The organism is Sporosarcina sp. FSL K6-1508, from assembly GCF_038007465.1.
GTDB lineage: Bacteria > Bacillota > Bacilli > Bacillales_A > Planococcaceae > Sporosarcina > Sporosarcina psychrophila_B.
The window spans coordinates 1,231,538-1,288,784 of the sequence record NZ_JBBOXF010000001.1 but is presented as its reverse complement, the minus strand read 5'-3'; the positions used below and the strand labels follow the sequence as shown (position 1 = coordinate 1,288,784).

Genomic DNA, 57,247 nt, shown 5'->3' with positions numbered 1-57,247 from the left:
AGTCGTCTCACTATCTCTCCTCAACCCATAAAGCCCACATAGATCGGTGGCCCCGATACGGATATTCAAAATAAGATCAGCATACTGAGCAACTATTTCCTTTAACCTAAGCAACTCATCCAATCGCCGCTCCTTGTAAAGGACACTCGGTGATTCAAGAATCGGCATACCATAAAGAACTGTATTCGCTTGCTTATTCAGCAGACGAAGCGCAGATAAAAAGTCTTCCGCATTGTCTGATGAAAACTTTGGAAACACAAAACCTACAAGGTTCTTAAGTGCATCGCCAAGACGTTCCGCTATGTCTACCATCTGTTTTGCACTTCGCACCCGGACAAAAATGAGCGGGGTCGTTTCTTCTGTGAGTCGACCTTCCTGTACTGCAGCGGTGATCTTTTGCATATGAAGAATCAGCTTATTTTCCGCCTCTTCTACTTCATGATCCCCTATTGCATCTTCAAGACAGATGGCTACTGTAACAAGCTCCTTAAATTTGTTTGTAATAATAAGATCGGCTATATCTAACCTGGTTGCCGGCATATACAATAATGCACCCAGACTGTATGACAGCCGTTTTTTATCGGTATGCTTCGTAATCGTCAACGGTTGACGATAAAATAAATCTTCCACGCTTACAGCGGCTATGTCATTAAAGTACTTCAATCAGAGCATCCACCTTCTGTACTGCTTTATTTAGGGTAAAGAAAAAAGAAGGGGCTAGCCTTCTCTTTTCTTTGTATTAAGCCAACTTACGCTTATTTCTATTGTGAATAACAAATGTAGCAAGGAACGTAATAATTAAGATGATAAAGAATACATAGTGGTGCACATCGTAACCAACAACACTCAATCCCATCTTAATCGCTATTAGCATAATCAGCACATACGCTGCCGTTTCGAGTTCTGGCACTTTGTCAATTAACTTTAGAAATACGCCGGCAATTCCGCGCATCATCAATACTCCGAGCATTCCCCCGAGAAGAAGTACCCAGATTTGTTCACTGACACCGAAAGCAGCAAGCACACTATCTACCGAAAAAGCAATATCCATAATCTCAACAGCGGCAATCGTTCCCCAGAACGTTCCGAAAAGACGAATTAGAATACCCTCTGTTTTCATACCTGCAATTTCTTCATCATTACCTGCTTCTTTTGACTTGTCGATAAAGTACTTAATCGCCAACCAAGCTAGATAAGCCGCACCTAATGCCTTGACCCACCACAATTTAATGAGGAAAACACCGACCCCAATTGCAATGAACCGGAAGATATAAGCGCCAAGAAGTCCGTAAAATAAAGCTTTTTTCCGTTGCTTTTCCGGTAAATGTTTGACCATTACCGCGAGTACGAGTGCATTATCAGCGGACAACAATCCCTCAAGTATGACGAGGGTGCCGATTAAGCCCCAACTGACCGGATCGCTTAGCACTTGTACCCACATATCCCAGTCAAAAAAGGCGGCATATGTATCGATTATTCCATTAATTATATTCATTAGTTCCTCCCAGTAATAAAACGATAAAGGAATTCAGCCCTATATCAGCCTGTAAATTTATACTTCCAAACCATAGTTTTTGCAGAGTGCTTCCAGACCTCCGGAGAATCCGCTGCCGATTGCATTGAATTTCCAATCGTTACCGTGCCTGTACAATTCGCAGAAAACAACAGCCGTTTCAATGGAAAAATCTTCTCCCAAATCGAAACGTAGTAATTCTTCCCCAGTCGCTTCATCCGAAAGTCGGACAAAGGCATTTGACACCTGCCCGAAATTTTGGCTTCGCGTTTCTGCATCATGAATCGTAACCGTAATACCTATCCGGTCAACATACGCGGGAATTTTTGAGAAGTCCACGATTACTTGCTCGTCATCCCCATCTCCCTCACCCGTCCGGTTATCACCCGTATGTTGAAGAGCTCCACTCGGATGCTTAAGATTATTGTAAAAAATAAAATCATGATCATTCTGGCAACGGTTGCTTGCATCGACAAGAAATGCAGAAGCATCAAGATCGAACTCTTTTCCGCCAGAGTATTTATTCGTATCCCAACCGAGTCCAATAACTCCTCGTATAAGCCCCGGGTTTGTCTTCGTCAAATCAACTTTTTGCCCTTTCGATAACGTGATCGCCATTCGAATCACTCCTGTTCGTCATAGTTGAACGCTGAACTCCTATAACTTTGTCCTCCATTGATTAAGCTTGTAGTCCATAATCCTTTACAAGGGAAACTAGACCACCCTGATAGCCACTGCCAATCGCACTAAACTTCCATTCGCTACCATGTCTATATAGCTCACCTACAACAACAGCTGTTTCAATGGAGAAGTCTTCCCCTAAGTCATAGCGGATCAACTCTTCGCTGTTTGCATCGTTAACGATTCGTACATAGCTGTTCGAAACCTGACCGAAGTTCTGATTGCGTTCCTCTGCATCATGGATTGTAATCGTGAACGCTATTTTTTCAACCGTGGCCGGTACATTTGCAAGACTGACTTTGACTTGCTCATCGTCTCCATCGCCTTCACCTGTCAAGTTGTCGCCGGTATGGACAACGGAACCATTTCCGCCTTCAAGATTATTGAAGAAGATGAAATCCTTTTCGTTGTCACATTTTCCTGTTGCATTTAATAAAAATATGGATGAATCGAGGTCAAAGTCTTTCCCGCCGTCATATTTATTCGTATCCCAACCCAGACCGATTGTGATGTTTGTTAATCCTGGATTACTTTTCGTCAAATCTACTTTTTGCCCTTTGCTCAATGAAATAGCCATTTATGTCATCCTCTTTTCTTTTTTATATTTTATGAATATTTATTAACCATTTCTCCCAGACCCGCATCTGATGAGCCTGAACCAACTGCAGCGAATTTCCACTCACTGCCACTACGATAAATTTCTGCGACAGTTAAGCTTGTAGATCCTGCATAGCTTTCCGACAAACTAAACTTTAGCAATTCCTCATTATTCGCCGAATTCATGACGCGGATAAATGCATTTTCCACTTGGCCAAAGTCCTGTTTACGTTTTACACAATCGTAAATATTAACGACAAACACCAGCTTATTAATGCTCGCAGGGATCATCTTCAAGTCAACGATCACTTGCTCATCATCTCCGTCGCCATCTCCAGTGGTATTATCACCTGTATGTGTAACGCTGCCACATTTACTCTTCAAATTGCCAAAGTAAACCAAATTGTCTTTACTCACAAATTTATCGTCTTGTAGCATGATGACAGAAGCATCAATATCCATATTAGAATCACTACCACCGGCGTTACCGCCACCGAAAAGCCCGCCGAGTAATCCACTCTTTTTTTTCTCAATCGGATCCCAACCGAGTCCCACAACAATTCTTTCAAGGCCTGGATGACCTTTCGTCAAATCGATTCGCTGGCCCTTTTGCAAGATAATTGCCAATTCAATCACTCCTTCTTATTTTAAATTAAAATCAACATATTCTCACATTAAATACAATCAATCTTTATTTTACTACACCTGAGATCAGACTACCAAAACAATGATTATGTATAACTCTTTTCTACTCTGCAATACTAAATCCAATCTAAATTATCATTCGACAAACGTTTTTCAGCATCAGTAAATTAGGTAAGAAAAACAGCTCAAGGTTGGATAACTCAATCGTTCCTGCGTCAGTAGCAATAACTTTTTTAGTTCATCACAATCACTACTTCTTACTAGTACGGTTCTACGGGTGAAAAGGTTTCAAAAAAAAGGATTCCCTATTCATGGATTCCCTTACATCTCCGCTTTACTGCTTATTTCAAAAACATCAAAGACATTTTTCGTAAAAACGAGTGACATGACTTTCCCTTCTTTTTCGTAGAAGTGAATATTCCCTTGTTGTTCATCTTCAAGCTCCGTCCAGCCCCACGACTTTATTTCCTCCAAATAATGCTTGGGCGGTTCTCCCTGCTCCCCACCAATAGCGTTCAATTTGTACTTTGCCGATTTCACAATTTCTGTCGTACACGCTTCCGGTCTTAACTCACTCGCATTTTTTGGAACCGGAAAACCGTGATTAATGACCGCCATGCGATAGCCTTCTTCTTCGCTATAAACATTCGAACAACCCGCCATCATACCGCCGATGAAAAGAAGCACAAATACTCGTTTCATTGCGTCATCCCCCTCACAGAAAATTCACTACCCATTTCTTCCAGATTACTAGAAATATACTGATTTGTCATGGGACGTATTTGTGACAAAGCAGGCGAAATGGTTCATAAGGGTGATAAGGTAATTCCTAGCGGTGATAAACTGCTTAGTGTCGTTGATAACGTTTAAATCACTTCATTTATTCATGAAATATCCATTGAAAACCGAACCATGTCCCTGCATTGAATGCCGTTTTCAAAAATTTCTTCCTCGTAGTGATCTAAGAAGAAGTCTTGAATCACACCATCGATACGAAAACCACATTTCTGATAAAACCCCAATTGACTAATACTGGAGTTTCCAGTTCCAACTTCAAGCGACTTGCAGCCCAACATCCTTGCGGTCTGAATCGCGTCGTTGATTAACTTCTTCCCAATCCCGCGGCCTTGTATACTCGCATCCACAGCAATATTTATAATCTCCATCTTACTATCTCCTAATTTAACAAGCACATAGACACCGACAATCTTGCCTTCTACTTCAGCAATACGGCATTCCCCGTAGGCTAAATACTGGTCCACTAGTTCCCGCGATGGATCGGCAAGGAGTAGAAGATCAAAGGGTGGAGCTTCATGCTTTAGTAAATTCCTCATTTTCATGTAATCACCTTTTTCGCGCATCATTAATTATTTCTTCGTATATTTCATGCCATCCATTATAGTATTTGGAGACGTCTTCAGATGAGATGAAGATTCGTCTGTTCGATTCATATTGTGCTTCAAAAGGATGCAATTCCGTTATGTCCATTTTGTAGAAAACTTGATAGCCTATTTGGGGGTAAATGCTTTGTTCATTCCACAACGGATTTTCATGATGATTAACTTCAATTGAACCAAGTAGTACACAATCCCCCGTTACATACCCTTCTTCCATCGCCTCTCGCTTGAAGCATACCTCCGCAGTCTCACCGGCTTCAATATGCCCTCCAGGAAAATCCCAGCCTCGGTCATTCAAATCGACCATCAACAGTTTCCCGTCTTTAAAACAAAAACCGTGGACACTTGTAATCAATTCCCGTTCCGGCAAAAGACCAATTTCCCATGTCAGTTTCAACTTATGGCCTCCCCAATCCACGTATGTACTAGTCATATCCGGTCTCCTTTCCCCAATGAAAAACCTTCAAATAGCCTGCCGCCATATGGTTTTAATACTTCATCTGTAAGCATGATAATTTCATCCTTATTGCCTGTTTTATAAAACAAATCGAATGCTTGTACAAATAGCCGAGCAAATTTTTCATCGAATTGACTTAAAGCGCGCACAACCCATTTTGACGACCCGACCCACTGAACGTTTGTCCGCAAAACGAATTCATGGATTTCATTGGCAAGTGTATTCGCTATGAAAAGGTCTTCTGCAGGATTTGTTGAACCAATCAGATCATCGAGTGCATCCGTTATCATATAACGTTTCATTACTATCGTTTCAATCGACCAAACCTCGGGACCTTTTTTCAATAGCACCTTAGCTTCATCCTTTATGAAAGAAACAACTCCAGAATCGAATAAGACGATACCTTCGGAAACCATCCGCGGCAATGACGGTCGAGCACTTTCACGGTCTGACTTGAAAAAGTCCCTATAAGAAGTGAGGTTATGGACGAACACTTCGATTGGCCATCCATATTCAAAAAGCGATTCGCGGTACGCCGATTCTACCTTTTCATCGAAAACAACAATGTCTAAATCTGATGTTGCCGTATCCTCACCTCTGACGACACTTCCCGCAAGCAATGCAGCTTGGCAATCCGGGAATTTTTCCGCTATAAACTTTTTCGCGGCTTCGACAGGCTGTATTCTGCTGCTATTCATGGACTCACCTCTCTCCAATCAATTTCAAGATCTATTGATGGTTACTTATATTAATAATCATTATGTACCCTAACAATAAAGTCGTTTAAATCCAGGGGTTGTTTCAATTTGAATACGCCGTCCGGTGCTTCACAGGATAGTACCTCTACCTTCATTGATATTTGGATCAGCATTATACATTCCCTAACATGGACTCCAATTCTTTTTGATTTTCAGCTATCCAACGCATTTCCTCTGCAAAACGTTCTGGGGGACCACTATGCTGATCCATGTTTGAATCTATCCACCATGTACTTTCCATAAACCACAACATTTTTAATGAGCTAATTATGAATCCTTTCTCAACTAAACATTTCTCACTATATCCTTCTATAAAAGCTTGAACATGGGAGACTTCAAAATTGTTTTCATATAAAGCCCCAGATATAACAGCTCTAGCAACATCTAGCTTTGGATAGTCATATTTCATCCTATCGAAATCCAAAACGGCACTTACTGTTTTCTCTTTGAACAATAAATTGTCTACCCATAGATCACGGTGGGCCCACCCAGTTTCATTCAGATTAAAGGCTTCCAAATTTATCGTTTCAGTTACTTTATATTGCGTTTCTAGTATTGGCAGTAAATGAGATTTGTCAGTAATATTCGCATGATTCCAAGCAGATTTCCAATGGGCCAAACGCTCCTCCCGACTTGGAGGGATAAATTCGGATCTTCTCTTAAGCCTTGGTGTACGGTCATTTAACAAATCATGCATATTCCCTGTTACCCGTCCTAAGTCATACATTTGATGAACATTTATTTTGCCGGGAGGGATTACAGTGCCATCACAATATTCCATTAACATAAAAAGTTCGCCCTTATCCGATTCTAAAAGAAACTGATCTTCATAAGAATAGAGTTTAGGGCATGGAAGACCTCCTTTATGTAATCGCATTTGTTGAGAGAAAGCGAATAAGAGTTCATCGCGGTTATATTTTTTGTATCTTTCCTTGTTATATTGCTTGATTAAAAAAACACCAGAATCTGTTGTTATTCTCCACTTTAAATTTAACCAACCACGTTTTATAGGTGTAGCTTCTAATACATTAAACCCAAAAAATCGTTTACAAGTGTTGATAAGGTCGTTCAATACTATTTCTTCTGATAAGACAAGGTCCAAGTTACATCTCCCCGTATTTCTTTATATATATATTGACAGATGAATACGTATCTAAATGTATTTAAGAGACATTTTAATTTCAACTTATATACGAACACAGCTGATTTTTAATACATCCACAGTTTTAGCAACATGCTCCATCAGCCAACTATCCCGATACTCACCTTCATGTAGCTCATTTGCCGGTAGTAATTTCACCTTTTCGAAACCACATTTTTCATAACAATGAATTGCACGCTCATTCCACGTTTGCGGGTCCATCACAATTCGGTCCGCATCTTTTTCTTTTATCAAGTACGTCACCATTGAACGGACGAGTTGTGTTCCTATGCCTTTATCCCAATAAGCGGACTCGCCTATGAACTGATCCATTCCGTAGACCATCTCCGATGAGTTGTCATAGCCGTAAATTTGTCTTTCCTGTTCGTCCACTATGTAAAACTGGACATAGCCAATTGGAATTCCGCTAAATTCAACCAGGCATCTTAGCACATTTTCTTCAGAGTCAAAGAATTCTTGCTCAACCTTCTCAATATTGAACGGATTATCCCGCCCTTCGTAATAACGAAGAATTTCCGGGTCTGATAACCATTTCGAGAGTAGGACCTTATCAACTCTTTCTAATTCCCGGACTTGCAAATTCCCTTCGTTAATAAGGAACGACCTTGGTTCTCTTCTATTTAATACCTCATCAACAAACTTCAATTTCGCATCAGCGTATAAACTCTCATTATTCGGATATGTGGCAGCCAGCTTTTTCTTCAATGCTTCATATTGTTTGGCTACATCAGGATGTTCATTCAAATAATCTCTAAAAAAGGTATGTTTCTGCCACCAATCCCCGCCATATTCTACAATATGAAGGACATGTGTTTTTGTCAGATCCTCCAGGTTTGTAAACTTAGCGAAAACAACTTTCCCTTCTATTTCCACACGACCAAGATGGTAATAACCGGCTTCTTTTAATCTCTTTTTATCAAATTTCGCTACATCATCCATTGATCGAACACCAACAAGAATATCCAGTAACGGCTTCGCGGCAATTCCTTTGATAGAGGTACTTCCCATATGTTCAATATCCACCACTTGCATTCCAATTGCCTCGCTCAATAATTCTTTTTCCTCAATGAAATCTTCTTCCCAGCCAGTAGCATGCGGTACTAATCTGACTTCCCCTTTGTTCAGTCCTAACATACTCAACACTCCTCATATGACAAAAATGGTTCATACATCGTGATCGCATGGTTTTCTGTAATGAATTCATCCTCGATAAGTTCGCCTTTCAGGTTGTACGATTCCCTGTAAATCGTATTATGACGCACATAGCCGCCCCATGATTCACGTGTGAAACTGTGTTCTTTCTCGTATACTTTATAGGTGCGATTAGCCGCTAGGTACGCACGCCATTCACCGACGAGCGAGTCGTCCGTCAGATAGACGATAAGCTGATACGGTTCACTTGTTTCGTTCTTTAGTTGCAAATCAAGATAGTTATAGGCACATGTAGCGCCGCTGCCGAACGGCTGATTACGTTTTGAATCCGGGAAGACGTCGTAACTGTGGCGATAGCGCTCTGTAATCGTTAGCGGTGTATGAAGTGTCATCCAATAAATTAAATTCGACAACTGACATAGCCCCCCGCCAACGCCTGTCGTCACTTGCCCGTAATGCAATATCATCCCAGCAACGTACCCTTTACGCTTCGTTGTACTGCCTATCAAGCGCCAATAGGAAAATGTCTCTCCAGGCTGGATCACAATTCCGTTCAATCGTTTTGCTGCTATCTTCAAATTCGTAATCTTATTGGTTTGTAATTCCATATCAACATCTTTCAGTTTGCGAAGGAGCGGTGTTCGGTGTTGAAAAACAACCTGGTTCAGTTTCTCCACTGACCGCTTCATTGCATACTTTTTTCCGTCCATGTACCACTCTGAATAACGTTTCAGCCGATACACTTTCTTTCCGAAAAATATACGCATCTTACTTCGCTTTTTCGGTTTCAATGAATTCACCCGCTTCATCCCCTCTCCTAACTTATTCTCTTTTCTTATCACTTTGTCCTTTGAATTTCCCAAAAAGTCTATGCATTTCATGTGCAATTTTCTGCAAGTCACTATCCGATTGTTGCCTGTCACCGAAATACCGCAGACAACCAAGCCGTTACAACATACACTTTGGGTATAAAGAAATTTCAAACGGAGGGATTGCAATGACTATCATCAACGTTAAAAATTTGAAAAAAGCTTACGGCACGAATGTCGTTTTAAAAGGATTGGATTTTCAAGCACAAGAAGGCGAAATAATCGGGGTCATCGGAAAGAACGGAGCAGGTAAATCGACGTTTCTCGAAATCCTTATGACAATCAAACAATATGACACCGGAACAGTGTTCGTTTTTGATGAAGAAATAAAGGCACTTTCAACTAACAAGCTGGAACAAGTTCGACAACAAATTTCAGTCGTCCTCCAGCCGACTCAGTTCTATCAGACGCTGAAGGTGCAGGAGTTGCTGTGGTTATTTAAAGCGTATTACAAATCGCCCATTGATATCGAAACAATCATTACTGATTTCAAGTTACAACCGCATCGAAAAAAATATTTCGATAAACTTTCCGGAGGATGGAAACAGATTGTAAGCTTGGCCATCGCCTTTTTATCACAACCGAAACTTCTAATTTTAGATGAACCGACGACGGGTCTAGATCCGCATATGCGCAATATTCTTTGGACGTACATTATGGAATACAACGAGCGTACAGGCGGCACGGTCATTCTAACAACACATAATATGGATGAAATCGAATTGTACTGCGACAAAGTGATGCTTATAGATAATGGCGTCAATGAAATCTTCGATACAACGGAAGGTATTTTGGCATCAGGCTATACATCCGTCAATGCATTTTATCTTGAGAAAGTATCCATATAAGGGGGAGAAAAATATGTTAGCGACACAGTTAAAGTACGACTTACTTATGTTTTCAAGGGAATTGTTTTACTTGGTTTTCACGATTGTCGTGCCGCCAATTACGTATATTTTCATGGGGCAATTGTTCGGAGATCAGACATATGCAGGTAACTTGAGTTATGCACAAACGTATACACCGTCATATATTTTACTTATTACATTCACCACAGTATTTTTTGCTTTCGGGTTCGATCAGGTGACGCATCGTACAACGGGTGTGGAAAAGCGAATCAGACTTTCACCCGTTTCTAAAAACACGCTTTTACTGTCAAGTATCATCCGCTCCATCATCATTACAAGTTTCGGATACCTGTTCATTTACGCAATTGGCATGCTTGTATATGACTTGCAGTTTCAAGTATTGAATTTCATCACGGCCTACGGGTTTTTCATCATACTTAATGCTGTTCTGCTTGTTATCGCTTCAGCTATTTATTCTTTTTTCAACGAGATGAAAAGTGCTTTGGTTTTCTCCATCGTCATTTTCCAAGTTGTCATCTTCACTGGAGGATTTGCATTCCCAATCAGTATGATGCCGAAATTCATACAAGTCATTGCCGATTTTAATCCGCTCTTTCATATGAATAATTTATTCATTGCAGTTTGGAATGACCAGCTTACTTTTGACAATAGCTTACTTATTTCTATTGGATACATTTCTTGTTTAGTAATTATCGCATTGCTCGTTCTCCGTATTTCAAACAAAAAACGCATTTGACAGACTATCAGACAATGGTAAATTGGATGTATATACTATTGTCGATAGGGGTGTATTTGGAATGAAAGTATCATTAAACATTGATCGTGATTACGAAGAAACCAAAGTAACAATTGAATGCCCAGAATTAGACGATTCCATACAAGAAATTCTTGATTTCATCAAAGGTCAGGATTCGGAGTTCCTCGTCGGGAGAGACGGCGATATGCAGCATATTTTAAAACCGACGGATATTCACTACTTTCATACTGAAAAAGATAGTGTGGTCGCTGTGACAGCTGCTGGTTCATTTAAACTAAAAGAGAAATTATATGAACTTGAAGCGTTTCTACCATCGAGTAAATTCATCCGGCTTTCTAAATCGGTCATTGCTAATCTTCATGAAATGAGTCGTTTCGAAGCATCGTTTAACGGAACGCTATGCGTGTATTTCAAGTCAGGGGAAAAAGAATACGTCTCCAGAACATACGTCAATTCCATTAAAGATTCCTTGAAAATGAACAGGAGGAAAAGCGAATGAAAACCTTTTTATATAGAAGTATCATCGGTATTTTCTTCGGCGCATTCATCGCTGTGATTCTGACCAATTCAGTTGTGCTATTCAGTGATAAAGATATGCTAGATGGACAATTATTCCTTAAAAACTCGCTTGGTTCTATTTTCTGCGGCTGGTTTTTCACAGTCACACCGCTCTTTTTTGAAAATGCAAATTTGCGCTTGTCTCAACAGACCGCGCTGCATTTCGTTACAGTGGTAATTCTGTATTTCATTCTCGCATTCGGAATCGGTTGGATTCCGTTTACAGTAAAAAGCTTTTTACTCGCATTAGGATTATTCATTGTTTTCTATTCTGTATTTTGGACTTCTTTCTATCTTTATTTCAGAGGGCAGGCGAAAAAGATGAATGCGGAGTTGGACGGACTTTGATTTATCAATATTCATCGCTATTTTTTTGTTATGACCGGCACGGACGTAGTTATGCTCGCCACGAGACAGGTTATGACCGGCAACGGTTTAATTACAGAAAAGCCGTGCCTGTTTGTTGCCAGGCACGACTCTTACATCATATTCTTGATAAGTCTGATCGCCATATAAACGGCGATTCCCCAAACGACCAAAGCGGAAACTTTATTCAACAGCGCCATCAGCTTGCCTGTCGAATCCAACTTCCCGAAATAGCGCCCGGCAGTTGCGATCCCGAAAAACCAAAACCACGAAACGATGATTGTCGTCAGCGTGAATGCCATACGTACATTCCCCGTGTAATTCAGTGAACTTGATCCGATAACTCCAATCGTATCGAGAATTGCATGAGGGTTCAATAGAGAAACCGAAGCCGCAAAGATGATTTGCTTTTTAGCTGAAAACCGCTCTCCATCCACCTGCTTCGACATCACATCACTTTTCCATAAAACAAAACCGATATAGAGTAAAAAAAGAATACCAATACTGAAAATAATATTTTCCAACCAGGCAAACGTTAGGACTAGAACTGATACCCCGGACACCGCCGCCACAATTAGAAGTGTGTCGCAAATCCCCGCAGTGATAACAACCGGCATCGCTCTCATAAACGTAGGCTGCAACGCCCCCTGATTAAATACAAATACATTTTGAACGCCTAACGGCACAATCAAGCCGAATGCCAGAATGATTCCGTGTAAAATCGCCTCAGTCACTTTCCCACCTCATTCAATCGCTGTCCCTATTCAATTCTTGAATGAAAGACTTTATCCTTCTTTTCTAAATAGAAAAAGCCATGCCAACTTCGGCACGGCTTTCATATTTCCCAATTATTTTGTCTTCTGCAGAATAACAACTTTCAAATAGTTGAATTCAGGGTAATCACGGTTCGTCCGGAAGTCTTTAGGCAATGTCGATTCCTCAAGAATCTTATACCGGGAGCCCGCTTCATTGAACGCTTGCTCGATGAACGTTTTAAATTTCTTCATGCCGAAACTCGAGTTGTTCGTCGATGCAACAATGATGCCATTTTTCTCAGTAATCGCAATCGCATCCATTAGTAATGCCGGATAATCTTGCGCTGTACTGAATGTGTACTTTTTGGTACGAGCGAAACTTGGCGGGTCAAGGATGACTAGATCGAATTTCAAATCATTCCGTTTTGCATAACGGAAGTAATCAAAGACGTCCATCACTTTGATATCCTGCTGTTCATAATCAATGCCGTTGACACTGAACTGCTCGATTGTTTTTGCATTACTGCGTTTCGCCAAATCGACACTTGTTGTCTTCATCGCTCCACCAAGGACTGCCGCAACGGAAAATGCACCCGTATAGGAGAATGTATTCAGCACGTTTTTACCCTCGGAATACTTATCGCGAATCGCTTTGCGCATATCACGCTGATCAAGGAAAATACCAGTCATTGCACCTTCATTCAAATTGACTGCGAAATTCATGCCATTTTCTTTGACGATAATCGGGAAATCCCCTTGCTCCCCTTTAACGAAATCATCCTGCTCGATGTATCCGCCTTTCGTGTCAAAGCGTTTTTTCTCATAAATCCCTTTATAATCAATGATTTTATCAAATACACTGTAAACATGATGCTTGAGTGAGTAAATTCCTTCACTGTACCAGCTTACTACAAAGTAGCCATCGAAATAATCGATTGTTAATCCACCGATGCCATCGCCTTCTCCATTAAACACGCGGAAAGCTGTCGTATACGCATCTGCAAATAAAGCTTCACGTCTCCCAAGTGCCGCGGCGATTCTTGACTCAAAAAAGTCGAAGTCGATTTCTTCTTCCTCTTTTCTCGTCAGTACCCAGCCGAGACCTTTGTTTTGCAAGCCATAATAGCCTTTCGCAACAAAGCGACGATCTTTATCCACTAATCGAACAATAGTGCCTTCCGTGGTTAGAACATTGGAATTAATAATGGCATCCTTTAAAATTAACGGATAGCCTTTTTTAAAATCGGAAATATTTCTTGCATTTACTTGTAAATCAATTGTTTTTGTCATTATGTCATCCTTACTTGATCGTTTTCTTTATTATCGCACGTTTTAGCAGGAATTGCGACAAACGTAGTATGTCCTTATTTTCCTTATATTCATCTTTCCACCTTTATTGATTGACAGGAAAGCGAAGAAAATAAGCTGAAAAGCATGGAGAAAAATAGTCCAAGCTTCTTTTTTAGGCTACCGTGGATGCTAACTATCATGTATTGAGGAAACTGATATAGAAAATTCGTATACAAAAAGAGAGCATCCCTGCCAGACGGTAGAATTGCTCTCATTTATTGACTTCTTTAGGCGAGCAGCCGAAACGCTAAACTTTTCCACATACTCATACGGATAGGCGGTTGTTCTCGCTGGCCTCTTGCCTGATCCAAATAGGTTTGCAAATCTCCCGCAAAAACAGGCTTTAAACAGGGCAGTTGCGAAAAATGATGGGGCTGTACTAAACTTGGAGCAATGTTGAACATATGCAAGCCACCTTCATTTACGACCATCGCTACAAATTGCGAACAGAAAAATGCATGCTTGCGTTGAATCCCCTTATTCACGGCTACGCCAAACAATCCGATAAAATTATATTTATAAAGTTCTTTATTCTGTTCAATCATTCGGATTTTATCAAGCATCCGCGTGTATTCCTCCGCCGTCACATCACAGCTATAAACTGCACATGTCGCCTGTCGGAATATCCCTTCCGTAGCGCTTTCTTTCACAAAACCACCAACAAAGGGATTATGTCGCTGCTTCCGACCGAAACTATACATCTCATTTAGCTCTTCATCAAATGCGATAGATGTATGATTCAGATCTTTCCGCGTGTACATCCCTATCGCTTTTGACAGCAAAGTCCCCGTATCCGTAAGAACGATATATATTGTTTTTTTCATAACCATCAACCCCTTGCGATCTCTTACTGTTACATCCATTATGTGCCTTCCGATAAGATAACTAAACCGGCTGTGGATGGAAACTGTCTAAGACCCGGGACTTAGATAGCAACGGGTTTTCTGGACAGTTGATAAACTAAACTTCTTTATACTTACTATACGTTTCAAATGGGGTCGGGGTTTCATATTTCCGAGAATATTCGGATGCCGAATAAAAATACAGAGCGAACGGATTTGTTCACTCTGCAGATTAGTACGGCTACAAAAACATCCATTTCCTCAGATGTCTCACTTTAAGGTTTGTGTTCTATAATATGCTCATTATAATTGACTTTAACACAGACTCACCAAGATGCACAGTTATATTTTAGGTTCACTGTATTATTTTCCCTTACCAGAATAATTCCCCATCGCATCCCTCATGAACACCGCAAGCCCCTCTCCAAACTGGTCAATATTCTTCTTAAATCGATCATCGGCGACATACATTTCACCTAGACCTTGGAATGCTTCCAACGAATAGTTTCCTATCTTATTGAGGAAATTAAACCATTCACCTATACCAGCTTGTGCTTCATCAGAGGATGGATCCATATGACGTATTTTCGCTAAACTAACGTAAATGCGGTTCATTTCCTCCCCTAGCTCTGGCCCAAACTGTGCCGCTTTTTTATTCGATTCATCTACCGCCTCCTGGCCCCAGCGTTCTCTTGCTTCCTGTTCATATGGGTTCTCACCGAAGTCAAACCCTTTAAATTTCTCTTCGTTCGTCATTGATAATTCCCCTCTTCCATGTTGAATTGTTTTCTCAATCGTGTTGATCATACTATCAAGCTGCTTTCGCTTCTCAAGGAGCATTTTACGCTGCATTTCAAAAGCTTCCGCCCGATCAAATGAAGGGCTTGTAAGCAACTTCTTGATTTTCTTCAAAGAGAAACCAAGTTCACGAAAGAACAATATTTGCTGCAACGTCGCCAAATTTTCATCGGAATAAAGCCGGTACCCTGCTTCCGTCGTGCGATCTGGCGTTAACAAACCGATGGCATCGTAATGATGAAGCGTGCGCACACTAACACCGGTCAACTGGGCTACTTCTTTTACTTTCATCGCTTCTAGTCTCCCTTCAAAATCAACTATAAAGTATGACGTTACGTGAGAGTCAACACAGATAAGAAAATTCATTCAACCTTTTAACCACAAAAAGAAGATCATTGTATAAGCAAGCTTTTCATCAGACGTAATATGCGCTCCAAAACGAACATGTTCGTGATAGGCGGTGCTTTGAAAAGCAGGTTTCAGCGCATAAGGAAAAATTCCAAAACGATACGACACTGTCATTCTTCCCATCTCATCCTTTACGTCAATGTCACCCGCCATGCTTTTTGCTTCCAATTCACGCCAAACCGAACCATCTGCTTGATACAAAATACCACGATTTTTGAGGGCAGATTTCGACAGATATTGACTATAAGTGCTCATTAATGTGCTATCCGGTTTCCTCAGAGATAACTCGTATCGCTTCACATTATCTTTGATCGTAAAAGATGCTATTTGTTGTCCACTTCTATCTAAAATTTCGTAGTGTGCAGGAATGATAAAGCCCTTCTCAAACAAGGCAAAAATCGTAAGCCACCTAGATAGCTGCCCTTTAGCTGGTTCAATTGTAAATAACGGATTGCCATCCGAATCGACGTTATACATTTTCGGTAAGAGGGAAGGCACTCGCTGAAAATTTAGTTCATTGAGATCTTCCAAGTTCAACATGCTATCTCTGGCACTGATTGTTCCATGGTTTAATTTTTCATGTGCACTTTTGAAATAAAATCCTGCGCCTATCGAAAGTAATGCGAACAATCCGGCCCCAAACAACGTTTCACCATTTTCAGCAATCCCTTCATATCCGTAAAAGTAATAAATGATTCCGAAGATTGCTGCGCCAATGCCACCTATAAAGCTGACTTTCGACGTTTTCCTATAAATTTCTTTCATTTCCCACGTCACCATCCCTTTCATACATCGTGATTGGTTCGGCTACTGGTTGTCAACTACTATTTAACTATTCTTAGGAATCAAAAAAAGAGATCTCCGGACTATACCGAAATCTCTTCTTTATCAATAAATATATTGCACTATAAATTACTATCTCTTTTGCAGTTACTCAATCGGCATCCAAATCTCAATCATATCCTCCGTTGCTCCTGCAGGATAGACGTATCTTTCAAAGTCATAGCATTCCCGCAGTTGAATACCCTCCATTTTAATGATGGTGTCATATGTAGCAGGAATCCCAGGGATGCCCCCTTCCACCGTAGCAACGATAAATTTCCCTGCTGGGATGATGACCTCTTCCGTATTTGGAAAACTTTCAGCAAGTGACGATTGGATACCGGCAATGTAGTGAATCTCATCGCCTACCATTGATAAGCACACACCAAATGATTCCTCCACGACAACTTCTTTCTCAGCAATTTTTGAATTCAACGTCTCCCATTTACCCGGAATTTCCGAAAGCGGCCCTTTTAATCCATACCCTTTCACTTTGAACTCTTCAACTTCAACAATACGTGTTTGCATTTGAATCTCCTCCTTGTTTAAATAGCTTTCAATCGCTTCCATCGTCTGACGCAAATCGTCCATTTCAAGTTCAATTTGCTGTCTCCTTTTCTGTAACAACGACTCCATTTGCTCGTCTCCTTCAGCGAGAATAGCGGAAAGTGATACCCCGAATTGCCTCAATGTTTTAATCCGTAGCAGTTGTTGCTGTTCAGTTTGTGAATAAAAACGGTAGCCTGTTTCTTGATTAACGAAGGCAGGTTTAATAAGTCCAATCTCTTCGTAATGTTTAATTGCCTTCACCGTAACACCAACAAGGTGAGCCGTTTTTCCGACAGACAGCATGAACATCCCTCCTCTTAACTAACAATAAACCTACCCGTTAGGTGCGAGTCAAATTACAAATAAAAAAGGGACTTTGAACCATGCCTAAATCTCTTCCTATCATTATTTCATCATTCAATCGGTAGCCAAACTTCAATTTCATAACCGCTCGTCCCCTTCGGATGAATGTAGCGCTCAAAACTGAAACATCTTCGTAGTTGAATACCATCCGTTTTCATCAGTGTATTAAACGCATTTGGTATCGCAGGGACACCACCTTCTACCTTCGCAACGAGGAACTTTCCTGCCGGCACTACAACTTCTTCTGTAACTGGAAACCCTTCGGCAAGATGTGATTTGATACCAGCGATGTAGTGAATTTCTTCGGCTTTCATCGCCAAGCAAAGCCCAAATGATTCTTCCGCTACTATACCTTGCTTATCAATTTCCGCATTCAGTACATCCCATTTACCCGGAATTTCCGATAGCGGTCCTTTTAATCCATACCCTTTCACTTTGAACGCCTCAACTTCAACGATACGTGTTTGCATATGCATCTCCTCCTCTATTCCACTATAAACCTATCGCATAGGGTCGGGTCAATCATTTTATTAAACATTCAGATATATGAAACGAAACGAGTGTATTTTAATTGACCCGTTAAAAATTGATAAACGAATTGAAGCATTAGAAGAAAAAATTGCAAGTTTCAAAGCAGAAGTAGACGTAGTCCTTTCTGAATCTATTGCACTCACGAAAATTACCGTTTAACTTTAGTAAGCCGGTAAGTTGTCCCCACCTATCTTTGCATGAGTATTCGAAAACGATTTCCACAAGACCCTTCTTTTGTTGGCATTTCTTAGGTTCAGCAAGTAGAGCCAATACAAACCTAACTTACAATCGAACATGATGTAGCAATATATTAAAAGCTCAAGGCTTAAATCTTAAAGCTGTAAAACTTACGCATTAAAGCTCTTTACTGTTTAAAGATCAACGTTTAGCGCTTAAACCCCTTTTAAATCTTGGGCTAACAGTTACGGGATTCTTGTGTTCGCCCTTCGTTATCTGCCAAGTTGAATATATCGTGTAATTAGAATCGGCAAGAGAAATGAGTATTTCTCTTGCCGATTTTTTCTTTGGATTACAGTTTCACTCGTGACTCCAAGATATTAATTCACTGGGTGACAAGTGCCGAAACAGTCATGGTATTTCAAACAAACACGATTGTTTGAACTTTCACGATTGAAGTGGTGACTGTCACCACGACAATTCTATCCTTCTTTACAACAGTCCTTTAAGCTGTTTCTTTTTCAGGAAACTAAGCTTCGTCTCGGATAAAACAATTGCTACGAGAATAAGTATTGCACCAATTCCCATTTTGACCGTCATCATTTCACTTAAAATTGCAACAGAAAATGCCATGCCCCAAAATGATTCAGTAGATAAAATGATTGCAGCTTTTGTTTCTGTTATGTACTTTTGAGCAACTGTTTGTAAAAGAAATGCGATTGTTGTCGAAAAAACTGCCAGGTAGAGGAGTGGAATCACCCCTTCTGTTTGCGTAGAAAAAGTTGTTTCGCCTTTACATACTACAACTACAAATCCGACGACTGCCGCTGCCATCATTTGAATAATTGTTAGCTGAATAGGGTCCTCATCTTTTACAAATTTAGATGTATAGAAGATATGGAACGCGAATGCAAATGCGCAGCATAACGTCAGTAAGTCCCCTATATTGATTTCGGAAGAGAATTTAAGGGATAGTACCGCTACTCCGATCATGGCCATAAATGCCCCGCCGAGTTCAAAAATATCAATTTTCTTTTTATAGATGATGAGCCCTATAAAAGGAACAATAACCACATTGATAGCAGTTAAGAATGCATTCTTTGAAGGTGTCGTATATTGTAAACCTACTGTTTGAAGCGCAAAGGCGATATAGAGAAAAATTCCCAATACCGACCCTTTTATAAGTGTACTTTTCTTTATCGTTTTCAGCCGTTTATTAAATACGATTCCTAATATAAGTACTCCAATTAAAAAGCGCCCCGCCAGAATTTGATACGGTGTGTAGTATTCCAAGGCTACGGCACTGCCCACAAACCCGCTCCCCCATATAATTGCTGTAATGATAAGTCCTATTTCTCCGATGTATTTCCGCATGTGAGCCACCGCCGTTTTTTATATCAAGTGTACCAAATCAGATTGACGAATGGAGTCTGTTGTTAGATAAATCTTTCAATAATATTCTTGAGTTTACCACTAGTGCTTAAATGCACATTTTCGCCCGCCCATAATGACATGAAGTCAGTATTCCCTTGCTTTGCCGCCTCTTTGCGAATCTCTTTTGTTAAATCATTCTGAAATGGGTACGGCGCAAGCGGTAATTCCGATAGCTCATGAATAAATCGATTACGAATCCCGCGTGCCATTTTGCCCGAGAAGGACTTTGTTAACACGGTGCACCCTTTTTCCGCCTCCAAAACTGCCTGCTTATAAAGTGGATGCGCACCACTTTCATCGGACGCCAGAAGTACAGTTCCGATTTGGATAGCTTGTGCCCCGGCAGCTAACATATCTGCCATCGTTTCCTTATTCGCAATTCCACCCGCTGCAATAACAGGAAGTCGAACGGATGCGATTATTTCCGGTAGTAATTCATTCAATGGAATCAATGTTAATTCGCCTGAAAAAGAACCACGATGCCCTCCCGCTTCACTGCCTTGTACGACAACTGCGTCCATTCCGACAAGCTCCGCCAGTTCTGCCTCTTCTACTGAAGTTGCTGTCCCTACTAGGAAGACATCATTTCCCTTCAATAATTGCACAGTTTTTTCGTCTGGCAGTCCAAAAGTGAACGAACAAATTTTTACATCTTCTTCTAGTAATACTTGAACTTGCCCTTCAAATTCCGATTTTGAGAAGTCTGTATTCCACTGAGGAATCCCAAGTGCCTTACCTATCGGTTGGAGTGCTTCATATGCCTCCTGTAATTGCTCCTGACTCGGATTCACCTTTTCCGGAACAAACAAATTCACTGTAAACGGCTTCTTTGTATGACTTTTCACTTCACGAATGAAATTCCGCGTCTCGTCGGCCGATAGATACCCAGCCCCAATTGAACCGAGAATCCCCGCCTCTGCAGATGCTGCTACAAACTCCGGTGTCGTCACACCCGCCATTGGAGCTTGGATAATTGGATGTTCAATTCCTAACATTGCGGTCAAATTCATTCAACTTCCTCCAATCCACTACGTTCATCAAAAGTACCACTAGTACCCCATTATATAGAAAAAAGGTAGCTAGGCTAGCTACCTTTCACTTTACTTATTGAATACTGAGAATTAAAGCTAAATAACTTGAAAAGACGAAAAGAATGCTCAAGATGAACGTTACAATCACCGGTGCTTTCTTAATAAATGAGTACACAGTTAAAACGACAAAAAGAAGCGCTAACAATAAAAGAGAGAGTCCTGTGGCATTTGCTATAAGTTCTACATTCATTCCTTGCTGAAACTGACCTTGATAAAAGAAACTGAATAGCTTGGAAGGTCCTTCATTTTTCAATATGTTTACGCTTGGCGGTGATTGTTGACCTAATGCAGCCGTTATTGAAAAAACAACTAGGATCAGTATGCTTTCCACTCTTGTCCACGGTATTGGATTGAAGTCATGATCCTTAAGTAACTTCTTTTTAATTAGTACGCTGTTGATCCCTGCATATACAAGTAACGGAATAATCGTTAAATGTTTTAGTAACAATAATTGACCATACGGAAGCATCCATGCATTGGTATATTCATTAAATTCCACGACGAATGTCATTAAAAAAAGCCCTGACACGATAGTGATGCTAAAGCAAATAATGGCAACGGGCGAGAACCATTTCAAGAAATTCAACCAGTTTGAATGATCTTTTGAAAACCAGCTAACCACAAGCAGGATTCCTACCCAAATACTCACTGCTGTAAAATGGCTTGTATGCGTTATGAATCCTTTGACATGATCTAGGGAACTAGCGTGACTAGCCCAACCAATTCCCATGATTAACATGACAACAAAAAGGATTCCTATATAGGAGTAGATAGGTTTGTTTCGATCATCAAACCAAACGATAAAAATAAACAAGACGTTGACAACAAGAAAAGTGAAAATCCATGCTTTGCCCACTTCAAAAGTAAGAAGAACTGTTTGGAACGATTCAGAAAGTCCCATATTCTCGTATAAATACAGCATTAACACTAGAACAGGCGCAAATGAAAAAACTGCTATACCGATTGTAGCTATAATTTGTACACTTCTTGGTATTTTTACTTGCGGTCGAAAAGAACGCGGTACTAAAGCGATAAGAAAACTACCTATAAGAAGCGATACGCAAAGATATAAAAGTATTTCACTAACAATTACCATAAACATTTACTATTTTTTTCTCCTTAACCCGACGAAAATCCCCACAATGATTGCAATTAAGACAATCACAATTACAGGAATGAGATAAGAAGGTAACTGACTTTGATCATTTGTTTTAGTATCTTCGACATTTTCTAGTATTGTTTCATTTTGATTTACATCCTGTGAATTGGCTTCATCTTCAGTTTCAATTGGTGTTTCAGATACAGGAACATCTACAGTGAAAGAAAATTCTCCTGCAATCGGATGACCATCTGCTCCAATAATATTCCAAACTACAGTATAGTCACCATTTTCTAAGGCATTTGTAAACGTCCCTGTCATTTGCGTATCTTCTATGGAAATCTCTTCAACTGGAATAGATTGACCATTTGAACTGCTTACTTCTAACGTTCCACCTTGTTCGATTTTTCCTTCGTAGGTTAAGGCTATTTCGCGCATTTCTTCTGTAACAACTTCTCCGTCTTCCGGGGAAGACGTTTCTAACCCTGTATGTGCCAGAGCGCTGGTAGTAAAAACAAACATGAAGACAAATGTAATTAGTAATAATTTTTTCACTGTAATACCTCCTAATTTAATTGCTGATTGAAACTACGAACTTAAAAACTTGAACATAATCTAATCAATTTTAGTGTAGCTTTTCGTTGTGAAAGATTCGTGAAGTGTTTTTATTCCTTATACTATTACGAGTAAAGCAATCCTGTTTTCAGCCTATCGGTTTGTAACATACCCCGTCTTCTCGATGATTGCCTGTCCTTGGTCAGACAAAATCCAATCGATGAATTCCTCGATATGCGGATTATCACTCCCGGCAGTCACGGCATAAATATCAGCCGTAAGAGGATAATCTTCAGACTGGATCGTTTCTGATGACGGTTCAATTCCTTCAATTTGAAGCAATCGGATTTTATCGTTAGTGACCATTTCGGTTGAATAATATCTGAACGTAAAGCCTAATGCATTGTTGTAGTTCGTATAGTCCGACACAACACCAATAATTCCTCCCATAAGATCAATCACATTTTCAACCGGAGGATCCATGATCGGCACGTCACCCATCACGTTTTGAAGTGCAGTCTGACTGCCGCTGTCTTGTGGCCGCTGGAATGCCCGGATCGCTTTTTTCTTTCCACCTACGTCTTTCCAATTCGTTATATCTCCGGAATAAATCCCTTTGATTTCATTCATCGTCAAGTTTTTTACAGGGTTTTTCGCATTGACGAAAAAGACGAATGCTTCTTTACCAATTGGTGTCAGCGTTAATTCTTTGCCAGCTCGTTCTGCTGATGCCAATTGAGTAGAAGAAGGACCTGCTACAAAAATCAGATCGACTTTCCCATCAATGAGCTTTTCGTAGGCTACATTTGTCATATTCGACATCACTTCACTGTTATATAGGTTGTATTCCTTTTCTGGATAGACTGCCTGTGCAAATCCAGCATACATTGGGTAAAGCGCGGTCGCACCATCTATGACGGGTAAATCAGATTCAAGCTGTAAAGTCGCTGGCTCGTCCAGTTTCATAGCTTTCGTCCCAGATGCAAACGGACTGTATTGTTGCAGATTCACTTCTGTATCCTCCAATCTGTCCAAGTTCTGCTTATATATACCGGTAGCCGTGAAAGACAATGCCACTACGGTTATCAGCGCAGCGACGCCATAAAAAGCTTTTTTTCCGTTCGGATATTTCGTCCAACCTATCGTTTTGAATAGAATCAGAACGACCAGTATTACGTAGATTGCAATAAGCAAAGGTATTAGATAATACATATTCGGCGATATGAATAAAACAAATATCAAAATTAATGGCAACGCCACTATAATCGATGCCACGATGATCATTAGGATTGTTGCAATCATTATTACAGTTTTCAAGTTGAGTCCCCCTTGGTATTAAAACATTTCTGTATATCGATTTTCTAATAAGCCTATTACTGTTTTCTCCAATCATACACATCTTTTTTTACATTAAGTTCAACGCCGTTGATTGAAACCGTATGGTCATCGAGCCAAATGATTTCTGCTTGTTCCTCCCGGTACGCCCAATAAATGTTTTTCGTCTTATTTCTTTTGTTATGATAAACAACTTCTCCCCTTACGGCAAAAGCCACTGTCGCACCACTATTTGATAAGTAAGCACGCACCGTATAGTCGCCATTTGGTGATATTGCTTCAGTCATGAAATCTCCTTCCGGAAGATGTTTCGTACTAAAAAAAAAGAAATTAGTGATCAGCAGTAAAACAATCATAATTCCTGCAAACAATGAAAAAATAAGACCGGTTACTTTTTAAGAAAACTTCATTATCCTGCTCCCTTATATAGCTGTTTCTAACGAGACGTTTTCAGCTATATAAATGTTTCCAATAAATAACATTAGTGATCTTCTGATATTTCTCATCTAAACAGGATTCTAGACTTATTGCTACTTCCTAATAAAAAACCACAACCTCACAGGCTGCGGCAAATCTTAACACATAGACTTCCTCTGTTTATCACTGAAGCGAAACATACCCCGTCTTCTCGATAATCTCCTGTCCTTGCTCTGACAAAATCCAATCGACGAATTCGTTGATATGCGGATTATCGCTGCCAGCAGTCACTGCATATAATTCGTTCGCTATCGGATAATCCCCCGACCGGATTGTTTCTTTCGTTGGTTCGACACCATTTACGGAAAGTAAACGGATAGCATTATTTTTCGTCATTTCTGTTGAATAATATCTAAACGTGTAGCCAATGGCATTATTGTAGTTTTTATAATCAGACACTTGGTCGATAACTGTGCCCATCAATGATGCAACGTCCTCGACGGGTGGATCCATGATTGGCACATCGCCCATGAACTGCTGGAGGGCTGTTTGGCTGCCACTATCTTCTGGACGTTGAAAAGCACGGATTTCCTTCCTGTTTCCACCGACTTCTTTCCAATTGGTTATATCTCCTGTATAAATGCCTCTTATTTCATCTGTCGTCAGGCTTTTGACCGGATTTTTTTCATTCACAAAAAACACGAACGCTTCTTTCCCAATCGGCGTCAATTTCAGTTCTTTCTCTAATCGTTTCGCCATTGCCAACTGATGTTCAGATGGGGCCAGTACAAAAATGAGGTCGGCTCTACCGTTTATGAGATTATTATAAGCTTCTCCCGTACGATTCGACATTACTTCACTATTAGATTGGTTATAACCCTTCTCAGGATAAACCTCCTGTGCAAAAGCTGAGTAAATCGGGTAAAGAGCAGTTGCTCCGTCAATGACTGGGAGATTGTCCTCAATTTTTAGTGTCGAAGGCTTGGTAAGCGATACGGCTTTCGTATTAACACTAAAAGGTGCATATGCGGTTGTATCCACATAATCATCTTGAAGGACTGGTCTTGTTTTATCATAAATGCCTGGTATTGCATAGACGATGGATAGCGTAACAACACCAATTATCATGCGATGAATCACCTTTTCATGCTTGTTCAGCTGAAACGTTTTTACAACTAGCACAACGCACAACGATACATACAGAGCCAAAATAAGTGGCAACAAAAATAATAGTCCCGAAAGCCAAATGAATAGTGCGCCTACAAGTACAAAAGGCAATAACAAACCCATGATTACAATGATGAAAACAATATCCCCCGCCCTGACTAAAACATTCCCCTCTTTCCTCAAGTCACTTCCCCCTTATCACTCTTGCTTAAAAGCATATATTGCGTTAAGAAAATATTACCATAGGAAGTCTGCTCTTAAAAATAGTGACAGTAAAAATAGTGACAGTCACCAATACAATTCTAAAACAAACATGTTATTTAAAACTTTTGGCTATGTTAAAGGTAAAGGTTGATTTATAGTGAAATGGTATGGTGACACGTACCTTACATCTGATTAAATTAAATTCACTCAACTGGATATTTATGTTAAAACAAAAACAAGTTTATGAAGGTTTACATATAATCTAACGACGCAGTTTAGCTTAATAAAATAAGTGGGAAGTTTAGAGAGGATGTTATTATTGGAAGTCCGACAGATGGCAACTGCATTCCTAATTCATCAAGGAAGGGCGTTAATGATGAAAAAGGAAAAAAGTAAAATCTTTAATTTTGCATTTTGGGGTGGAATTGGAGGTCATATGGAACCTAATGAACTTAATTCACCAATAGAGGCAAGTTTCAGGGAAATTGAAGAAGAGACGGGATTTAAAAAAGATGACATTAAAAACTTTAGGCTTAAATATATTCTACTTGAAAAAAATAGCGGAGAAATACGCCAACAATATGTCTACTTGGGAGAAACAAAGCATATGAACTTTATTCCTTCAGACGAAGGGGAATTATTTTGGGTTCCTAAGAATGAATTATCAGATTTATATACTTCAAAAATTATCAATTTAACTATTGAACACTATTTGAATAATAAAGTTATTGATGACGTTTTTGTTGGAACGATGATGACTAACAATGAATCTAAATCTGAAATACAATGGTCAGCCATCAGAGAGACCGTTGGTTTTTAGAAACCAGTGAATAGACAACTTGTCCCTTCTTCAACAAACGGGTGCTTTAGTGAAATAATGGATATCAAAATGCAATGAGCTCGGAGATACATTTCCCAGCTCATTTTTATGTGCAATTTTTATTTAGAATGCATAGTCTCTCAGTCTTAATTTATCAGCAGTTTCCCAAGTCCCATGAACACTTGCCAAGATAAGCATTTGCATTGAATTGTTGGTGACAGTCACCAATACAATTCTAAAACTAACATGTTATTTAGAACAAACATGATTATTCAAACTTTCATGATTGTATGGATTTTTTATTCATTACAATATTTCGCAAACCCGTCCAACTTGTCCGTCTTCCAGGCGCACTTTAATGCCGTGTGGGTGGAAGCTTGAGTTCGTCAGTAAATCTTTAACGACGCCCTCTGTCTTCGCGCCCGACCGCTGATCTTTTTTCAAGATGACTGCCACTTTTAAGCCCGGTGTTACATCTGCACGATTCTGCCCATTCATTTGTTACCCCTCCTCCCTTTTTCGAAATAAACTTTGTACGACGTGTGCCGTTCCAGTATGGAGCTGGCCTTCCACACGATTGACTTCCCCAATATGAAAGTGTTTAACGAAATAACCTCCGAATTGCTCTAACATTTTAATAGGGTTGCACAGCATTCCTTCATCACGCGGGCCGCCTGTTCCGTAATGGAGCTGTTCTTTCGTATACAATTCGCTTATATAGTAGCCGCCCGGTTTCAATGCCTTTTTAATCCCTGTTAGGGTACGATCCATAACGTTTCCCGGGAAATGTCCGAAGATGTGGACGATTGCATCCCACTGCTCTTCCTCCCAAGCCACCTCCGCTAGGTCGCGTAGTTCCGTTTTTACACTGACACCTTTTTCATCAGCCAACTGCTTTGTTTTCTCGAGTCCAGCCGGTGCATAGTCCCATGCAGTCACATCAAAACCGAGTGAAGCCAGGTAGACCGCATTACGTCCCTCACCTTCAGCAATGCAAAGTACTTTTCCCTTTGTTATCTGCTGAGCAGCTTCAACGAGAAATGTATTTGGTTCTTTGCCGTAAACGTATTCTTCAGCGGAAAAACGTTCATGCCACATATTTGTCATATATTCTCAATCCCCTTTATATCTGCTTCCTTCAGTTTATCATATTATAAGCAATTACTTTGCCATTGACATTTATTCGTCTAGCCCCTAAACTACTATTATTGGTTTAGGGGGTAGACTATATTGAAAGATAAACTGTTGGAAGCGGTTGATTTGTTTGAAGAAGTAATGATTTTCGGGACAGAACATGTTATTAAAAACATGGATATCCCCATTTGGAAAGAGTATTCTCCCGAGCAAATTCAAGTACTCAAAATCCTTTCTACTTATGGAGCACTTTCGAGCGGAAAGCTTGCCACAATTCAAGGTGTACATAAAAGCGCTGTCTCGAGCCGTTTAAAAAAGTTGGAGGAAAAAGGTCTTGTGACGTCGGAGCGTGACGAAAATGATCAGCGTGCCAAAATCATACGACTTACATCGGAAGGTATGGAGGTTCTTCAAACTTCCAACGATGCGGTCTATGAAAATATTGAAAAACTTTTTAGAGACCGGATTGACGAAAAGGAACTGGAGACATTCGTTGTGACTTTCCGAAAACTTAAAGAGATTTTACAAATGAAGGGGATGTAATTTTTGAGAGCTATATTAAAATTCAAATGGCCAATTTTCATCGGCTTACTTGCATTGACAATTGTGTTATTCTTTCTTGCACCAAATTTAGCAAAACAGGCGGAAGATGCAGGTTCACTTCAGCTTCCAAACAATGCAGATTCACAAAAAGCGGCTGATATGCTAGAAAAAGCCGGTGCTTCCGAGGATACGATTTCACTCGTCTATCCGCTGAAAAAACCAGTGGATGCTACGATGAAAAAAGAAATTCAATCGGTTGTAGACAAACTCGAAGCCCTAGGTAAGCCAGTTTCAGCAATACTTAACCCCTTTGAAAGTAAAGAACTGGAAGCGCAACTTGTTTCAAAAGATCAGAAGACAGTACTCGTACCAATTACAGTGGACGGTACATTTGATGAAATTATTGCCCTTGCTGATAAAATTCATAGTGATATCTTACCCAAAAACCAGACAGTCTATTTAACAGGTGAAGCGATTATCGGCAATGATGTAAACCAAAGCGCACAAGATGGATTGAAAAAGACGGAAATTATTACCGTCGTGCTTATTTTCGGTTTGCTTCTCATCGTATTCCGCTCAATTGTCACACCATTTATACCGCTTCTTGCGGTAGGGATCTCCTATTTACTCAGTCAATCATTTGTTGCCTTTTTCATTGACTGGTTTGGATTCCCTGTTTCTAATTACACGCAAATTTTCCTTGTAGCCATCCTCTTCGGACTAGGAACGGATTATTGTATTCTGTTGCTCAGCCGTTATAAAGAAGAATTGCTAGCAGGTCATAGCGTCGAGGATGCAGTCGTTAATACGTATAAAACTGCAGGCCGTACACTGTTCATCAGCGGTCTTGCCGTCTTTATCGGATTTGCAGCAATCGGATTTGCAGACTTCCCGATTTTTAAATCAGCTGTGGCTGTCGCGGTCGGAATTGCCGTGTTGATGGTCGTGCTATTTACAGTTGTTCCATTGTTCATGGTTTTATTGAAAGACAAATTGTTTTGGCCTTCAAAACAAGCTGCATCGCATAAAGACAGTAAAATATGGGTTGCCTTCAGTAAAGTTTCGGTCAAGCGGCCGCTCATTTCTATACTAATTGTGGCAGTTATCACAGTCCCTCTTCTATTGACATATGACAATGATTTGTCATTCAACACAGTCGATGAGATTGATAAGAGTAAAGAATCGGTCATGGGCCTCAATGCTATTTCTGAAGCATTCGGGAAAGGTGATTCGTTGCCAATCCAGGTTTTATTGAAAAAAGACGGCCCGATTGTCAATGAAACTGACGTAACCTATCTCGAAGCAATCAGCCGGGATATCGAGAAGATTGACGGCGTGAAAACGGTCCGGACGATTACGCGTCCAACTGGTGAAATTATCGAAGACTTGTATGTCGACCACCAGCTTGGTCTTATGTCAGAGGGTCTTGGTGATGCGACTGGTGGACTGGATGAGGTAAAAAAAGGACTGACAGAAGTTCAAGGCGGACTGGACCAAGTGACCGGCATGTTTTCTACCGGTTCTGCAGCTGAAGTCAATGGGGCTGGACTTGCACAAGCCGCAGGCGGTATCGGCCAGCTTTCTGCAGGTGTTGGTGCTTCTACTAAAGGCCTGGATGAAATCGGTTCCGGTCTTGGTGAATTATCCGCGTCCTTAAAAGAAATGAGTGAGTCGGACAGTGTGCGTGCTACCGGTTTGTTCATTCCAGCAGGCACGCTCAGCAATGAAACGTTCAAGCCGGTGATTGACCGTTATACGTTCGGGGCTGAATCAGGGATTTTACTTGAAGTGATTTTGGACTATGATCCTTATTCACGGGAAGCGATCCAAACGGTGCACGACATTAAAGACAGCGTAAATCGTTCTGTTATCGGAACACCTTTCTTTGACGCAGAGCTTGCATATAGCGGTGTATCCAGCATGAATTCGGATCTGTATGATATTTCGTCAAAAGACTTCAAGCGCACAGTCATTATTATGCTTGCCAGTTTGTTCGTCGTCTTGACGTTCTTGTTCCGTTCCGCAATTATGCCTTTGTATATGATCGGCTCCTTGCTGCTCACATATTACACATCTATCGCTGTAACTGAACTCATCTTTGTCAATATGTTGGGTTATGATGGTATCAGCTGGGCAGTTCCATTCTTTGGCTTCATTCTGCTTATTGCGCTCGGTGTGGATTACTCCATTTTCTTACTCGATCGCTTCCGTGAAGAAAGCATTAACGGGCTGAATATACGGGAAGCACTTACGATGTCGATGGCTAAAATGGGTACGGTCATTATTACTGCATCCATCATACTCGCCGGAACATTCGGTGCAATGATGCCTTCAGGCGTGTTGAGTCTCGTACAAATCGCTACAATTGTCATTACAGGACTCCTTCTGTATGGACTCATCATTCTTCCATTACTCATTCCGGCGATTACTGTATCGTTTGGCAGAGGGGTATGGTGGCCGTTCAGAGGTTGATATAATACGTAAAGCGTCCGTTCCTTTTATGGGGAACGGACGCTTTTTAATAATTCTACTCTTTGTTAATGATACTCTCCAAATATTGATCCAATCGTGCTGCCATCATTTCATCCGTCAAACCTGTAACACCAAACGCCGCCCAGCCACTATATACAACAGGAGTTCCGTCCAAAAAATCAAACACGGAGACAATATCCCAGTAGGACTCATACGAAAATGAGGGTTCAGCATGTCTTTGATAGGCTTGTAAAAATAGTTCTGCCACTTCGACGCTATGCAACAGCGCGAGGTTCACACGACAATGACCCACGTCGATACCTGCTGGACCGCGGCATGCATTCGGCCAATCTACAATCCCACTTACTTCTTTGTTAGTCCACAACACATTTGCAGGATGAAAGTCGCGGTGAATGAACGTCTCGCGAAATTCAGGCTCCGTTCCATGGAAACGTTCAAATGCCGCCTGCCACACATCCCGTTTCTTCGTCCATTCGGGGAATTTGACGTCCGCCCGTTTTGTATATGGAACATATGTCCATGTAAAATCATTCGCTTTAACTTGATGAATTTGCACAAGTGCTTTTGCCAACCCATCCGCCCATAGGTTGAAATCATCTGGCAGCAGCTCTACTTTCCCTTCAACTTTCGTCATAAGGATAGACGGCAACCCGCTCAGCTCTCCTGTTTCATTAGACCCAATCAACGCCGGGGCTGGCAACCCGCTATCCGAAGCTTTTCGAAGGCTCGCCGCTTCGTGCTTAACGAGATCAGGTTCTTCAAGAAGCCACTCCTCATTGTCAAACTGCCGTAAAATAATCGTCGAGTCTTTCGTCTTCACTTCATAAAGAAGTGAGGATGTACTGCCTGGAAGCCGTTTCATCCAATGGACGACACCCCCTACTTCTTGCTGCACCCAGATTTCTGCTTTTTCGATTGGTCGCAAATTCCACCCCTCCTTTAAACATGAATCATGGATTAGGCAAGTCACATTTCACCCTCTATACATCACTTCACCCGCAACAACGGTCATCACAACATTCGCGTTCACGATCTCTTCATCTTCCACTCGGAATAAATCCTTGTCGAGCACAGTGAAATCAGCATCGAACCCGGGCGCAAGCTTACCGCGGACGTCCGCTTTTCCGATTGTTCCCGCACTCCCCGTCGTAAAGAGGCCGACCGCTTCAAAGCGGCTTAGTTTTTCATCAGGTAAATAGCCTTTATGGTTTTCGCCAGGCTTCCGACGCGTCGTTGCTGCATAGATGCCAAGCAATGGATCGACTTCTTCGATTGGCGCATCCGAACCGCCACCGCAAATGAAGCCGCGGTCAAGTAGCTTTTTCCATGCATAGGCCCAATCAAGACGTTCTTCCCCTAAACGATCCATGACCCAAGGGAAATCAGAGGATACAAACACCGGCTGTAAATCGAGAATGACCGGTAGCTTTGCCATCCGTTCTACGAGATCATCACGCAGTACGTTGACATGGATAAGGCGATCTCGTTTGTCTTTAGGAGCGGGATGCTTCTCAATTGCATCCAATGCTTTTTCAACAGCTGCGTCCCCGATAACGTGTACCGCTATTGCTTCACCGTGCTTTCGTGCGAGCGTCACGAGCTTATCGATTTCCTCATCTGTAACAACTGCCATCCCAGATGTTTCCGCTGCGTCTGCGTACGGTTTGCTTAACAATGCAGTTTTACCTCCAAGTGCCCCATCGATGAAAAACTTCATCTCTCCCGGCTCAATCCAAGGCTCATTATATGTGGCTTGCTCTTCCATCAATTGTTTGAAAACAGTCGACCGTCGCAACAGACGCGCGCGGAATTTCTTCTGTTCGCCGATGACATTTTTGAATGCCTGAAGTGGATTTGTGTAGTCTCCGTAATAGCCGAGATCATCTGTCACTGCCCCCGTCAGCCCAAGGGATAGCAAATCATCGACTGATTTCTGCAAGGCCCGCGTCAATGATTGTTCTGTCGGTTCTGGTATTAGAGCCAGCACTATCTCCTGCGCACCTTCCTTCAAGTAGCCCGTTGGTTCACCGGCAGCGTCACGCATAATGACGCCGTCTTCAGGATCTGGTGTATCTTTCGAAATACCGGCAAGCTCAAGCGCTTTTGAATTGGCGAGTGCCGCATGTCTACATGTCCGCTTTAGAATCATAGGCGAATCCGTCACCATATCAAGTTCTTGACGCGTGAGAATCTTTTTGTCGGAGAAATTGTTTTCATTCCATCCTTCCCCAATGAACCATTCATCTAGCTTCAAATCAGGATAAGCACCCATCAGCATGTCCATCATTTCGTCGGCGGAAGACGCCTTTGCCAAATCGAGACTCAGTAGTTTTTCACCATGCCCAATCATATGCATATGGCTGTCGATGAATCCTGGATAGAGAACGGAGCCCTCTAAATCAATCTCTTTATCTGCTTGTCCTTTTAATTCTTCATAGGATCCAACCGCCATAATCTTGCCGTTTTCCGTGAGCAACGCTTCTATCTGGTCGCCTTCTTGCTTCATTGTATACATCAACCCGTTATGCCATAGTATTTTCATTCCACTTCCCCCAATCTCTATAGTTATAGTCTAAACTTTCGGTTATTCACGAGCAACTTTTTGAAAATGAATGCTACAATTAAGTTTATCGATAAGGAGGGATTTAGTATGAGAATAACCGTTTATCTGGCAGGGGAAATTCACAGTTCGTGGCGCGAAGAAGTGAAATTGAAAGTCGCAGCGCTCAATTTACCAATCGATTTCGTCGGTCCTATGGAAGACCATGACCGTTCTGATAATATCGGGGAAGAAATTTTGGGCATACAGCCGAATGCGATTTTAAAGGATGCCGCGGCGTCGAGTTTCAATAATCTACGCACAGAACTTTTAATGAAGCAAGCCGATCTCGTCATCGCCTTATTTGGAGAAAAGTATAAACAATGGAACACCGCGATGGACGCGAGTGCCGCCATCACATTTGGCAAACCGCTTATCTTAATCCGTAAAGAAGAACATCATCACGCTTTGAAAGAACTGTCCCGTAAATCAAATGCCACTGTCGAAACTGTCGACCAAGCTGTAAAAGCATTGCATTATATTTTTGAATGAACAAAAGGGCCTCACATAAGGCCTTTTTTTATTCCATAAAATGCGCGTAACCAGGCATCAGCATTTACACAAACTTTACATCCGCTTCATACTTCCTCAACACTCTTTGTTTATCATAAGGGATGCAAGGGTGATCCCAACGATAAGTTCGACTAAATATAGCTCCACCATGAATGAGGAGGATACTCATGACCTTAAAATTAGAACGTAAAGAGGATACACAATTTCGCGTTATGAAAAATTCAAACTGGCGCAAACCCGTATATGAAACGAATGGATTAAATCTTTGGTACGGATCATCTCACGCACTGAAAAATATTGACCTCTCAATCAATGAAAAAGAAGTGACAGCCATCATCGGTCCTTCAGGCTGTGGGAAGTCAACATATTTAAAAACACTAAATCGAATGGTTGAAATGGTACCAGATGTCAACATTTCCGGGAATCTGACGTTTAAAGGGAAAAATATACTGGACAAGGCAGTGCCTGTTGAAATGCTACGTTCAAAAGTGGGAATGGTGTTCCAGAAACCTAATCCATTTCCAAAATCAATTTATGAAAACGTTGCATTTGGGCCTAAAATCCACGGCATCCGAAACAAAGCCATCCTAGACATGATCGTGGAAGACAGTTTGAAAAAAGCTGCTCTGTGGGATGAAGTGAAAGATCGCCTTCATAAAAGTGCATATGGTCTTTCTGGAGGCCAACAGCAACGACTATGCATTGCACGTTGTCTTGCGATTGATCCGGAAGTGATTCTAATGGATGAACCGACTTCGGCACTCGACCCTGTCTCAACACATAAAGTGGAGGAACTTATCTCTTCCATTAAAAACGATGTGACAATTGCGATTGTCACACATAATATGCAACAAGCTTCCAGGATTTCAGATCGCACCGCCTTTTTCCTAAACGGAGAAATCATCGAATGTGATCGTACCTCAACCATCTTCAACAATCCTTCTGACGAGTTAACAAACGACTATATTAATGGACGTTTTGGTTAATAATAAAATATTTATTCTTTTATAAAAGGTCATCTAAGGGCAATCATATTCCCTCAGATGACCTTTTATGAAATAAAAAACCCTTCCACTGCATTTTACATAACCTTTACATTTTCATCATACTGCCTTTACATTCAACGTCTATAATTCTAGTTGTAAGAGAAATTCTTTCAAGAAAATAAACTAGCTTTTAGGGGAGGAAAATTCAAATGAAGGTCAGTAAATATCTTTTATTCCTAGTAATCGTTGCCATCTCTATGTTAGTTGCAGCATGTGGCACAGATTCAAAGGCAAAAGAAAGTAATGGCAATACAAACACAGAGTCAGAGGAAACAGCAAAATTATCGGGTAGTGTTGTCATTGATGGATCTGGAACAGTTTACCCACTAATGGCTAGATTAGCTGAAGAATATATGATTAACGAACAATCAGATGTATCCGTTGAAGTGAGCCGCGCTGGGACAAGTGCTGGATTTAAGAAGTTTTTAATTGCAAACGGAACAGACTTCAACGACGCTTCCCGTCAAATTAAAGATGAAGAAGCAGAAGAAGCAAAAAATCTTAATATAGATGTAAAAGAATTAAAAGTAGCTTTGGATGGATTAACATTCGTTATTAACAAGGATAATGATTGGGCTGCTGAAATGACGCCAGAACAACTAATCAGTATTTTCAAAGCAGATGGCGGAGTTGAAAAATGGTCAGACATCGATTCTTCTTGGCCAGATGAAAAAATCTCACCAATGGGGCCGAATGAAAACCATGGAACTTACGAGTTCTTCTATGAAAGTATTCTTGATAAACAAGACTTAGTAAGCAACGTAAACCTTCAACAAGAATATTCGACACTCGTTAATTTAGTCTCAGAAGACAAGAACGGAATTGCCTTTTTCGGATATGGCTACTTTGTGAATAATACTGATAAATTACAAGCAGTAAGTGTAGACTTCGGTAATGGTCCAGTTGAACCAGCACTTGATACAATCGCAGAAGATGGTGCCTATGCTGACTTCACACGTCCGGTCTTCACGTATTTGAACGTCAACCATGCAACAGATAAACCACAAGTATTGGATTATGCAATCTACGCGATGAACAATGTTAATACATTCGCTGGTGAAACTGGGTTTGCACCCATTCCTGAATCGGAAGCAAAAGAAAACATTGAGTTCCTAGAAGGTCTTAAGAAATAAGCTAGTTTTCACTATAAAAATAGGACAAGATGAGGGCTTTAAACAGCTCTCATCTTGTTCCAGCTTATATAGAAGGAGTGCTCTGCACAATGTCAATCAACAACGATATGACGAAACAGGATGCTGTTAACATCCGAACGTTAATTGAGCAAAAAAAAGCTTCAAAAAACCTAAAAAAGTCATTCGAAAAGGCAATTCCTATATTTCTTTTCCTAATTGCTTCCCTATCCGTTTTAACGACAATTGGGATTATTTTTACATTACTATCGGAAACAATTGAGTTTTTCAAACGGGTTCCCATCATTGATTTTTTCACCGGGACTGTGTTGAAGCCATTAAGTCAAACACCCCAATTCGGTGTGCTACCACTCGTAACGGGTACAATCATGTCATCCCTTATTGCTATGCTTGTCGCTGCACCCATTGGCCTAATGACTGCCATATATTTGAGTGAATATGCATCAGTGAAAGTCAGAAAAACCATCAAACCATTATTAGAGGTTCTTGCGGGGATACCAACGATTGTCTATGGCTTTTTCGCATTCACATTCGTTACACCACTTTTAAAGTCACTCATCCCCAGCCTTGAATCGACGAATATCCTGAGTCCAGGCATTGTCATGGGCGTTATGATTATTCCAATGATTGCTTCCTTGTCAGAAGACGCGATGAGTTCGGTTCCGAATTCAATGCGGGAAGGTGCACTCGCACTGGGCTCTACGAAATTAGAAGTAACAGGGCGTGTTGTTATTCCAGCTGCTTTGTCAGGGATTATTGCCTCCTTTGTTCTGGGTATATCCCGTGCGATTGGTGAAACAATGATTGTGACAATCGCAAGTGGAAGTACTAAAAATTTCACCTTTGACATTACACAATCGATGCAAACGATGACTTCGTATATTGTCGAGGTAAATAGTGGAGATGCACCCGCTGGCTCAACAATTTACTATAGTCTATATGCAGTTGCCATGACCCTGTTTCTGTTCACACTAATTATGAATTTAATTGCAAGATCAATCTCTCGTAAATTTAGGGAGGAATATTAATATGGAACATGTTAGTCAGAATCAAATTGCGAAAAGAATTAACTCACGGTTACGTGTGAATAATTTCTCGAAATTTATATTTTTACTATCCACTCTATTTGGTCTCGTTGTGCTTGCCGTGCTCATTTACCGTGTCGTATCCCAAGGGATTGGTTGGTTCAGTCTAGACTTCCTGACTGGCAGACTGTCAACACAGCCTGAACGAGCCGGGATTATGGGAGCTATCCTGGGGACGTTTTGGCTCATGATGGTTGTTGCACCAGTTACAATGTTCTTAGGTGTTGGAACGGCAATTTATTTAGAGTTATATGCAAAAAAAGGCCGGATACAAGCCTTCATTCAAACCAATATTTCGAACTTAGCAGGTGTTCCATCCATTGTTTATGGCATTTTAGGATTGACCCTTTTTGTCAGAGCTATGAATTTCGGCAACATTGTATTAGCTGGTGGACTAGCAATGTCGCTCCTCATTCTTCCAATCGTCATTGTTGTAAGTCAGGAAGCACTCCGTTCAGTACCGCAGCATTTAAGTGAAGCTTCATTCGGAATGGGCGCAACAAAATGGCAAACAATTAAAAATGTCATTTTACCTGTAGCTCTTCCTGGTATAATGACGGGTGCGATTTTATCCCTATCACGAGCGATTGGAGAGACCGCTCCACTAGTAGTCATTGGAATTCCCGCTTTACTTCTTCCTTTCCCAGGAGGTATCTTTGATAAATTTACGGTGCTCCCTATGCAAATTTATTATTGGACACTCGACTCTTCGCTCGTTGCGGAATATGCAAACTTAGCCGCTGCAACAATTGTCGTATTGCTGTTAGCATTGCTCATCTTAAATACGACTGCGATTGTCATTCGAAATAAATTTCAGAAAAGGTATTAATCAAGCACAATCAATGAGGCTGTCTCTAAAGTCGGTACATTAACGACTACAAAGACGGCCTCTTTTTTCTTTTCAGTGTTAGTACCTAGAAGTTTATCACCGTCTCGATGGAGTTTATCACCACCATATGCAGATTTATTACTTTTCAGAGTGAGTCTACTGGTACTTTCTACGAAAAGGGTATCTCAAGTTAGTTTCTTTCTACTATATATGTTGAATTAAAGAATCCCATTGAATCTGCTTTGGCGCTTAATAATGAGAGAGTTGTAATTGGGAGTGTGGATTGTAGACCGCTTGGCGCTGGGGGATGCCTTTCGCCATAAGCCTTGGATTAGCGCTTCGCATCCAGTCTTACGGCTTCGGCGACCCCTTTACCGCGCCTGCGCTAGGGTGTTCATTATCGAGAGAAATGTATTTTTGAGATGTATATGGCGGGATTATAAGGTAATTACTAGTTGATACTACTTGAAGTCAAGAAAGACGCACTCCAGGTTGTAGCTCTCATCTCCGATAACGAAATGTATTTTCTCACATAGACCATCCAGCGAAGGCGCGACTTCGTGGTAGCCGGAGCGATAAGACTGAAAGTGCTCTCCTTTCCGGCTTATCGCGGGAGGCATCCACAAAGCGTCGAAGCGGTATTAGCAGGAATTCTGATGCATTCCTCATGTATGGGGACATTCGTTGATCACATTCGCTCGATTTATGGCACTCCGGGTTGTGGGTCTCGTCCCCGATAACGAAATGCTCTTTCTCAAATAGACCAGCCAACGCAGGCGCGTCTTCGCGGGAGGCACCCGCAAAGCGTCGAAGCGATATTAGCAGGAATTCTGATTCTATTCATTGTAAAGCGCCTATGTCGTATTCATTTGTTCAACATATATATCTTGAGATACTCTTTTTTGATAAAAATAAAAAACCAGAGATACCGCCAATAACGGTATCTCCGGTCCATGATTCAGTATCTTATTCAGTGCCCATTTCTTCTTGGACAACCGCAACAATGCGTTCAACAAGACGTACACAATCTTCTTCAGAAGGCGCTTCTACCATGACACGCACAAGAGGTTCAGTACCTGAGGGGCGGACAAGGACACGGCCGTTGCCTGCCATCTCTTTTTCTACCTCCGCAATTACTGCCGCCACACGTGCATTATCTGTCACTGCATTTTTATCAGTTACACGCACATTAACGAGTTTTTGCGGATAGACTTTCATCTCTGCTGCAAGTTCAGAAAGCTTCCTGCCAGAAATCTTCATAATATTCACGAGCTGAAGACCTGTAAGAAGTCCGTCGCCTGTCGTGTTATAATCATGGAAAATAATATGGCCCGATTGTTCGCCACCAAGATTATAATTTCCTTTTCTCATTTCTTCTACAACGTAACGATCACCGACGGCTGTCTGCACGCTTTTCATGCCGTGTTCTGAAAGTGCTTTATAAAAACCTAAATTACTCATAATCGTTGAGACAATCGTACCTGATTTCAAGCGGCCTTCTTCATGCAAATGACGAGCGATGATGAACATAATCTGGTCACCATCAACAACTTCTCCGTGTTCATCCACAGCAATTAGACGATCACCGTCTCCGTCAAATGCCAAGCCGATATGGGCTCCTTTTTCAACAACAAGTTTACCTAATTCTTCAGGATGTGTTGAACCGACACCGTCATTAATATTCAAACCGTTTGGCGAGGCTCCCATTGTTGTCAGGTCTGCATCAAGATCAGCAAACAGATGCGTCGCCAATGTGGATGTCGCTCCATGTGCACAATCAAGCGCAACATGAATTCCCGTGAATTCCTCGTCGACAGTCTGTTTTAAATACTGGATATATTTATGTCCGCCTTCAAAATACTCTGTAATAGAACCGACGTCCGCTCCAGCAGGGCGTGGCAATGAATCTTCCTGCACATTTAACAATTGCTCAATTTCATCTTCCTGCTCGTCTGTCAATTTGTAACCATCTGCACCGAAAAACTTGATGCCATTGTCCTCGACAGGATTATGTGAAGCAGAAATCATGACTCCGGCCTGAGCATTCATGACGCGCGTCAAATAAGCGACACCCGGCGTGCTGATAATCCCAAGAGTCATCACTTCGACACCTGTCGATAAAAGACCCGCGATAAGGGCACTTTCAAGCATATGCCCCGAAATACGCGTATCCCTGCCTACGAGCACTTGTGACTTCCCTTGTGATTCTTTTGTTAAAACATGTCCGCCGATTCTGCCTAATCTAAAAGCGAGCTCCGGTGTCAGTTCTCTATTTGCAACCCCGCGGACGCCATCTGTCCCGAAATACTTTGTCATTTCCATTCTCCCCTTCAATCCTGCACATTCAGTGAATGTCAGGCAAGTTCAATATGCATCTTTACTTCTTTATCTGAAACTATCCATTGTACATCTGGAGGGCCATCCACGAAAACTTGGAGACTCTGTTCCCCTTCATCCTCTGTTTCTGACGCATCCACATAGACCGTGAAATCTGATTTCTTCAGTGTATCCAGTATATCCTGGTCGGCTGTCACAGTCAGGACAACCAGACCAGCCGCCGGTTTCTGAAATGAACTTATGAACTTTTCATCGAGTCCTTTTACCGTAACGGGAATATCTTTAAATTCCTTCGTAGCCACTTTCTCTTCCTCGACTGGCGGTTCCGGAGCGAGTACTTCCAACTCTGGATTGGTCACAGTTACGTCGACTTTTACTTTAATTTTATCCAACGACATCTTTGAAACGTCTTTAGGCTTTTTCAAATCGATTGCTATCGTCTCTTGTCCCTTCACTTCGGACACATCCACTTCGACGCTAAATTCTTTGATTTGCGCCAGCGCTTTCCGTGAACCAAATAATCTAATGGTTTTATCCGCAGTTGCGATGGAATTGACAGTAATCCCTTCAATAGGTTCGCCGCGCGATTTTAGAACAATTGGCACTTCTTTACTATATTCAGCAATGTCAACTTTGACATTTACCTGCTCAGGAACAATCGTCACATTCAGTTTTGTCAGATCTTTGTCCAACACACGAACCCTGGCCTGTTGTTCAAATGATTTGTCGATTTCCTTATCACCTGTTACGGAGGCTTTTACAAAACTGATCGATTCAATGACACTCTTAGCACCGGTCACTTCTATGGTTTCGGGATCGACGTCTATTTTAACGACATTGAAATTTTCAGCAAGCAAACGCTCATTCAGTTCAGGATCAACGCGGAATGATTGTGTAATTTTCTCTTCAATGACGACGTCAATTGTCGCAGGGTCAAACCGCACATCCAGCTTATCAGAAATATTTTCAGTTTGAACTTTAACAGTATGCTTGCCCATCGGTAAACTCGATAAATCAACCCGTAATGTAAAGTCCTTCAATAGTTTCGTTGTCTGAACAATATTTGCCGGGCCTTCAATGGTCATATTAACCGTTTCTGGAACCCCTGTTACGACAAGGTTTTCATTGTCATAATACACTTGTACGGGGAAATCTCGAATGATGTCCATTGTATCCCCAACGGCTTTGCTGCCGGATTTTTCCTCCGCCTGAACGGAGAAAAAAAGAATAATTGCAAGAAACAAGGCTGTAAAACGAAGAAACCATGGGCTATCCATAAACTTATCCATTTTTACGCCCCCATTTCCAAAGAGAGGTATTCTTATTACTTGGCGTTGATCCGAACCAGACTCTACGCAGCCGCACTTCGAACTCCTCCATGTTCAGGTTTCGATCTATATCTCCATCTACTGTAAGACTAACGGCACCCGTCTCTTCTGACACGATAATCGTTACCGCATCCGTTACCTCACTAATCCCAAGAGCGGCTCTATGCCGAGTACCAAGCTCTTTTGAGATGAACGGGCTCTCAGACAGCGGCAAGTAACAGCCTGCTGCCGCAATACGGTTACGTTGGATAATAACTGCACCGTCATGGAGTGGTGTGTTTGGAATGAAGATATTTATGAGAAGTTCAGACGTGATCATTGAATCCATACCGGTGCCTGTTTCAATATATTCACTTAAACCTGTTTCTTTTTCAAGTGAGATAAGTGCTCCGATACGGCGTTTTGCCATATAACTGACCGACTTTACAAATGCTTCAATCAGCCGATCGCGTTCTTCTTCTTCCTGCATCATTGTGCGGGCAAATAATCGTCCTCTGCCAACCTGTTCGAGTGCACGCCGCAGCTCGGGTTGGAAAATGATAATAATAGCCAGAAATCCAAATCTCAGAACTTGATCCATCATCCATAGCAACGTATTCAGGCCAAAAAACTCAGTTAGGACACGAGCAATGATAAGTACAAATATCCCTTTTAACAATTGAACCGCTTTCGTTCCTTTAATGATCGTAAACAATTTATAAAAAACAAACCAGACGAGAAGCACATCTATGATATTAATAAATGCCGCTACTGGACTGAAATCAATTAATTCTTGCCATTTGGGCATGTGCTTCGCCTACCTTCATAAACAGTTTCTTATGCGTACAGTATAGCATAACAGCACTGCACTGTCTTTTCTTACAACAGAAAAAAGAGCGCCTACTTACCGCTCGCAGCAGTAAGAACGGGTCGCCCTGTTTATTTCTCTTCTTGCTTATCATCATTTGAAGTTGAGAATATGTCCGTCGCTGTCTTTTTCATCTTATACCAGAGCCAGTCAAATGCTTTGTCAATTTCCTTGCTTTTCCCTGTCACAATTGCTGTCGAAGCCATATATTTGGATCCGTGGATAACTGTTACATCGCCATCCACTTCCCCTTCAATCCGAAGTTCGCCATTTTTAACTACAATATCCCCCTTCACAGTTTCACCTGCCGGGACGAGTACTGTCTGGCCTTCAACCACTAGATTCGGTTGTTTTGTCACCGAAAACTGTTGGTCATTTCCATAACTAGAAAAAAGCGTTGCACTCATCAGAATAAGAAACATAGCCGCTGCTGCAAAAAGTGGATGGGTGCGCAACCAGCGTTGAACGCCTGCTTGGGATTTCTCCTTTGGAAGACGCCCCATCACATTGGTCACAAAGCTGTCCGGCGCTTTTATTTTAGCGGCACTTCCTATAAAAGCTATGGACTCCGTTAGGCCATTCATAATTTCTTTGCACTCTTTACAGCTATCTAGATGTTCTTTCAATAGCCGCTCTTCGTCACGGCTGATATCGCCGTCTAAATACGCGTGCATATAGTGAACGATTTGTTCCGGACACGTATTCATGCTTATTCCCTCCTACATATTACCCATCTGTTTCCGAAGCGCTTCCCGCCCTCTATGGACACGGGTCTTTACGGTCCCTAGCGGTAATTCCAAAATGTCACCAATCTCTTGCAATGGCAATTCTTCGATATACCTTAAAATGATAACGGAACGATATTTGTCTGGAAGCCTGCCTATTTCATAGTGAATGCGTTCCTGCATTTCCATTCTTTCTACTTCCTCTTCCGGCAATTCGCCAGAAGCGGCAATTTGTGAGTACATGTTCAAACCATCTGTACCCGGCACATTCGCATCGAGATAATAATCGGGTTTCTTTTTCCGGATTCGGTCGATGCACAAGTTCGTCGCTATCCGAAACAACCATGTGGAAAACTTCCGCTTTTGGTCGAATGTATGGATATTAATATAGGCACGTACGAACGCTTCCTGAGCAATATCTTCCGCCTCTTGGGCATTGCCAAGCATCCTATAGCACACTTGATAGAGGCGATGCTGAAATAAGGTTACTACTTCTTCAAATGCATTTTGATCGCCTTTCAAGACTTCATTTATTCGTTTATTGATCAGATCATCCAATGTATTTCACCCTCCGCTCTATGCGGCTGTCCCTTCTATACGTTTGAAGGTGTCGACAGGTTTCATTTTTTTCATTAATTTTATTTTACCAGAGTTTGCTTGGCATTTCTTCATTATATTGTAAAAACAAGAAAAGTGTAAGACGCCTAGTGTCTAGTCACGAACCTGAATAGAAAAAGCCCACCTAAGTAACTAGATGGGCTTTCAAAAAATGGTTAAAGTAGTTTTTCTCCAAACAATGAACCCATTAAACCTACTGCTACATCAGCTGTTTTATTTTTCTCATCCAGAATCGGATTTACTTCAACAAACTCAGCCGATGTAATCATTCCCGAATCTTCCAGCATTTCCATCGCAAGATGACTTTCCCTATAACTGATCCCGCCAGGCACCGGTGTTCCAACTCCAGGTGTATATAACGGATCAAGCCCATCGAGGTCAAGTGACAAGTGGACACCGTCAACTTCGCGTAAACGCAAATAGGCAAGGGCGTCTTCCATAACCACCGTCATTCCATAGCGATCAATTTCATGCATCGTGAACACTTTGACGCCTTGTTCCTTGAGCAATAAACGCTCTTCGGGATCGACTGAACGTGCACCGATAATCACCACATTCTTCGGGTTAACTTTTCGCCCTTCACTATGTATATTGACAAGACTTTCATGTCCAAGCCCCACACTTACGGCAAGAGGCATACCATGAATATTACCGGACGGCGATGTCTCCGCTGTATTGAAATCTGCATGTGCATCATACCAGATGACACCAAGATTTTTATATTTGTCCGACAGGCCGGCCAGAGTTCCGATTGCAATGCTATGATCTCCGCCTAACACAAGCGGGAATCTGCCTGCCTCAACAACTTCTGACACTTTCTTCGCAAGTTCCGTAGTCGCTTGAATGACTTCATCCAGATTCTTCAGATTAGAATCGCTATGTTTTTTAGGCTCCACAGCACTTACCTGGATATTCCCCTCATCCCTTACCCGATGACCTACAGATTCGATTCGTCCGACAGCACCTGCATATCGGATCGCACTTGGTCCCATATCTACCCCGCGACGGCTTTGCCCGAAATCTAGCGGTACCCCTATTAGTGAAATATTCAACTGTTCCATATCAAACTACCTCCCCTTATCTCCCTCCTATTGTAAGGCCTTCGCAAGGGTTGGCTCAACTCGACAGGTATCTGAATATTTATTCGTTACTAATAGTTTGCCTTAGGAACTCTTCACATGCATCAGGCGACAGTGGTTTACTATAGTAATACCCTTGCCCTTCCCGACAACCCACTTCTTTTAAAATATCGACTTGCTCTTCGTACTCTATGCCTTCAGCGATAACGTTCAGTCCCACTGTATCTGCTAATGTCACTATTGCCTGAACAATCGCCCGGCTATCTTCATTCTCGTGGATATCCTGTACAAAGGACATATCGATTTTCACTGTATCAGCCGGCAGTTCCTTAATATAACTAAAAGTACTATACCCTGTTCCAAAGTCATCGATCGACACCGAAATCCCCAAAGCTCTTATTTCACGAATTTTCTCCTGCATGTCTTCTCTGTCCGCAAATGCACTTTCCGTTAATTCTATTTCAATTAAATCTGTGGTGACACCTGTTTCGTCAAGAATCGTTTTAATCACATTTAAGATTGTCGGTTCCTCCAACTGGACTGCGGACATGTTAACAGCAATCCGAAAGGGACTGTACCCGCTATCTCGCCATCTTTTAGCCTGTTTACAGGATTCACGTAGTACCCATTCCCCGAGCGAGATAATAATTTTCGTCTCTTCTGCCACCGGAATGAATTTATCCGGCGGAATCCTACCGAGATCAGGATGATTCCAGCGGACTAGGGCTTCGAAACCTGTCAATTCTTCTGTCATCAAGTTCATCTTAGGTTGATAGTCGAGATGGAAATGACCAAGATCCACGCTTTTCCGCAGCTCATTCTCCAGCAAAATCCGCTCCAATGTTTTAGACGCTGTTCCGTGCTGATACATTTCATATCCGCCGCCCCCATGTTCCCTGGCAGCAGAAAGTGCTTTTTCCGCTTTCATCGTCAGCTCCGAAGGCTTTTTCGCATGTTCGGGATATAAAGCAATGCCAAAACTCACCGATAGTACATGCGACTGTCCCATTACCTCAATCGGCACCCTTAAACTTTGCTGTACTTCCTGCGTTAGTTGTTCAGCATGTTCTGCATTTCGTATATTTTTCAGAAGAAAGGCAAACTCATCACCCGAAAGTCGGCCAATTGTATGTCCTTCCGTCAAAACCTTCTTCAGTCTTTTCGCAACAACAGACAAAATATAATCGCCCGCCTCATGACCAAGTGAGTCGTTCACATTACGTAGCCGATCAATATTAAGATAAACAAAGGCGAGATTCGTACCCTGCCTTTTCGCCTCACCCACTTCTTGTTCCAATAGTTTCCGGAACGAAGTCCGATTAGGCAAATTCGTCAATTGATCGTTATACGCAAGATCTCGAATCACTCGCTCCGACTCTTTACGGGAGGTAATATCATAACGGATGGAAATATATTGATATGGTCTTCCTTTATCCGTTAAAAACGGAACAATTGTTGTATCGACCCAATAATAGGAACCATCTTTGGCTTTATTACGAATCTCCCCACGCCAAGTATGTCCCCGACCCATTGTCGCCCACATATCTTTAAAAAACTTTTTGGGATGAAAACCTGAATTAATAATCCGGTGATCAGCTCCTACTAATTCCTCTTTACTATATTGAGCTATTTTCGTGAATTGCTCATTTACATATACGATCTTTCCCATACGATCTGTAATTGCGACAATTGCAGATTGATCAAGTGCATAGGCCAAGTCTCTAAGCATCTTTTCCGGACTATGACTACCATCATGACGGATTAAATCATTTATCATTTTATTATCTTCATGCATAAAATCACTTCTTTTCCAAAGCGCTAAACTTTTTCATTACGTAGTAATGAAAATAGTTTTCCTTTACCTTCATTACTTAGTAATAAAAATAGTTTCCTTTTTTATCAAGGCTATCCGTTCCTTCAGTGTACAATAAATTTGTTCTTTCATGCCTCTATAAGCTTATTTTCAGACAGAAAAAAATCCTTTCCGCTTGCGCAGGAAGGATTTAGTAAAACTATTTGAAAATCACATGGTTTGGTAAAGCAAAAAAATGGCTGGGGTAGCTGGATTCGAACCAACGAGTGACGGAGTCAAAGTCCGTTGCCTTACCGCTTGGCTATACCCCAATAAGTAATTAGAATATTTTAAAGCTCATCTCAACACACGATACTAAAATCAAGGTGCACTCTTTTCAATTCTTTGCATAAAAAATTAATTTAAACTCTTTTCAATGCTTTGTATTGAAAAAGTTTTATTGGTGGTGGGGGGCAGATTCGAACTGCCGAACCCGAAGGAGCGGATTTACAGTCCGCCGCGTTTAGCCACTTCGCTACCCCACCAAGTTAAAATTTGTGAACTTATTTTAAATCTTAAGTTCAAGACAAACTATTTTCGTCACGCTTTGCGTGTCAAAAAAGTTCTAATGACCCCTACGGGATTCGAACCCGTGATACCGCCGTGAAAGGGCGGTGTCTTAACCGCTTGACCAAGGGGCCTCATTCTAAAGTTGCTCTGGAGCTTCCAACCGGATTCGAACCGGTGACCTCTTCCTTACCATGGAAGAAGCGCACGTTTCAACCAGAATCACTTTGTTACAACCGGTTACGTTTGGTGCTGTTCGGATGTCATCTGGTTACAATGCAATACATTACATTATTTTCAGTTGGCCGTCAAGAGGTCGGCAAAAAGTCTTTAATTTCTAACACCTTTTCACTCTTTGAAAAGCAGCTCGGGCTTATGCCTGGGCTTCTTTTTATTATGTGAAGAACGTCATCATTTAATACGTTTTCCTCCATTGACGGCCGCGCCGGCAATTAACGTCGCAAGGTATGCCGCCCTGGATTCCGTCATCTTCCCCGCTGCAACATCCTTCTCGTGTTGATCTGAAGTGAAAATGCCTTTTTCCCGGGCATGCTTATACACAAGTGCCATTTCATTTTTTTGGGATTGTGCTAATTTCAATAATTTCTCCTCCTTTTTTGGCGCTTCTGGTTCAGGCTTCGGCTTAGGTTTTGGAGCAGCCGCTTTTTCAAGGGCTGCCATCGTTAGTGGTCCAGCGGATCCATCGACGACCAAGCCTGCCGACTTCTGAAACAACTTAATGGCGTTATCTGTAGCTGGGCCAAACATACCGTCAGTGGCGATCTTATGCCCTACCTTCACAAGCAGTGTCTGCAGCCTTAAAATTTCCGGGTCCACGATAAAATGCAATGGGTTCCTAGCGCCTGTGTACTGGTTATTCCATTTACCGATATGGATTTCAAAGTGCAGATGGATCCCTGTGCTATTACCAGTCGTCCCCTTGACGCCGAAGCGCTGCCCTTGCTTCAGCACTTGGCCATCTTTTACCGCGATGGAAGATAAGTGAGCGTAAACCGTCGTGTACAACACGCCCTTTATAACATGCTCGATCATCACAAGCTTTCCGTACCCGTCCGTTTCAGCATTCCTAGCACGCACAACTTTTCCAGCTGCAGCTGCAATGATACTGTTATTGGCCGGGGTATTGCCGTAATCGACTCCCCAGTGAGGCCTTACTACTTTACCGCCGACAGGATCGAGACGCGCAGAAGAAAAGTACGACGTGATCCGCCCTTCACAAGGTTTAATAAACATGTTTATCTTCACCTTCTACATAATTGTGGACAGCTCTATTCGAAGACAGCAAATGCCGCATTTCTTCCAGGGCCTCGTCAACCAAGCGGCTGAAATGGTCAAACTTGATCAAATACGATAGCCACTTAAACTTAGTGACAAACAAATCATAAACGTATCTGAGCTTGATCTTACCCGTCCCTTCGCCAAGTTCCTTCTCGGCTTGGATCACCGCAAAGAGCAGCCACTCCTTAACCTTGATGAGTTGCTCATTAGACGGCGCCTTGAAAAATTGAAAAACAGCATACGCTGCAAAAGCAAGTAGCACGATCAAAACCAAAATAATGAACCAATAGTCAATTAAAAAATTCATAGTTACTCATCCTCCTCGTTTTCTTCTACCCCGTAAATTCCACGCAATTTTATTTCATTTTCGCGCCTTGCCTTCCAATAGTAGAAACCGGTCCCAACCGAGAGCTCAGCAAAGATTGCTGGAATCAAATAAGCGTAGACGTCTGTAGTCTGCGTCATATACGACATGGCGATGGCACAAGCGGCAATAATCAGCGTGAAAATAAACATCACGACAAGGATCTTCTTGGAGAACTCCGTTCGTGTTTCCTTCTGGCGTTTTACACGAGTGATTTTATACATTTCTGCCACCGCTAATTTTATCGATGCGCTTATGGGCTGACTTGGTACTCTCGCCAACTCGGACAAGTTCCTTCGACATTTCGTCAAATTGTTTGTCCCTGACTTTCATGTCTACGACGATAGAGTCAACGCCGGTCTTGATGTGCTTTAAATTCACATCCATAACTGCTTCTTTTGCTGCATCGTTTTTGACGTCTTTATCATGATTTTTTCTAAACGTGAAATAACCGATAACGAAACTACCGATTGCTATCGCAATGCCTAATTCAATTTGCATGTCGCACCTCCTAATTTAATTAAAAAGAGACGCCAACAGGCGCCCCTCAATCAATATGGTCTTTCAGCAATTCATCGATCAACGCTTCTTGCTCAACATTTTCGTTTAACAGGCTAATCATGGCCGCATTTTTAGCGTTCAATAAATCCTCCTGCGCGGTGATCACGTCCAGCAGCAGCGCATTCGAACTCTTGCCCTTTCCGTTCTGCAATGCCGCTTCAGATAAATCTAAAGTCAATTAATCGATTCCCTCCTCTTGGGCGAAAGTTTCACCTGTGATCCGGTGGAAACCGTCCTCAGTTATCTCTCCGTAGGGCATTTTATCAGTAATAACAATCAGCCTTAATTGCTCAGTCGTAACCCATCCCCAGCCATATGCCTGCTCCCAAAAGCTCATTGACTAACAGCTCCTTTCAATAATGCGACATCAATTTTCACTTGGGCTAGTTGCTGCCCAATCGACTGAATCATTGCGTCTTTTTGCACATTTTTTATTTTTTCTTCAGCGAGAGAGAGACCCAAGCTTTGCAGCTGGGCGTCTTTCGCCTTAAGTAACTCTTCCTGGCGCCTGATCTCGCTGAGTTCTGTTTCAACAATCGGTTTCATACCTTCCGCCCCTCCCTATTAATCAAACGTCAATCCGATAGCTTCAATGCTGATTGGGGCCATCGAATCATTCGCGATGATTGACACACGCACTCCGATGGCGAATTCAACCGCTGTCTTATCTGTGTTTGTGAAGTTGTAATAATCCATCGATAAGAATTGCGCAGTCGCATCTTCCCATGTCGGAGCAGCGTCAAGCGCGTTATTAGAAAACTCGACTTTGATAGTCGCCTTATTGCTGCCATCGGTCGGCAATTGGTAGTCGGCCGCAAACAAGATCCTGCGAGCCGCCACACCCAGCGTACTGATTGGATTCTTAATGCCGAAGCTGAGCTCATTCCCTGCACGTATTCGACGGCTAACCGACCACACGCCGCGCGCTTTCGTTCCGGCGTCAACCGCAGCCATTCGCCAGTAGTAAGTCTTGTTCCGATCGAGACCGACCTGCAGCGCATAGGAAACCGTTTGACCTTGCTGATCGTTAAATACACCAGCCTCCGGAATATCATAACCATTCACTTTCCAGCCAGCGCGATCCACATCACTACGATAAGTAAGGGAATATTGTACAAAGGTCGGATCGGTTGAAATCTGAATCGCGAAGTGCATCCCGTCATCCTCCGGATCGGTTCCAATAACCCCCGAGAAAGTCGGCTGCAGCGTCGTCCGGAAATTATCAATCGGACCCGTTTGGAGAGGGGCGCTCGGCGTTGCATTCGTTCGAATGTACGATTTTTCACTGTCCCTTTTTAAACCATTCGGATCCCAGACTGTAACGATGGCATAAAAAATAGTACCCTCTGCCAATCGGCCAGTTGGTACTTGGTGTTTTTGCACGTTTTGATTAACGCGAGACGAGTCATAGACAAGCACGTCGTCAGATGCTTTAAATATCTTCAGCTGATAGGCCGCTTGTGCCTCTAAATCCAGATCCTCGAAATCCCAAGAGAACTCCGGGGCCATTCCCGCACCCATTGGATTCTCTGCGTCATTGCTGCCAGGCTGAAGGTTCGTTACGAACGGCGCTCGGTTGGGCATGAAAAACTCCGGGAATGAATACTCGGATGGCACATCAAAGCGATCCCACACACGAACTTTCCACTTTACTCGGTCTCCCCAATTCAATACTGATGCAGGAACTTGGTAGAACGATTGGGTTGAAGATTTTTTGCCTGAATCATGCACGACATCATTTTGAAGGTTCTCAATAACATATTGATAGGCAGATTGCGAATCACCTACGTCAATATCGTGAAAAGAATGGACAAGAATAGGCGTGAGTGTATCGACAATCGCGATATTGGAAAGGTCTCCTTTTGGCTCGATCGCCGTCGCTGTCGGTGGCGCGTTGGTTTTCGTGAACGTGTAGACCCTGGTTGATTTCGCATTTTTAGAATCGGTCGCCTCGACAGTTATTGTCGATGCGACATTCAGAGGGATTGCGGCCCATTGCGCAGCTGTAAGCTCGATCTTTTGTGTCGCCCCTTGCGAAACATTAGGAATCGTCCGGATTGTGACTCCGTTTAATTTTTCGACAACGCTTACCGCGTCATTTTCTGGATCAACAACCTGGTACTCCACTGCAAAAGGCGCTGTTTTGTTCCCGAGATCTTGAGTACCTCCGGAGATCAGAGGTGCAGAATTCAGAACTTCCAAGACCGGGCGCCAACCGATGTTCACAAAGCGATTCGAAGCAGACGTGTAGTAGAAGTAACGAGCTGAGTGGTAGCCGCGAAAGACACGGTACGAGCCGTTTGGAGCATATACTTCCTGAACCCAGCTGTACATGTAATACCAATTCCAAAACTGGTTGTGTGCGCTCGTTTGGTCAGCTGGAACTAAAGAAGAATCCAAATCCGAAGCTGCGGGTTTTGGAAGCCCTGGATAATTCGCTTCTCCGGAAATAATCTGATCCCATTCATTCGCGGTTGGCGTTCCACCTGCGTAAGCATCTGACGTGTTCCGGTAATTCGATCCACCTGTCATCAAGCGGAGTTTATATTGTTGGCCGTCAATAGTGATTTCTTTCCCTGTAACGAGGCCCTGGGCGTTTAAATCATCCCAAGATACCTGTTCCAGGATATTTCTATCTGCAATCAGCAGTTTCTTCGAGCCGATAACAAGCTCGCGCCAGCGCAGTTTATATGCATCGTTCGGATCGGTGTCCCTAACTTCTAACGCTTGCCCTGCGGCAAATACCGGGATATTTCCACCGCCTGGCGTGGATCCACTTCGCCACGGGTTAGTTGGCAATAACTGCTTTGCATTTGCTTTGAAAAAAGTACCTAATTTAATTAAATCGCCTGTTGCCAAAGTATTCATCTCCTTCAATATCAATGTAGGGGTACGGGGAAAATATCTTTTTTGCCAAGTTGTACGAGTTGGAATGTCGAGCATGACCAATCCAAGAGTTGGCCGACTGCTGCACATCGTGCAATTCGATTTCTCCAGCACTCAACTTTTTATCCATCGACTTCATACGCCTCTTTACGCCGCGCTTCGATTGATCACGGACAAGCATGTGGGACGCCCAAATTTTGTACCCATAAGCATTGACGCCCTGGGCATGCGGAAAAATTTGAGTCTTCTCCTCGTGTTCCGAAAGGTTCAGCCGTTCATTTAAAAAACGACACAAATCCCGCTTAAGGGTTTGCGCCGCTTTTTTTCCGTCAACTACAGCGATTATGTCGTCAGCGTATCTGTTGTAATACCTGATGCCTAGAAATCTTTGTGCATATTGATCCACCTCATTCATGTAAATATTAGCGAGATCTTGACTGGTTACATTACCCAACGGAATACCGACGTCACCCTCAGGGCTGCTGTCGATAATCAAATCGAGCAGCCATAGAGTTTTCCGGCACATTATCTTCTTACGTAGTAGACGCTTGAGTATCGACCGATCGATTGAGTAAAAGAATTTCTTGACGTCTGCCGAGACAATCCAGGGATCTTTATATTCGCGTTCGGCAATTCTTAGGTCTCGTTGAACCGAATGAGCAGCGCGATGCGTGCCTTTGCCTTCAATGCAGGAATAAGAGTCCGAAACAAAGACGCCTTTGTACACATCCTTGATAATGTAATGGACCGCAAATTGAACGATCTTATCACGCAAGGTAGGCGCCGAAATCCATCGCTCTTTAGGTTCGTAGACTTTAAACCGTATATACTTGCCGACTTGATATTTCCCAGTCTTTAAATCACGCCATAGATTAACCAGGTTCAAATCTGAAAGCATAGAAAAAAGGACAGCGTCTGGTTTAAACTTGCGCTCCCCTTTTATGACTTGCTTATATGCATACTCAAGATTTTCAAATGCTATTATTTTTTCATAAAGATCATCATACTTAAAAACTTTTTTCGCCATAACGGCTCCTTTCGGTCGGCGTTACGACTATTCATGTGTTTACGTCTCGAGATGACGAAGGAATGGGACTCCCTTGAAGTTCTATTTCAAAGACCCGTCAGTACATCCGTAAACATACTGATCGTAAAGTGGTTCTAGCTAACAAGGCGGGCGCCAACCGATGTTCACATTGCGATTCGAAGCAGTCGTGTTGTTGAAGTTACGAGCTGAGTTGTTGCCGCGATTGACACGGTTCGAGCCGTCCAGTCCCATCCCTCTATATTTCATTTAGTGTTTCGCATCCATCCACCGATCATCCGACCGATCTCGGCCAGTCGAGTCTGCAGCTGAATATTCTTTTTCTGCGTGATATACTTTTGTCTTTTGGAAATGTTGAACAAAACTATCACCAGCTTCAGATTCGCGTCTGCCTCCTCTTGATATTCCCTTCGCTTGTTTTTTACGTTATTCGCCAACATTATATAACGCAACAAAGCATAGAACGCCTGCTTTATTTCCTGGGACAGAGCGAACTTTTCGGAGTTAGGAAAATTCATGATAATTGGATAAGCGTAGTCCAGTGCCTCCTCGGCCTTTTTCTCGATGTCAAACTTCTTGGTCAAGGCAAGTAAACCCTTTGCAATTCTGGATCATGAACACCAGCAGTTAAATTGATTCCGTCGAGCGACCCGAAATTGTCGACAAAAATATTGGACGTCAGGCCACTTGTGACTGAAGCTTTTAGCAGCAGAAACTCGAAACGTAGGTTTTTCTGCGTGCGATCCGCGTCTTCTAGATAATCAACAACGTTATTCAACCGATCATGCGCAAGATCAGAACCAGTCTCCAGGTTATTCCCGCGCTTAGCGGTGAACTTTACACCAGGATGGCTGCGGTCGCCTTCTGGATCATCTACCTTGTCATGCCAAACTGTTGGATCGTAATCATACTTTTCATTTAATAAATCACCCAGCTCAACCTTCGGATGCGTCATTCTCTTCATCCTCCTTCAGCGTGACGAACAACTTAATGGCAATCTGCCAGCCGTCGTCTCCCTTTTCTATATACCCTACTCCAGAACCTAAAGAAGCGCCGCTCTCCGTGAATAACTCGATACGCTCGATGTTCCCCACCGGCTCGTCCTCTACGTCAAAATAATGCTTGAAGAAACCATCACGATTTATAGTCTCGGCAATCGGGTACTCATAGCCCTCTCCGTCAATCGTAATAATTGCGTAATTGGCTATATCGGCGAATCTGCGCCGACCTTCATCAACATAATATTGATTAGGGGTAAATTTGAATTCATCCATTTAACTTTCTCCTTCCGCGTAAAACTCGCCGCAAACCAGATGGTGTATGCCGAAGTTGTAGATGCCTGTATCTACTTCGGTTCGGGATTCTGTGGAACTAACTCTCTTGTCAAGTGGATCCATATCTCCGCAAACAGGGAACGTTTTGGGATATGTATAAGTGTTATCCGCTGCGCTAAATTCGGCGCCTTCCAATAACAAGGACTCCCTCACCGACACCGGGTATTCAACAAAGTAATGGTAGGTATCATTCGCCACGCTTACTTCTCCGCCATCAATCAAGCCTGCTTCTTTTTCACCAGAGAACTCGCCGCAAGTTTTATAAAAAACAGGATAGTGGTAAGTGTCATCTGTAATGATGATGGCCCCGGCGCTTATGGCCTGTTCGAAGATGGCCAACAAGTGGGCAGGCTTCGACTCTTCAACTGCAGCACGTAGACCAACGCCAGATTTATGGCCGGCCGGGATAACAACTCGGAATGCATACTCCTCGTCCACCTCTTCAACTTTGGCGCTTTTTAATTCGACATAGTTGTTGACGATGATCTCCATCTGGTGACGAGTAATAGTGAAATATTTATTCAGTTCGAATAGTACCCGGTGGATCCTTTCTTGATGCGGCCTTTTTTCCATGTCGGTGATCCCGAGCTTTTCCTCCCACCAACCCAGCGACCAGGTAGCCATTTGCGGAAACATCTGGTTCCGTGTTTGTTTAACGACCGTTCTGACCTCATCCATGACCTTCCCGTTCGCTTCAAATATCGCTAGGGAATATTCATCATCGTTGTAGATAGGCAGCACAGAGCGAAGCATTTCCCGCCCTGTGTCAGTAGTTATTTTTATCACTCGATCAACACCTCACCAACGACGGCGCGCTCCCCTTTTTCAAGAATGATATTGTTGATAGAATCATCGAGCAGCCAGCCACCATGGTCCGCCACGCCTTTAGTATTGGTAATGGCAGCACCCACCTCCGACCACTTGACCAGCGGCTTGTCAGAAAAATAGAGGTTGATGCTATCCCGGATGTTCTGCCTGACCTCTTCTAGCTCGTAGCCTTCAGCAATAACCAAAGATGTGATGGCAATAACCACAGGAACAGTCGTTATTGTATCTACTGTTACCAACGCCCCAATTGGAGCAAGTCCACCGCCCAAGTCCCCATCTGGAGCGATGTGCAGCTGGACAGCCTCTATCAGCTCGATTGTTGCAAGCTGCCTCTCAGAGTCAGTCACAAGGACCTTTACTGTTTTAGGTCCATTCCAAAGCGGCAACACAATGACGTCACCGACGCCAGATACCTCTCTTGCCCAACGCTCATAATCTTTTCGGGATCCACTTAGCGGTTTGTTTTGGTGCCTGTCAACGACGCGGAAACGATACGACTCGTCGCCCTCTTCATCTGTACCGCCTTCAGTTCTTTCTGGATTCGTTATAGCTGTGACTCCATTTATTGAACCGACGATCCCTTGAATGGACCCCGCCGGAACATTAGCTTCTACTCCCGGATCAACAGCTTTCACTCGCAGCAACGCCTGCCCATTCGCATCTATAGCAACGGTGTTAACGACTTCAAAAAGATACCCCGCTTCATTCTCGTCGCCTATCGTGGCGAGCAGCGTGCCGCGGGGGATAATGGTCTCAGGTTTCCCGATGATCAAAACGTCGCCGGTTGAATGTGTGGCCACCCTCCGAAACACGCCGATCGGTTCGCCGTGCCAATCAAGGAACGGACCTGAAGCAAACTGCGGGAACATCATCATTAAAGTTAGAGTCAGTTCGTACTCGACGAGTTCAGCCTTCACCTTGGCGGTCGGAGCTGTGTGATCGAAATATAAAGACCCCTCCACAGTGTCGATATTTGGAGGGGCCATTCTTATCATTTTTTCATGTGTTTGTTGTTCGGTTTCCTGCAAAAAATCAGGCAGCGAGAACTCTACCACTCAATTCACCACCCCTAACTATTTCGATATGATCGATGCCATATACACTTTCTAACTGGAAATATATCCAACAAGAATCACCCTGCCACTCAAAAGAAAAAGCGCTAGTGGACACAGTTCTTCTATCGATCATTAAAGCCTCGGTGATCGTTCGCTTTATTTCACTCTCGGCAATTGGCCGTGGATAATTCGCTTCTACAATCCGCTGGAACTCAACGCCAAAATCCGAGCTGTACGCATCATACTGATACCGCTCGGTTAAACAGCATTTAATAGCCCAGAAGCGATAAGCGTCTACCGGATTGCCGGTGATCACCTTGCCGACGCCGGTAACGACTAATTTCCCTTCTTCAAGATCAAACTTTGCCGCATGAACTTCTTCCAGGCTCTCGATCTGCTCGCCGGCCATTAAATCAGGAGAGTCAAACGACGGGTATAATTGCTCTGTCATTCGACCAACTCCGTCAGTATGAATGTGTGGCCGTCTTCGATAGGAACACACAGGACCCTGTCGCCAGGGGATAATGACAACCCCTTCTTTTTATGATAGTCAGCAGCAGGTATGACACGGCCGAAACCGTCTGCTTTTAAATTTAATTGCCCATCAATAATTGTTCCGAAAACAGGGAATTGCACAGCGTTACCTGTAACTTTTTCCGATGTCCCCTCTATTGCTGCCGCTAAATCGTTC

General features: G+C 42.3%; 66 protein-coding genes and 4 tRNA genes (2 of these 70 cut by a window edge). 13 read left to right on the top strand and 57 right to left on the bottom strand.

What is annotated here, in order from left to right:
* The 12 genes from MKZ11_RS06270 to MKZ11_RS06215 all read right to left on the bottom strand — a co-directional run.
* Positions 1–663: the 5' portion of an HpcH/HpaI aldolase/citrate lyase family protein gene (locus MKZ11_RS06270; protein ID WP_340793138.1), read on the bottom strand. 516 nt of this gene lie to the left of the window's left edge; 663 of the gene's 1,179 nt are visible here — the first part of the coding sequence; its start codon is at positions 661–663; its stop codon lies off the left edge, out of view.
* A 76-nt stretch (positions 664–739) separates the two neighbouring features.
* Entirely contained in the window at positions 740–1,495 is a 756-nt protein-coding gene (locus MKZ11_RS06265; RefSeq protein ID WP_340793137.1) for a TerC family protein, read from the bottom strand.
* A 57-nt stretch (positions 1,496–1,552) separates the two neighbouring features.
* Complete coding sequence (locus MKZ11_RS06260; RefSeq protein ID WP_340793136.1) at positions 1,553–2,131, bottom strand: TerD family protein; 579 nt, start codon at positions 2,129–2,131, stop codon at positions 1,553–1,555.
* Positions 2,132–2,192: 61 nt separating this feature from the next.
* Positions 2,193–2,771 carry a TerD family protein gene (locus MKZ11_RS06255; protein WP_340793135.1) on the bottom strand — a complete coding sequence of 193 codons (579 nt, stop codon included), beginning with the start codon at positions 2,769–2,771 and terminating at the stop codon, positions 2,193–2,195.
* 29 nt (positions 2,772–2,800) lie between these two features.
* Positions 2,801–3,418 carry a TerD family protein gene (locus MKZ11_RS06250; protein WP_340793133.1) on the bottom strand — a complete coding sequence of 206 codons (618 nt, stop codon included), beginning with the start codon at positions 3,416–3,418 and terminating at the stop codon, positions 2,801–2,803.
* A 339-nt stretch (positions 3,419–3,757) separates the two neighbouring features.
* Complete coding sequence (locus MKZ11_RS06245) at positions 3,758–4,138, bottom strand: hypothetical protein (RefSeq protein WP_340793132.1); 381 nt, start codon at positions 4,136–4,138, stop codon at positions 3,758–3,760.
* Positions 4,139–4,320: 182 nt separating this feature from the next.
* The gene (locus MKZ11_RS06240; RefSeq protein WP_445326978.1) at positions 4,321–4,770 is read right to left on the bottom strand and encodes a GNAT family N-acetyltransferase; all 450 of its coding nucleotides are present in this window, start codon (positions 4,768–4,770) and stop codon (positions 4,321–4,323) included.
* Between the two features lie 10 nt (positions 4,771–4,780).
* The gene (locus MKZ11_RS06235; RefSeq protein WP_340793130.1) at positions 4,781–5,266 is read right to left on the bottom strand and encodes an NUDIX hydrolase; all 486 of its coding nucleotides are present in this window, start codon (positions 5,264–5,266) and stop codon (positions 4,781–4,783) included.
* Positions 5,263–5,988, bottom strand: coding sequence for a nucleotidyltransferase domain-containing protein (locus tag MKZ11_RS06230; protein WP_340793129.1), 726 nt, complete (start codon positions 5,986–5,988; stop codon positions 5,263–5,265). Before MKZ11_RS06230 ends, MKZ11_RS06235 begins: the two co-directional genes overlap by 4 nt.
* A gap of 172 nt (positions 5,989–6,160) precedes the next feature.
* Positions 6,161–7,150, bottom strand: a complete 990-nt coding sequence (locus tag MKZ11_RS06225; RefSeq protein WP_340793128.1) for a phosphotransferase — start codon at positions 7,148–7,150, stop codon at positions 6,161–6,163.
* A gap of 84 nt (positions 7,151–7,234) precedes the next feature.
* On the bottom strand, positions 7,235–8,344 hold the full coding sequence (locus MKZ11_RS06220) for a GNAT family N-acetyltransferase (protein ID WP_340793127.1): 1,110 nt from the start codon (positions 8,342–8,344) through the stop codon (positions 7,235–7,237).
* 2 nt (positions 8,345–8,346) lie between these two features.
* Positions 8,347–9,171 carry a VanW family protein gene (locus MKZ11_RS06215; RefSeq protein WP_340793126.1) on the bottom strand — a complete coding sequence of 275 codons (825 nt, stop codon included), beginning with the start codon at positions 9,169–9,171 and terminating at the stop codon, positions 8,347–8,349.
* 188 nt (positions 9,172–9,359) lie between these two features.
* Here MKZ11_RS06215 and MKZ11_RS06210 point away from each other — a divergent pair, with 188 nt between their 5' ends.
* The 4 genes from MKZ11_RS06210 (at position 9,360) to MKZ11_RS06195 (ending at position 11,763) form a co-directional block, all read left to right on the top strand.
* A complete protein-coding gene (locus MKZ11_RS06210; RefSeq protein WP_340793125.1) occupies positions 9,360–10,079 on the top strand; it encodes an ABC transporter ATP-binding protein in 720 nt (239 codons plus the stop codon).
* A 13-nt stretch (positions 10,080–10,092) separates the two neighbouring features.
* Entirely contained in the window at positions 10,093–10,836 is a 744-nt protein-coding gene (locus MKZ11_RS06205; RefSeq protein ID WP_340793124.1) for an ABC transporter permease, read from the top strand.
* Between the two features lie 61 nt (positions 10,837–10,897).
* Positions 10,898–11,356, top strand: a complete 459-nt coding sequence (locus MKZ11_RS06200) for a LytTR family DNA-binding domain-containing protein (protein WP_340793123.1) — start codon at positions 10,898–10,900, stop codon at positions 11,354–11,356.
* Positions 11,353–11,763, top strand: coding sequence for a DUF3021 domain-containing protein (locus MKZ11_RS06195; protein WP_340793122.1), 411 nt, complete (start codon positions 11,353–11,355; stop codon positions 11,761–11,763). The genes MKZ11_RS06200 and MKZ11_RS06195 overlap by 4 nt, the downstream gene beginning before the upstream one ends.
* Before the next feature lie 131 nt (positions 11,764–11,894).
* Here MKZ11_RS06195 and MKZ11_RS06190 read toward each other — a convergent pair whose 3' ends face one another.
* From MKZ11_RS06190 to MKZ11_RS06160, 7 genes are all read right to left on the bottom strand, one after another.
* Positions 11,895–12,515 carry a LysE/ArgO family amino acid transporter gene (locus tag MKZ11_RS06190; protein ID WP_340793121.1) on the bottom strand — a complete coding sequence of 207 codons (621 nt, stop codon included), beginning with the start codon at positions 12,513–12,515 and terminating at the stop codon, positions 11,895–11,897.
* Between the two features lie 114 nt (positions 12,516–12,629).
* Positions 12,630–13,826: a class I SAM-dependent rRNA methyltransferase gene (locus tag MKZ11_RS06185; protein WP_340793120.1), complete on the bottom strand. Its 1,197-nt coding sequence runs from the start codon at positions 13,824–13,826 to the stop codon at positions 12,630–12,632.
* Between the two features lie 287 nt (positions 13,827–14,113).
* Positions 14,114–14,710 carry a hypothetical protein gene (locus MKZ11_RS06180; RefSeq protein WP_340793119.1) on the bottom strand — a complete coding sequence of 199 codons (597 nt, stop codon included), beginning with the start codon at positions 14,708–14,710 and terminating at the stop codon, positions 14,114–14,116.
* 381 nt (positions 14,711–15,091) lie between these two features.
* Positions 15,092–15,817 carry a MerR family transcriptional regulator gene (locus MKZ11_RS06175; RefSeq protein ID WP_340793118.1) on the bottom strand — a complete coding sequence of 242 codons (726 nt, stop codon included), beginning with the start codon at positions 15,815–15,817 and terminating at the stop codon, positions 15,092–15,094.
* Positions 15,818–15,892: 75 nt separating this feature from the next.
* The gene (locus tag MKZ11_RS06170; RefSeq protein ID WP_340793117.1) at positions 15,893–16,699 is read right to left on the bottom strand and encodes a hypothetical protein; all 807 of its coding nucleotides are present in this window, start codon (positions 16,697–16,699) and stop codon (positions 15,893–15,895) included.
* A gap of 165 nt (positions 16,700–16,864) precedes the next feature.
* Positions 16,865–17,608 (bottom strand): GyrI-like domain-containing protein, encoded by a 744-nt coding sequence (locus MKZ11_RS06165; RefSeq protein WP_340793116.1) that lies wholly within the window; start codon positions 17,606–17,608, stop codon positions 16,865–16,867.
* Positions 17,609–17,718: 110 nt separating this feature from the next.
* On the bottom strand, positions 17,719–18,138 hold the full coding sequence (locus MKZ11_RS06160) for a GyrI-like domain-containing protein (RefSeq protein ID WP_340793115.1): 420 nt from the start codon (positions 18,136–18,138) through the stop codon (positions 17,719–17,721).
* A 76-nt stretch (positions 18,139–18,214) separates the two neighbouring features.
* Here MKZ11_RS06160 and MKZ11_RS06155 point away from each other — a divergent pair, with 76 nt between their 5' ends.
* A complete protein-coding gene (locus MKZ11_RS06155; protein ID WP_340793114.1) occupies positions 18,215–18,358 on the top strand; it encodes a hypothetical protein in 144 nt (47 codons plus the stop codon).
* 510 nt (positions 18,359–18,868) lie between these two features.
* On the opposite strand, the gene MKZ11_RS06150 is transcribed toward MKZ11_RS06155, so the two are convergent.
* From MKZ11_RS06150 to MKZ11_RS06120, 7 genes are all read right to left on the bottom strand, one after another.
* A complete protein-coding gene (locus MKZ11_RS06150; RefSeq protein ID WP_340793113.1) occupies positions 18,869–19,750 on the bottom strand; it encodes a DMT family transporter in 882 nt (293 codons plus the stop codon).
* 62 nt (positions 19,751–19,812) lie between these two features.
* Positions 19,813–20,820: an NAD(P)H-dependent flavin oxidoreductase gene (locus MKZ11_RS06145; RefSeq protein ID WP_340793112.1), complete on the bottom strand. Its 1,008-nt coding sequence runs from the start codon at positions 20,818–20,820 to the stop codon at positions 19,813–19,815.
* A gap of 94 nt (positions 20,821–20,914) precedes the next feature.
* On the bottom strand, positions 20,915–22,003 hold the full coding sequence (locus MKZ11_RS06140; RefSeq protein ID WP_340793111.1) for a copper resistance D family protein: 1,089 nt from the start codon (positions 22,001–22,003) through the stop codon (positions 20,915–20,917).
* Between the two features lie 3 nt (positions 22,004–22,006).
* Positions 22,007–22,555, bottom strand: coding sequence for a copper resistance CopC family protein (locus MKZ11_RS06135; protein ID WP_340793110.1), 549 nt, complete (start codon positions 22,553–22,555; stop codon positions 22,007–22,009).
* Positions 22,556–22,708: 153 nt separating this feature from the next.
* Positions 22,709–23,872, bottom strand: coding sequence for a PstS family phosphate ABC transporter substrate-binding protein (locus MKZ11_RS06130; RefSeq protein ID WP_340793109.1), 1,164 nt, complete (start codon positions 23,870–23,872; stop codon positions 22,709–22,711).
* 56 nt (positions 23,873–23,928) lie between these two features.
* Positions 23,929–24,261: a DUF5412 domain-containing protein gene (locus tag MKZ11_RS06125; protein ID WP_340793108.1), complete on the bottom strand. Its 333-nt coding sequence runs from the start codon at positions 24,259–24,261 to the stop codon at positions 23,929–23,931.
* Positions 24,262–24,490: 229 nt separating this feature from the next.
* Positions 24,491–25,657, bottom strand: a complete 1,167-nt coding sequence (locus tag MKZ11_RS06120; RefSeq protein ID WP_340793107.1) for a PstS family phosphate ABC transporter substrate-binding protein — start codon at positions 25,655–25,657, stop codon at positions 24,491–24,493.
* Positions 25,658–26,012: 355 nt separating this feature from the next.
* Here MKZ11_RS06120 and MKZ11_RS06115 point away from each other — a divergent pair, with 355 nt between their 5' ends.
* Positions 26,013–26,498, top strand: a complete 486-nt coding sequence (locus MKZ11_RS06115; RefSeq protein WP_340793106.1) for an NUDIX domain-containing protein — start codon at positions 26,013–26,015, stop codon at positions 26,496–26,498.
* Positions 26,499–26,804: 306 nt separating this feature from the next.
* On the opposite strand, the gene MKZ11_RS06110 is transcribed toward MKZ11_RS06115, so the two are convergent.
* On the bottom strand, positions 26,805–26,996 hold the full coding sequence (locus MKZ11_RS06110; protein ID WP_340793105.1) for a YwbE family protein: 192 nt from the start codon (positions 26,994–26,996) through the stop codon (positions 26,805–26,807).
* 3 nt (positions 26,997–26,999) lie between these two features.
* Positions 27,000–27,605 (bottom strand): class I SAM-dependent methyltransferase, encoded by a 606-nt coding sequence (locus tag MKZ11_RS06105; protein ID WP_340793104.1) that lies wholly within the window; start codon positions 27,603–27,605, stop codon positions 27,000–27,002.
* Positions 27,606–27,728: 123 nt separating this feature from the next.
* Here MKZ11_RS06105 and MKZ11_RS06100 point away from each other — a divergent pair, with 123 nt between their 5' ends.
* Both MKZ11_RS06100 and MKZ11_RS06095 read left to right on the top strand, forming a co-directional pair.
* On the top strand, positions 27,729–28,175 hold the full coding sequence (locus MKZ11_RS06100; protein ID WP_340793103.1) for a MarR family winged helix-turn-helix transcriptional regulator: 447 nt from the start codon (positions 27,729–27,731) through the stop codon (positions 28,173–28,175).
* Between the two features lie 3 nt (positions 28,176–28,178).
* Positions 28,179–30,647 carry an MMPL family transporter gene (locus MKZ11_RS06095; protein WP_340793102.1) on the top strand — a complete coding sequence of 823 codons (2,469 nt, stop codon included), beginning with the start codon at positions 28,179–28,181 and terminating at the stop codon, positions 30,645–30,647.
* A 55-nt stretch (positions 30,648–30,702) separates the two neighbouring features.
* On the opposite strand, the gene MKZ11_RS06090 is transcribed toward MKZ11_RS06095, so the two are convergent.
* Entirely contained in the window at positions 30,703–31,593 is an 891-nt protein-coding gene (locus MKZ11_RS06090; RefSeq protein WP_340793101.1) for an aminoglycoside phosphotransferase family protein, read from the bottom strand.
* A gap of 48 nt (positions 31,594–31,641) precedes the next feature.
* On the bottom strand, positions 31,642–33,210 hold the full coding sequence (locus MKZ11_RS06085; protein ID WP_340793100.1) for an amidohydrolase: 1,569 nt from the start codon (positions 33,208–33,210) through the stop codon (positions 31,642–31,644).
* Positions 33,211–33,318: 108 nt separating this feature from the next.
* Between MKZ11_RS06085 and MKZ11_RS06080 the strand changes: the two genes are divergently transcribed.
* The 5 genes from MKZ11_RS06080 to pstA all read left to right on the top strand — a co-directional run bounded on the left by MKZ11_RS06080 (position 33,319) and on the right by pstA (position 37,891).
* Positions 33,319–33,759, top strand: a complete 441-nt coding sequence (locus MKZ11_RS06080; RefSeq protein WP_340793099.1) for a YtoQ family protein — start codon at positions 33,319–33,321, stop codon at positions 33,757–33,759.
* A 233-nt stretch (positions 33,760–33,992) separates the two neighbouring features.
* The gene (pstB, locus tag MKZ11_RS06075) at positions 33,993–34,766 is read left to right on the top strand and encodes a phosphate ABC transporter ATP-binding protein PstB (RefSeq protein ID WP_340796932.1); all 774 of its coding nucleotides are present in this window, start codon (positions 33,993–33,995) and stop codon (positions 34,764–34,766) included.
* Between the two features lie 209 nt (positions 34,767–34,975).
* Positions 34,976–35,959 carry a PstS family phosphate ABC transporter substrate-binding protein gene (locus MKZ11_RS06070; protein WP_340793098.1) on the top strand — a complete coding sequence of 328 codons (984 nt, stop codon included), beginning with the start codon at positions 34,976–34,978 and terminating at the stop codon, positions 35,957–35,959.
* Positions 35,960–36,048: 89 nt separating this feature from the next.
* Positions 36,049–37,005 carry a phosphate ABC transporter permease subunit PstC gene (pstC, locus tag MKZ11_RS06065; protein WP_340793097.1) on the top strand — a complete coding sequence of 319 codons (957 nt, stop codon included), beginning with the start codon at positions 36,049–36,051 and terminating at the stop codon, positions 37,003–37,005.
* Position 37,006: 1 nt separating this feature from the next.
* Positions 37,007–37,891: a phosphate ABC transporter permease PstA gene (pstA, locus tag MKZ11_RS06060; protein WP_340793096.1), complete on the top strand. Its 885-nt coding sequence runs from the start codon at positions 37,007–37,009 to the stop codon at positions 37,889–37,891.
* Positions 37,892–38,857: 966 nt separating this feature from the next.
* Here the strand turns inward: pstA and glmM are convergent.
* The 27 genes from glmM to MKZ11_RS05925 form a co-directional block, all read right to left on the bottom strand.
* A complete protein-coding gene (glmM, locus tag MKZ11_RS06055) occupies positions 38,858–40,207 on the bottom strand; it encodes a phosphoglucosamine mutase (protein ID WP_340793095.1) in 1,350 nt (449 codons plus the stop codon).
* Positions 40,208–40,245: 38 nt separating this feature from the next.
* Positions 40,246–41,517, bottom strand: coding sequence for a CdaR family protein (locus MKZ11_RS06050; RefSeq protein ID WP_340793094.1), 1,272 nt, complete (start codon positions 41,515–41,517; stop codon positions 40,246–40,248).
* On the bottom strand, positions 41,510–42,343 hold the full coding sequence (gene cdaA / locus MKZ11_RS06045) for a diadenylate cyclase CdaA (protein WP_340793093.1): 834 nt from the start codon (positions 42,341–42,343) through the stop codon (positions 41,510–41,512). Before cdaA ends, MKZ11_RS06050 begins: the two co-directional genes overlap by 8 nt.
* A gap of 131 nt (positions 42,344–42,474) precedes the next feature.
* Complete coding sequence (locus tag MKZ11_RS06040; RefSeq protein WP_340793092.1) at positions 42,475–43,110, bottom strand: anti-sigma factor; 636 nt, start codon at positions 43,108–43,110, stop codon at positions 42,475–42,477.
* Between the two features lie 12 nt (positions 43,111–43,122).
* Positions 43,123–43,686: an RNA polymerase sigma factor SigW gene (sigW, locus tag MKZ11_RS06035; protein ID WP_340793091.1), complete on the bottom strand. Its 564-nt coding sequence runs from the start codon at positions 43,684–43,686 to the stop codon at positions 43,123–43,125.
* A 215-nt stretch (positions 43,687–43,901) separates the two neighbouring features.
* Complete coding sequence (gene rocF, locus MKZ11_RS06030; protein WP_340793090.1) at positions 43,902–44,807, bottom strand: arginase; 906 nt, start codon at positions 44,805–44,807, stop codon at positions 43,902–43,904.
* 79 nt (positions 44,808–44,886) lie between these two features.
* Positions 44,887–46,620, bottom strand: a complete 1,734-nt coding sequence (locus MKZ11_RS06025; RefSeq protein ID WP_340793089.1) for a putative bifunctional diguanylate cyclase/phosphodiesterase — start codon at positions 46,618–46,620, stop codon at positions 44,887–44,889.
* Positions 46,621–46,874: 254 nt separating this feature from the next.
* Positions 46,875–46,949, bottom strand: a tRNA-Gln gene (locus MKZ11_RS06020).
* A gap of 129 nt (positions 46,950–47,078) precedes the next feature.
* Positions 47,079–47,162, bottom strand: a tRNA-Tyr gene (locus tag MKZ11_RS06015).
* An 84-nt stretch (positions 47,163–47,246) separates the two neighbouring features.
* Positions 47,247–47,318 (bottom strand) — tRNA-Glu (locus MKZ11_RS06010).
* 17 nt (positions 47,319–47,335) lie between these two features.
* Positions 47,336–47,418 (bottom strand) — tRNA-Thr (locus MKZ11_RS06005).
* A 177-nt stretch (positions 47,419–47,595) separates the two neighbouring features.
* Positions 47,596–48,438: a peptidoglycan DD-metalloendopeptidase family protein gene (locus MKZ11_RS06000; protein WP_340793088.1), complete on the bottom strand. Its 843-nt coding sequence runs from the start codon at positions 48,436–48,438 to the stop codon at positions 47,596–47,598.
* Positions 48,428–48,790: a hypothetical protein gene (locus MKZ11_RS05995; protein ID WP_340793087.1), complete on the bottom strand. Its 363-nt coding sequence runs from the start codon at positions 48,788–48,790 to the stop codon at positions 48,428–48,430. Before MKZ11_RS05995 ends, MKZ11_RS06000 begins: the two co-directional genes overlap by 11 nt.
* Positions 48,791–48,792: 2 nt before the next feature.
* Complete coding sequence (locus MKZ11_RS05990) at positions 48,793–49,080, bottom strand: hypothetical protein (RefSeq protein WP_340793086.1); 288 nt, start codon at positions 49,078–49,080, stop codon at positions 48,793–48,795.
* The gene (locus MKZ11_RS05985) at positions 49,064–49,348 is read right to left on the bottom strand and encodes a hypothetical protein (protein ID WP_340793085.1); all 285 of its coding nucleotides are present in this window, start codon (positions 49,346–49,348) and stop codon (positions 49,064–49,066) included. The genes MKZ11_RS05990 and MKZ11_RS05985 overlap by 17 nt, the downstream gene beginning before the upstream one ends.
* A gap of 46 nt (positions 49,349–49,394) precedes the next feature.
* Positions 49,395–49,586: a hypothetical protein gene (locus tag MKZ11_RS05980; protein ID WP_340793084.1), complete on the bottom strand. Its 192-nt coding sequence runs from the start codon at positions 49,584–49,586 to the stop codon at positions 49,395–49,397.
* Positions 49,587–49,745 carry an XkdX family protein gene (locus tag MKZ11_RS05975; RefSeq protein ID WP_340793083.1) on the bottom strand — a complete coding sequence of 53 codons (159 nt, stop codon included), beginning with the start codon at positions 49,743–49,745 and terminating at the stop codon, positions 49,587–49,589.
* Positions 49,742–49,954, bottom strand: coding sequence for a hypothetical protein (locus MKZ11_RS05970; protein ID WP_340793082.1), 213 nt, complete (start codon positions 49,952–49,954; stop codon positions 49,742–49,744). The genes MKZ11_RS05975 and MKZ11_RS05970 overlap by 4 nt, the downstream gene beginning before the upstream one ends.
* An 18-nt stretch (positions 49,955–49,972) precedes the next feature.
* A complete protein-coding gene (locus MKZ11_RS05965; protein WP_340793081.1) occupies positions 49,973–52,276 on the bottom strand; it encodes a glycoside hydrolase family 78 protein in 2,304 nt (767 codons plus the stop codon).
* A complete protein-coding gene (locus MKZ11_RS05960; RefSeq protein ID WP_340793080.1) occupies positions 52,245–53,321 on the bottom strand; it encodes a reverse transcriptase/maturase family protein in 1,077 nt (358 codons plus the stop codon). The genes MKZ11_RS05965 and MKZ11_RS05960 overlap by 32 nt, the downstream gene beginning before the upstream one ends.
* A 263-nt stretch (positions 53,322–53,584) precedes the next feature.
* Positions 53,585–53,923 carry a diversity-generating retroelement protein Avd gene (gene avd, locus MKZ11_RS05955; RefSeq protein ID WP_340793079.1) on the bottom strand — a complete coding sequence of 113 codons (339 nt, stop codon included), beginning with the start codon at positions 53,921–53,923 and terminating at the stop codon, positions 53,585–53,587.
* Positions 53,920–54,294, bottom strand: coding sequence for a hypothetical protein (locus MKZ11_RS05950; protein WP_340793078.1), 375 nt, complete (start codon positions 54,292–54,294; stop codon positions 53,920–53,922). Before MKZ11_RS05950 ends, avd begins: the two co-directional genes overlap by 4 nt.
* Positions 54,275–54,613 carry a hypothetical protein gene (locus MKZ11_RS05945; protein ID WP_340793077.1) on the bottom strand — a complete coding sequence of 113 codons (339 nt, stop codon included), beginning with the start codon at positions 54,611–54,613 and terminating at the stop codon, positions 54,275–54,277. The genes MKZ11_RS05950 and MKZ11_RS05945 overlap by 20 nt, the downstream gene beginning before the upstream one ends.
* Positions 54,614–55,459 carry a putative phage tail protein gene (locus tag MKZ11_RS05940; RefSeq protein WP_340793076.1) on the bottom strand — a complete coding sequence of 282 codons (846 nt, stop codon included), beginning with the start codon at positions 55,457–55,459 and terminating at the stop codon, positions 54,614–54,616. It abuts the gene before it with no gap.
* Entirely contained in the window at positions 55,456–56,370 is a 915-nt protein-coding gene (locus tag MKZ11_RS05935) for a baseplate J/gp47 family protein (RefSeq protein ID WP_340796931.1), read from the bottom strand. Before MKZ11_RS05935 ends, MKZ11_RS05940 begins: the two co-directional genes overlap by 4 nt.
* 163 nt (positions 56,371–56,533) lie before the next feature.
* Complete coding sequence (locus MKZ11_RS05930; protein WP_340793075.1) at positions 56,534–57,007, bottom strand: DUF2634 domain-containing protein; 474 nt, start codon at positions 57,005–57,007, stop codon at positions 56,534–56,536.
* Positions 57,004–57,247, bottom strand: the 3' portion of a protein-coding gene (locus tag MKZ11_RS05925; RefSeq protein ID WP_340793074.1) for a hypothetical protein. It continues 20 nt past the right edge of the window; only the last 244 of its 264 coding nucleotides appear in the window; its start codon lies off the right edge, out of view — the gene reads right to left on this strand; it ends in the stop codon at positions 57,004–57,006. Before MKZ11_RS05925 ends, MKZ11_RS05930 begins: the two co-directional genes overlap by 4 nt.

Excerpts from the sequence above, each read along its gene's own strand:
- MKZ11_RS06070 (WP_340793098.1), top strand. The coding sequence starts at position 34,976 with ATGAAGGTCAGTAAATATCTTTTATTCCTAGTAATCGTTGCCATCTCT.
- cdaA (WP_340793093.1), bottom strand. The coding sequence starts at position 42,343 with ATGCCCAAATGGCAAGAATTAATTGATTTCAGTCCAGTAGCGGCATTT.
- MKZ11_RS06210 (WP_340793125.1), top strand. The coding sequence starts at position 9,360 with ATGACTATCATCAACGTTAAAAATTTGAAAAAAGCTTACGGCACGAAT.
- MKZ11_RS05950 (WP_340793078.1), bottom strand. The coding sequence starts at position 54,294 with ATGACGCATCCGAAGGTTGAGCTGGGTGATTTATTAAATGAAAAGTAT.
- MKZ11_RS06175 (WP_340793118.1), bottom strand. The coding sequence starts at position 15,817 with ATGAAAGTAAAAGAAGTAGCCCAGTTGACCGGTGTTAGTGTGCGCACG.
- MKZ11_RS05965 (WP_340793081.1), bottom strand. The coding sequence starts at position 52,276 with ATGAATACTTTGGCAACAGGCGATTTAATTAAATTAGGTACTTTTTTC.
- MKZ11_RS06165 (WP_340793116.1), bottom strand. The coding sequence starts at position 17,608 with ATGCTGTCTGTCGGAAAAACGGCTCACCTTGTTGGTGTTACGGTGAAG.
- MKZ11_RS06155 (WP_340793114.1), top strand. The coding sequence starts at position 18,215 with ATGAAACGAAACGAGTGTATTTTAATTGACCCGTTAAAAATTGATAAA.
- MKZ11_RS06235 (WP_340793130.1), bottom strand. The coding sequence starts at position 5,266 with ATGACTAGTACATACGTGGATTGGGGAGGCCATAAGTTGAAACTGACA.
- MKZ11_RS06260 (WP_340793136.1), bottom strand. The coding sequence starts at position 2,131 with ATGGCGATCACGTTATCGAAAGGGCAAAAAGTTGATTTGACGAAGACA.
- MKZ11_RS05935 (WP_340796931.1), bottom strand. The coding sequence starts at position 56,370 with ATGTTCCCGCAGTTTGCTTCAGGTCCGTTCCTTGATTGGCACGGCGAA.
- MKZ11_RS06180 (WP_340793119.1), bottom strand. The coding sequence starts at position 14,710 with ATGAAAAAAACAATATATATCGTTCTTACGGATACGGGGACTTTGCTG.
- MKZ11_RS06080 (WP_340793099.1), top strand. The coding sequence starts at position 33,319 with ATGAGAATAACCGTTTATCTGGCAGGGGAAATTCACAGTTCGTGGCGC.
- rocF (WP_340793090.1), bottom strand. The coding sequence starts at position 44,807 with ATGGAACAGTTGAATATTTCACTAATAGGGGTACCGCTAGATTTCGGG.
- MKZ11_RS05985 (WP_340793085.1), bottom strand. The coding sequence starts at position 49,348 with ATGCAAATTGAATTAGGCATTGCGATAGCAATCGGTAGTTTCGTTATC.
- MKZ11_RS05930 (WP_340793075.1), bottom strand. The coding sequence starts at position 57,007 with ATGACAGAGCAATTATACCCGTCGTTTGACTCTCCTGATTTAATGGCC.
- MKZ11_RS05975 (WP_340793083.1), bottom strand. The coding sequence starts at position 49,745 with ATGAGCTTTTGGGAGCAGGCATATGGCTGGGGATGGGTTACGACTGAG.
- glmM (WP_340793095.1), bottom strand. The coding sequence starts at position 40,207 with ATGACAAAGTATTTCGGGACAGATGGCGTCCGCGGGGTTGCAAATAGA.
- MKZ11_RS06255 (WP_340793135.1), bottom strand. The coding sequence starts at position 2,771 with ATGGCTATTTCATTGAGCAAAGGGCAAAAAGTAGATTTGACGAAAAGT.
- MKZ11_RS06220 (WP_340793127.1), bottom strand. The coding sequence starts at position 8,344 with ATGTTAGGACTGAACAAAGGGGAAGTCAGATTAGTACCGCATGCTACT.
- MKZ11_RS06050 (WP_340793094.1), bottom strand. The coding sequence starts at position 41,517 with ATGGATAAGTTTATGGATAGCCCATGGTTTCTTCGTTTTACAGCCTTG.
- pstC (WP_340793097.1), top strand. The coding sequence starts at position 36,049 with ATGTCAATCAACAACGATATGACGAAACAGGATGCTGTTAACATCCGA.
- MKZ11_RS06110 (WP_340793105.1), bottom strand. The coding sequence starts at position 26,996 with ATGAATGGGCAGAATCGTGCAGATGTAACACCGGGCTTAAAAGTGGCA.
- pstA (WP_340793096.1), top strand. The coding sequence starts at position 37,007 with ATGGAACATGTTAGTCAGAATCAAATTGCGAAAAGAATTAACTCACGG.
- MKZ11_RS06230 (WP_340793129.1), bottom strand. The coding sequence starts at position 5,988 with ATGAATAGCAGCAGAATACAGCCTGTCGAAGCCGCGAAAAAGTTTATA.
- MKZ11_RS06185 (WP_340793120.1), bottom strand. The coding sequence starts at position 13,826 with ATGACAAAAACAATTGATTTACAAGTAAATGCAAGAAATATTTCCGAT.
- MKZ11_RS06150 (WP_340793113.1), bottom strand. The coding sequence starts at position 19,750 with ATGCGGAAATACATCGGAGAAATAGGACTTATCATTACAGCAATTATA.
- MKZ11_RS05995 (WP_340793087.1), bottom strand. The coding sequence starts at position 48,790 with ATGAATTTTTTAATTGACTATTGGTTCATTATTTTGGTTTTGATCGTG.
- MKZ11_RS06000 (WP_340793088.1), bottom strand. The coding sequence starts at position 48,438 with ATGTTTATTAAACCTTGTGAAGGGCGGATCACGTCGTACTTTTCTTCT.
- MKZ11_RS06105 (WP_340793104.1), bottom strand. The coding sequence starts at position 27,605 with ATGACAAATATGTGGCATGAACGTTTTTCCGCTGAAGAATACGTTTAC.
- MKZ11_RS06025 (WP_340793089.1), bottom strand. The coding sequence starts at position 46,620 with ATGCATGAAGATAATAAAATGATAAATGATTTAATCCGTCATGATGGT.
- pstB (WP_340796932.1), top strand. The coding sequence starts at position 33,993 with ATGAAAAATTCAAACTGGCGCAAACCCGTATATGAAACGAATGGATTA.
- MKZ11_RS06205 (WP_340793124.1), top strand. The coding sequence starts at position 10,093 with ATGTTAGCGACACAGTTAAAGTACGACTTACTTATGTTTTCAAGGGAA.
- MKZ11_RS06215 (WP_340793126.1), bottom strand. The coding sequence starts at position 9,171 with ATGAAGCGGGTGAATTCATTGAAACCGAAAAAGCGAAGTAAGATGCGT.
- MKZ11_RS06200 (WP_340793123.1), top strand. The coding sequence starts at position 10,898 with ATGAAAGTATCATTAAACATTGATCGTGATTACGAAGAAACCAAAGTA.
- MKZ11_RS06240 (WP_445326978.1), bottom strand. The coding sequence starts at position 4,770 with ATGAGGAATTTACTAAAGCATGAAGCTCCACCCTTTGATCTTCTACTC.
- MKZ11_RS06085 (WP_340793100.1), bottom strand. The coding sequence starts at position 33,210 with ATGAAAATACTATGGCATAACGGGTTGATGTATACAATGAAGCAAGAA.
- MKZ11_RS05960 (WP_340793080.1), bottom strand. The coding sequence starts at position 53,321 with ATGGCGAAAAAAGTTTTTAAGTATGATGATCTTTATGAAAAAATAATA.
- MKZ11_RS06040 (WP_340793092.1), bottom strand. The coding sequence starts at position 43,110 with ATGAATACGTGTCCGGAACAAATCGTTCACTATATGCACGCGTATTTA.
- MKZ11_RS06170 (WP_340793117.1), bottom strand. The coding sequence starts at position 16,699 with ATGAAAGAAATTTATAGGAAAACGTCGAAAGTCAGCTTTATAGGTGGC.
- MKZ11_RS06265 (WP_340793137.1), bottom strand. The coding sequence starts at position 1,495 with ATGAATATAATTAATGGAATAATCGATACATATGCCGCCTTTTTTGAC.
- MKZ11_RS06195 (WP_340793122.1), top strand. The coding sequence starts at position 11,353 with ATGAAAACCTTTTTATATAGAAGTATCATCGGTATTTTCTTCGGCGCA.
- MKZ11_RS06245 (WP_340793132.1), bottom strand. The coding sequence starts at position 4,138 with ATGAAACGAGTATTTGTGCTTCTTTTCATCGGCGGTATGATGGCGGGT.
- MKZ11_RS05945 (WP_340793077.1), bottom strand. The coding sequence starts at position 54,613 with ATGGATGAATTCAAATTTACCCCTAATCAATATTATGTTGATGAAGGT.
- MKZ11_RS06160 (WP_340793115.1), bottom strand. The coding sequence starts at position 18,138 with ATGCAAACACGTATCGTTGAAGTTGAGGCGTTCAAAGTGAAAGGGTAT.
- MKZ11_RS05970 (WP_340793082.1), bottom strand. The coding sequence starts at position 49,954 with ATGAAACCGATTGTTGAAACAGAACTCAGCGAGATCAGGCGCCAGGAA.
- MKZ11_RS06115 (WP_340793106.1), top strand. The coding sequence starts at position 26,013 with ATGGCAACTGCATTCCTAATTCATCAAGGAAGGGCGTTAATGATGAAA.
- MKZ11_RS06145 (WP_340793112.1), bottom strand. The coding sequence starts at position 20,820 with ATGAATTTGACCGCAATGTTAGGAATTGAACATCCAATTATCCAAGCT.
- MKZ11_RS06140 (WP_340793111.1), bottom strand. The coding sequence starts at position 22,003 with ATGTTTATGGTAATTGTTAGTGAAATACTTTTATATCTTTGCGTATCG.